The organism is Microbacterium aquilitoris (genome assembly GCF_031932285.1).
In the GTDB taxonomy this organism is placed as follows: domain Bacteria; phylum Actinomycetota; class Actinomycetes; order Actinomycetales; family Microbacteriaceae; genus Microbacterium; species Microbacterium aquilitoris.
This window is the reverse complement of sequence record NZ_JAUZVT010000002.1, coordinates 676,718-733,281: the sequence shown is the minus strand read 5'-3', so window position 1 is coordinate 733,281 and position 56,564 is coordinate 676,718. Positions and strand designations below refer to the sequence as shown.

Genomic DNA, 56,564 nt, shown 5'->3' with positions numbered 1-56,564 from the left:
CGCACCGACCCCGTCGAGCTCGGCCGCGACCTCGCCGGACTGATGGCGGACGACGCGACGCCGCACCCCCGCTACGCGGAGTGGGCCGAGCGCTTCGTCCCCTTCGACGACGGTCGGGCGACCTCACGGGTGATCGACATCGTCTTCCGCGGACTGACGGACGGTCGCCGCGTGCGGCCGGTCCGCCGCGACGACCGACCGCGGTTGCTGTTCTACCTCGGCGGGATGCGGCTGAACGGCATCACGACCGCCGCGGTCAACCTCCTCAACTCGCTCGACACCCGGCGGTACGACGTCACCGCTCTCATGGCCTACCCGCGCGGCGCGACGACGCAGCACAACCAGTCACGGCTCGACTCCGGCATCCGACAGGTCTTCCGGGTCGGCGGCATGAACGGGCTCAAGGTGCGCCAGGTCCTGCGCCGCGTGGCGGACGTCAGCACCGATCCGCTCCGGGCGCACCGGCGACTCGGCCACAAGTCCCTGTGGCACGACGAGTGGACGAGGATCTTCGGGTCCGCGAAGTTCGACTGGGTCGCCGACTTCAGCGGCTACAGCCCGTTCTGGGCACACCTGCTGCTCCACTCGCCGCGGGCGACCCGTGCGATCTGGCTGCACAACGAGATGGCCGCCGACCGGGATCGGACGGTTCACGGCAAGCAGGCCTTCCGCCGCTCGCTCGGACGCGTCTTCGCGATGTACCGGGCCTACGACCAGCTCGTCTCGGTCTCCCCCGCCCTCACCGACCTCAACCGCGCCGAACTCGCGGAGTTCGCCTCCGCCGACCGGTTCGTCACGCTCCGGAATCTGCCCGACGTGGTCTCGACGGCACCAACCGCGGACAGCGGCCCGGAGAGCGAGGATGCCGGACTGGGCGATGCCGTCGACACCGCGCTCGCCGTGCCCGGCATCCGCCGATTCGTCACCGTCGGGCGCCTGTCAACCGAGAAGAACCACGCGCGGCTGATCCGGGCGTTCGCGCGCCTGGCGGACACCGCCCCCGACACGCAGCTGTTCATCGTGGGCGGCGGACCGCTCCGGAACGCCCTGGAGCAGCAGGTGCGCGACGCGGGCCTCACCGGACGGGTGTTCCTGACCGGGCCGTTGCGCGACCCGGTCTCGGTCATGGAGCGCTGCGACTGCTTCGTCCTCTCGAGCGATTACGAGGGGCAGCCCATGGTGCTGATCGAGGCGGCTCAGCTGGCTCTGCCGATCGTGTCGACGGCCTTCGGCTCGGCCCGGGGCGCGCTCCCGGGCGACGACATGCACATCGTCGACCGAGACGACGACGCCCTCGCCGACGGGATGCGGGCGTTCCTCGAGGACCGTGTGACCCCCGCATCCCTCGACGTCGACGCCTATACCGCGGAGGTCCTCGCGCAGTTCGACGCGCTCGTCCCGCGGACGGCGCCGACCCAGCCTGCCCGACGATCGCCCGGAGCACGGTGACTCTCGACGCGCCGGTGCCCGCTCCCGGTGCGGGGGTCACGTTCGTGATGCCCGTGCTCAATGAGCGGGACTACCTGGAGCGGGCCGTGGAGACGGTCCTCCAGCAGGACGTCGACGGCCCGGCCGAGCTCGTCCTCGCCCTCGGACCCTCCACCGACGGCACGACTGAGCTCGCCCATCGCCTGGCCGACGCCGACCCGCGGATCCGCCTGGTCGACAACCCCCGCGCCGACATCCCGGTGGCCTTGAACCTGGCGATCCGCAGCGCCCGGCATCCGACGATCGTCCGCGTCGATGCGCACTCCGAACTCGCGCCGGGATACACCCGCCAGGCTCTCGCGACCCTCGATCGGGTCCGCGCCGCGAACGTCGGAGGCGTCATGCGGGCGGACGGCCGGACGCCCTTCCAACGCGCCGTCGCCATCGCCTACAACTCCCCCATCGGGCTCGGCGGAGGGGCGTACCACGGCGGCGCGCCCGAAGGACCCGCCGAGTCGGCCTACCTCGGGGTGATGCGCCGCGCGGTCCTGGAGGAGGTCGGACTCTTCGACGAAACCATCCGACGCGGCGAGGACTGGGAGCTCAATCTCCGGATCCGCCACGCGGGATACCGCGTGTGGTTCGATCCGCGGCTGTCCGTCACGTACTGGCCGCGCGAGAGTTGGGCTCGCTTGGCGCGTCAATTCGTCGCCACGGGGACGTGGCGCGGAGAGCTCGTCCGACGCCTCGGACGGCAGAACTCGCTCCGCTTCTTCGCTCCGCCGGCTCTCGTCGTCGCCGTCGCCGCGAGCATCGTCCTCGGGATCCTGCAGGTGACGGGCCTCATCACCGGCGTCGCGTCCGCGATCCTGTCCGTCGTCCACCTGCCGCTCGCGCTCTACGTCCTCGGCATCCTCGGCTTCAGCGCGACGGCCGGCCGCAGCGTGCGGGAGCGCGCGTGGCTCGCCGTCGTGCTTCCGACGATGCACCTGTCCTGGGGCGGCGGGTTCCTCAGCGGCCTGCTCCGCGGGGCGAAGGACACCGTCGACACCTCCCGGTTGGACCGCAACACGCCGCTCCCGTGACGAGCGGATGCCGCGGCATCAGTCGCGGGCGATCATCCCCTGATCGAGCAGACGGGCGACGACCCGCTCGGCCGCGCGGCCGTCGTCACGCGCGTTGAACCGCGCGACCCACGACGCGTACCGCTCCGCGTGACCCTTCGTCGCCCCGGGATCCGCCAGCGCCGCGGTGAGCTCGTCCTGCGTCGAGGTGAGCGGGCCGGGCGCCCGCTCGATGAGATCGAAGTAGAACCCACGGAGCTTGCCCCGATAATGCGCGAGGTCGGGGACGAAGAAGTAGATCGGCTTGCCGGTCGCCGTGAAGTCGAACATGACGGACGAGTAGTCGGTGATCAGGGCGTCGGCGGCCAGCAGCAGAGTCGAGATGTCGGGATACGCCGTCACATCGATGACGCGCGACCCGCCCGTGTCGGCGCCGGGCAGGAGCGTACGGGAGTGCCCGCGCACGAGGATCACGGCACCGGCATCCGCTGCCAGCCGCTCGAGGTCGAGGTAGTCGACCATCTGCTCGCGATCGTCCCGCCAGGTCGGCGCGTACAGGAGCACCCGGTCATCGGGCTCGAGGCCCAGACCCCGGCGGACCGCGTCCCGGTCGCCTGAGGCGAGCACGTCGTTCCGCGGGTAGCCCTCCACCCACACCGGACGGCGCCAGAATCCGTACGCCTTCGACAGGATGCGGGCCGCGTACGGGTTCTGTGCGAGGAGGACGTCCCAGCGCCGGCTCTCACGGATCACCGCGAGCGCGCGGCGCGGGTCGAAGCCGGGCCGATCGAGGGCCAGACGCTTGAGCGGCGTTCCGTGCCAGGTCTGCAGGATGCGCTGGCCGGGGCGGCGGACGAAGCGGCGCCGCAGCCAGTCGTTGACGACAAGGAGACGGGAGACCCCCCGGGCGTGCCACCACTCCGGCGAGCCTTCGACGACGGCGACGGCACCCTCGGGAACCTCCACCGAGAGGTCGACGACGCTCCAGTACCTCGTGACGGCAGGCGCGACGCGGGAGATCTCCGCGTCGATCGCCCGCGGGTTGCAGCTGGCGTTGCGCCCGTAGAAGCTCTCGAAGAACACCGCGTTCTCGAGCGGTCCGCGAACGGTCGCATAGTCACGCTCGAGCGCCGCTTGGCCCGCCGGCGACGTGTCTGCGTCCCGCAGCGGCGGCGAGACGACCACCGCACCATCGGCGAGCTCCACCGCCAGCGACTCCCCCGTCGTCCGCCCGAGGTCCACGACGTCGCGCTGGCTCTGGACCCGACCGTCGACCTCGAGGCGGTACCGACCGCGGGGAAGAGCGAGGACCGGCCCGCCCCACCGAGCGACCCGAAGGGGCAGGACAGCCCGCCACCCGGCATCCGTCGTCGAGATCACGGCCGTCACCGTCGCACGGGGACCGATGGCGCGGATGTCCGAGGGAGCGGCCCCGGGTGCGTTCAGGACCAGGCCGTCGCCCGCCTGCAGGGCGGCGTGGATCATTCGTTCCCCCTCGACGGATGCGCCGACGCGAGCGCGCGCCGGATGGCACGATACACGCGCTCGGCACTTCGACCGTCCCGGTAGGCGTGCACGCGGCGGCTCAGCTCCTCGGCGCGGGAGAGGCGCCGGGCTCGTTCGGAGTCGTCGTGCAGCACGCCGTCGAGGTGGCGCATCACCTCGGCCCAGCTCGTCGCGACGTCCTCCCCGGCGACATCGCGGTACCGGCCGTAGAAACCGCGCTCCGCGGCGTACTGCGCCTCGTCCGGGGCGAAGAAGACGACCGGCAGCGGGATCAGCGCGGTGTCGAACACGAGCGAGGAGTAGTCGGTGATGAGCGCATCGAACGCGCGGAGGACGGGGGTCACGTCGGGGAGCAGATCCGCCCCGAGGAGGCGCACCCGTCCGTCCGCGTCCGGCGGCGAGTATTCGCCCGCGCCCAGCGGGTGCGAGCGGATCACCAGCACGGCATCCTGCGCGGCCAGGGACGCTGTGATCGCGTGCCACTCCTCCGCCGTGGGGACGGCGGGGTCGGGTGCGCCGTCGCGCCACGTCGGGGCGTACAGCACGAGGCGGGAGGACCCCACGGAGCCGACGAGGGACTCGACCGTGCTCTGCGCCTCCGCTGCCGAAGGGCCCGTCGAAAGCACGTCGACGCGCGGTTCGCCCGTGACCACGATCCGGTCGTACCCGAGCCCGAACGCGGACTCGAGGCGGCCGCGGACGAGGTGCGATGCGGCGGGCAGGAGCCGGATGCGGCGCTGGGTCCGCTCGTAGGCGACCCGGAGGAGCCGCGCCAAGCCCGGGATCGGGAGGGGAGCGCGCGCGGTCACCGGGGAATCCAGACCGAGCCGCTTCAGCGGGATGCCGTGCCAGAGCTGCACGAGGAAGGATCCCGCCGTCGCGTATCGGTTGACGTCACCGGCGCCGTGCGTGACGACGACCACTCGTGCGCGCGCCGTGAGCCAGAAGCCGCGGAAGCCCTGCTTGCGGGCCGAGGGGATACCGGCACGCCGAGCCATCTCGTCGTCGCGCGCCGACCCGGTCAGCCAGACGGCTCGCTCACCCTGCTCCGCGGCGACCTGCCAGAGCGCCCACGCACCCTCGCCGACGCCGGCAGCCGACCCGAACACCCACAGGTCGGTCGACCTCGGGATGATCCGCGTCGCCACGAGGCCCAGCACATGGAGCGGGAGCCGGGCCACCTGCGCGCCGTTGCCCGACGAGAACGAGAACGACCCCATCCCGCGAGCCTATCGCGGGGTGGGGTCGTGACTCGGAAGGTCGCGTCGGAGCGGTCAGTCGGTGAGCTTGCCGAGCGTCACGTCGGCGGTGAAGGACTTCCCGCCGCGGACGTAGACGACGCTCGCGTCGGAACCGGCGGCCAGGGCGCGCACCTGAGCGGTCAGGTCGGTCGCGTCGCGGACCGGCACGCCGTTGAACTCGGTGACGATGTCGCCGGCCTTCAATCCCGCCTTCGCCGCTGCCCCACCCGAGGTCACATCGCTGACGAGGGCACCGGCCACGGTGCTGTCCTTCTGGTCCGCCGAGTTGCCGACCATGGCGCCGAGCAGACCGTGCGTCGCAGAGCCGTCCTTGATGATCTCGTCGGTCACGCGCTTGACGACGCTCGAGGGGATCGAGAAGCCCACGCCGATGGACCCGGCTTCGCTGGAGGACGACGACCCGCCGCCGGCGGTGGCGATGGCGACGTTGATGCCGATCAGCTTGCCCTCGTCGTCGACGAGCGCGCCGCCGGAGTTGCCCGGGTTGATGGCGGCATCCGTCTGGATCACGGCGATGGAGATGGTCCCGGCCGATCCCGACCCCTGCTGCTGGCCCTGACCGAAGTCGAACTGGAACGGGGACTGGCCGTTCTGCCCCTGATCCTCCTGCTGCTCGCCCGAATCGGGTACCGCCGACGAGGCGATCTGGATCGAGCGGTTCAGCGCACTGACGATTCCGGTCGTGACGGTGTTGGACAGGCCGAGCGGCGCGCCGACCGCGACGGTCGTGTCGCCGACGTTCAGCTTGGTCGAGTCCGCGAAGTCGATCGGGGTCAGTCCGGTCGCGCCCGTCAGCTTGATGACGGCGAGGTCGTAGATCGGATCGGTGCCGACGACCTTCGCGTCGTAGACGCGACCGTCCGAGGTCGTCACCCGCAGGGCGACGTCCGAGCTCGCACCGTCGAGGGTGACGACGTGCGTGTTGGTCACGACGTAGCCGTCCTCGCTGAGGATCACGCCGGAGCCGGTGCCGCCGCCGTTCGACGATGTCGCACTGATGGTGACGACGCTCGGCAGGGTCTTCGCCGCGATTCCGGTGGTCTGGTTGACGTTATCGGGGTCGTTGACGGTGACCTGGGTCGTGCCGTTCGAGGACGCGACCGTGCCGTTCTGGTGGAACACGTCGCTGCCGATCGCCGCGCCGCCCAGGCCCGAGACGGCGCCGACGATCGCGGCGGCCACGAGGACGGCGACGATCTTGCCGGAGCCGATCTTCGCGTCGTGCGGACGCGCGTGGCCGTCGTCGGCGACCGCGCCCGCCGGCTGCGACGAGAACGCCGCGCCCGGGGCGTGCTGTCCGTGTGAATCCGGGCCCTGGGAGTGCTGGCCGTACGGCTGCTGGCCGTGCGGCTGCGCGTACCAGCCCTGGCCGGCCGGCTGCGCGAGGGGCGTCGTCGATGCGGTGGGCTGCGAGGGCGCACCCGAGTCGGGCATCGGCGGACGCGGCGGCACCGCTGCGTCAGGCGTGTGGGGGTCGGGGGTGTTCGAATCGCTCATGGGACTGCTCCTTTTCCGAGGCGTCTTCAGAGTGCTCCCGGAGTCTGTGGACCAGCTATGCCGACCCTCCGATCAGCCTATGGGAGCAGACGCCGCCGCGGGTCGCCCACGAGGGCGTCCCGCGAGGCGGAGCGTTACGCTGGCCCCGTGCTGCACATCCCCGGCGCCTGGCAACGCGCGGCGCGCGGCGCAGGCCTCCTCTCCCCCGCCGGCGAGCTCGCCCCGACGATCTTCGCCGAGATCACCGCCGCCGCCGTCCGCCACGATGCCGTCAACCTCGGCCAGGGGTTCCCCGACGAGGACGGACCGCCCGAGGTGCTGGACGCGGCGATCGCCGCCATCCGCGACGGAGTGAATCAGTACCCGGCCGGACGAGGAATGCCGGTCCTCCGGGAGGCGGTCTCCGATCATCAGCACCGCTTCTACGGCATCGACGTCGATCCCGAGCGCGAGATCCTCGTCACGGCCGGAGCCACCGAGGCGTTGACCGCCGCCCTCCTCGCCCTGCTCGATGGGCCGGACGACGAGGTCGTGGTCTTCGAGCCGTACTACGACTCGTACGCGGCCGCCGTCGCCCTGGCCGGTGCACGCCTCGTGCCCGTGCCGCTGCGCTGGCCGTCGCTCGAACCCGACGTCGACGAGTTGCGTGCCGCCGTCCGCGACCGCACCCGGATCATCCTCGTCAACGACCCCCACAACCCGACCGGAACGGTGTTCTCGAACGAGGTCCGCGACGAGATCGTCCGACTCGCCGAGCGTCACGACGCGCTGATCGTCACGGACGAGGTCTACGAGCACCTCGTCATGGACGCCGACCACGTTCCCCTCGCGACGCTGCCCGGCGCCGCCGAGCGGACCCTCACCATCTCGTCGGGCGGCAAGACGTTCCGAACCACGGGGTGGAAGGTCGGCTGGGTGAGCGGGCCGGCAGACCTCGTCGACGCGGTGCTGGCCGTCAAGCAGTACCTGACGTACGTCAACGGAGCACCCTTCCAACCCGCCATCGCCGTCGGTCTCGGCCTGCCCGACACCTTCTTCGACGACCTCGCCGCGACCCAGCGGGAGCGCCGCGACCTGCTCGGCGCGGGCCTGCGCGACGCCGGGTTCGAGGTGTCCACGCCCGCGGGTTCGTACTTCACGGTCGCCGATGTGCGTTCGATGCTCGCTCCCGGCGAGGATGCCGCCGCGTTCTGCCGCGCCCTCCCCGAACGCGTCGGTGTCGCCGCGATCCCGCTCACCGCGTTCGCGACGCCGGAGCACCGGGATCGGTACGAGACCCTGGTCCGATTCGCGGCCTGCAAGCGGACGGACGTCATCGCCGAGGCGGCGCGGCGGCTGGCGGCATCCGCGTCGTGACCCCCCGGAGGCGGCTCAGTCGCGCGGAGCGACCGTGTACCGCCGAAGGGCCAGCGCGGGATTGACACGGCGGACGCGGGCGACGGTCGCCGCGTCGACGTGGGCGACGGCGACATCCGTGCCCGTGCCGATCGTCACGACGGGCACTCCCTGCGGGTCGATGACGATCGAGTGCCCCACGCCCAACGGCGGCGGGTGATCGGCACCCGCGACGTAGAGCGTGTTCTCGATGGCCCGAGCCTGGAGGAGCGTTCGCCAGTGATCCTCCTTCAGAGGCCCGCGCACCCACTCCGCGGCGACGAGGAGGACGTGCGCTCCCGTGTCGGCGAGCACGCGGGAGACCTCGGGGAACCGCAGGTCGTAGCAGGTCATGAGGGCGAAGCGGATGCCGCAAGCCTCGAACGTCTCGGGTTCCTCCAGCGCTCCCGGCTCCACCCAGTCCGACTCGCGCTGTCCGAACGCGTCGTAGAGGTGGAGTTTGCGGTAGCGCGCGATGAGCCCACCGGCATCCACCGCGACGACGGTGTTGCGCACGAGCCCGTCCGTGTCGGAACGTTCGACGAGCCCCGCGACGATCACGACGTCGTGGTCACGCGCCAGTGCCGTGAGGGCGGTCACGAACGCGCCGTCGAGGTCCTGCGCGTGCTCGGCGAGCGAGGCGTCGAACGGGTCGACGAAGTAACTCGAGTACTCGGGAAACAGAACGACCCGCGCGCCTCGGCCGCGGGCGCGGGCGACCAGTTCCGAGATGGCCTCGAGGTTGGCTGTCTCGTCGGCGGACGGCGCGAACTGCGCCACTGCGACGCCGAGGGGCGAGTCGGTCATGGGGTCCTTTCCGACCGCAAGCGGGTGATGACAGGGACGACGAGCCAGAGGGCGACGATGACGATGCCTAGGGCGACGCCTGCGATCCAGGATGCCGCACGCCCCACCACGACATCGAAGACGAACGCGACGACGCCCACCAGGAGCGCGGAGACGAGACCGAGGGCGACGAGCATGCAGCCGTGACCGAAGCGGACGATCGTGGGCTTCGCACGACGTGCGAACAGGATGCGGTGCACCGAGACGGGCGCGAGGGCGACGACGGCGCTCAGGGCCGACAGGAGGACGAGGACGAGATAGCCGATGCGCTGCGCCCCGGCGAGATCCCCGAACGACGGCTGGAACGCGAGTGCGAGGAGGAAGCCCGTGAGGATCTGAGTTCCGGTCTGCAGCACGCGGAGCTCCTGGAGAACCTCGTTCCAGTTGCGGTCGGCCCGCTCGTCTCGCGTCTCGTCGCGCCCGTCCGTCTGTGCGTCGGCGGCGGCGTCGATTTCACGCGGAAGCATGTCCTCATCCTGCCGAACTCGGGGCTTTCCGGCACCGATTCGCGTCCGCCTGAAACGCGTGCTAGTGTTTTCTCTTGTGCCGCGGGGTGGAGCAGTTCGGTAGCTCGCTGGGCTCATAACCCAGAGGTCGCAGGTTCAAATCCTGTCCCCGCAACGAAAGAAGAAGGCGTCCCCTCTCCGGAGGGGGCGCCTTCTTCGTTGTCCGGTTCGATCAGGCGGGCAGCATCGCGCGCTCGATGTCGGCGAGGAAGCGCACGATCGCGCGCAATTCCTCGTCGGTGTAGGCGTCTGCAGCGTCACGCATGCGCTGGAGCCGCTCGCCGAAGTGGCGACGGAAGGTGACTCGCGCTTCATCCGTGAGCGCCACGATGCGGGCGCGGCGGTCATGCGGATGCGGCTTGCGGACGAGGTAACCGGCGGCCGTCAAACGGTCGAGCAGCTTCGTGGTCGACGCCGTCGAGATGGCGAGGTGGGTGGCGAGGTCGTTCGGCTTGACCACCTCCCCGTGCTGCTCGCGGATGATGAGCATCCGGAGCGCGGCGAGGTCGGTCGTGTTCATGTCCATGTCACCGCGCATACCCGCGTACATTCGATCCAAGGAGTCGGAGAACGCGCGGATCGCTTCGAGGGCGCTCATCACGACGGCATCGCGCTCACTGCCCGGAATCCATGGATTAGCCACCATTGGACACCTCCTCGCTCGATAGGTAGCATGACGATTGATTGCTAGATAATCTAGCAAAGTACGGAGGACCTGTGTCAGACATCGAGTACGTCGTTCTGCTGGACGACGACGGACACGACATCGGCACCGCTCCGAAGGCAACGGTCCACGGTACCGACACGCATCTTCATCTGGCATTCTCCTGCCACGTCTACAACTCGCGCGGCGAGCTCCTCGTCACCCGCCGCGCCCTGAGCAAAGCCGCCTGGCCGGGCGTGTGGACGAACTCGTTCTGCGGGCACCCGGGCCCTTCGGAGTCGATGGTGGATGCCGTCCACCGCCGCGCGGCCCACGAAGTGGGACTCACACTCCGCGACGTCACCCTCACGCTGCCGCAGTTCCGCTACCGCGCCGTCGACGCGTCGGGAATCGTCGAGAACGAGATCTGCCCGGTGTACGTCGCCTACACGGACGACGAACCCCGCCTCAACCCCGACGAAGTCGCGGAGGCGCGCTGGGTCGACCCCGCCGACCTGGACACGTCGATCAGTGCCGCCCCCTGGGCCTTCAGCCCGTGGCTCGTCCTCCAGGCGCAGCAGCTCGAGTTGGTGCCAGACGCCCGCAGGAGAGCCTCGTGATCGCCCTGTCATCGATCGCCCGACGCGAGATCGATGACGCGCTCGAGGTCGCACTCGACCGCCTGCGCATCCGATCGGCCGCCCTCGGCGAAGCCTCCGCGGCGCTCGGCGAGGCGACCGCGGCATCGGCCACCGGTGGCAAGCGCCTGCGGCCGGCGCTCGTGGTCGCCGCGTTCGAGGCGTTCGGCGGCGACATCCGACACTCCCCCGGGCTCTGGCGCGTCGCCGCGGCCTTCGAGCTGCTCCACGCGGCGTTCGTGGTCCACGACGACCTGATCGACGGCGACGTCGAACGGCGCGGCATCCCGAACGTCGTCGGACGGTTCCGTGAACGCGCACACGCCCTCGGCGGCGACCACGACGATGCGAACCTGCTCGGCGCAGCCGCGGCCGTCCTCGCCGGCGACCTGCTGCTGTTCGAGGCGACGAGGCTCATCGCGACCGCGCCCGTCACCGCCACCCAGCGGGCTGCCCTGTTCGTCCTCCTCGACGACGCGCTCCTCGTCTCCGCGGCGGGCGAACTCGCCGACGTCGAGCAGACCATCGGCGCCGACCTCCCCCCGGCCGACTCGCTCATCCGCACGGCACGCGACAAGACGGCGTTCTACTCCTTCCAGGCTCCCCTCGCCGCAGGCGCACTGCTGGCGGGGGCGAGCGACGACGAGCGGGCCGCCCTCGAATCGGCCGGGTCCGCGATCGGGGTCGCCTTCCAGCTCGCCGACGACCTCATCGGCACCTTCGGGTCGCGCGCCGAGGCGGGACGCGAACCGGGGGCGGACCTCCGTGCGTCCAAGCGCACCCCGCTCATCGCCATGGCGGCCGAGACCGAGGCCTGGCCGCGCATCGCCTCCGCCCTCGCGATGGCGCCGACCGGGCCGATCGCGATCGCCGAAGCACAGCGCGAACTGGCCGCCAGCGGCGCGCGCGAGCGAGCGGTCGAATTGATCGCCGACACCCTCCGTTCGGCGCGCGGCCGTGCGGCGGACGCCTCGCTCCCCCGCGACGCCGTCGTCCTCCTCGCCGCACTGGCCGCCGCCGTCGAGGACCGCATCCCCCGATGACCGACACGCTCTACGACGAGACCGCGACGGTGGCGGCGGCATCCGTCATCCGTGCCTACTCGACCTCGTTCGGGCTCGCGACGAACCTCCTCGGCGGACGCGTGCGCCCGCACGTGCGGAACGTGTACGCCCTGGTGCGCGTTGCCGACGAGATCGTCGACGGAGCGGCCGAGGCGGCCGGCGTCCCGCTCGACGAGCAGCGGAACGTCCTCGACGCACTCGAGGCCGAGACCTACGCCGCGATCGCGCGAGGGTTCAGCGCCAACCTCGTCGTCCACGCCTTCGCGCGGACCGCCCGCCAGTGCGGGATCGCCCGCGTGCACATCGAGCCGTTCTTCACCTCGATGCGCACCGACCTTGAGCAGGCCCAGCACGACGACGCCTCGCACGACGACTACGTCTACGGTTCCGCCGAAGTCGTCGGGCTCATGTGCCTCCAGGTCTTCGTCAACGCGGGATCCGCCGCGCCGCGCGACCCGGACCCGGCCCTGGTGTCCGGCGCGCGCCGCCTCGGGGCCGCCTTCCAGGACATCAACTTCCTGCGCGACCACGCCGACGACGCCGGCCGCCTGGGCCGGGACTACCTCGGCGTCGACGGGGGCGCCGAGCGACGCGAGCAGGTCCTCGCACGCATCGATGCCGACCTGGATGCCGCGGCCGCCACGATCCCGCTCCTGCCCGCGGACTGCCGCGTCGCGGTCGCGACCGCGCACGGCCTGTTCGCCTCGCTCGCCGACCGCCTGCACCGCACCGCCGATCTGGACACGAGGGTCCGCGTCCCGAACCCCGTGAAGGCGGCGATCGCGGTCCGCGCGGCCGTCGCCCACCGCACCGTCCTCCCCGCCCGACGACCCTCCCGGAGGTCCCCCGCATGACCCGCCGCATCGCGATCATCGGAGGAGGCATCACCGGCCTCGCCACCGCTGCGCTCCTCGCCGACCGAGGCGACGAGGTCACCGTCCTCGAGGCGCTCGACGACGTCGGCGGGCGCGCCGGCAGCTGGGAGAAGGACGGCTTCCGCTTCGACACCGGCCCCAGCTGGTACCTCATGCCCGAGGTCTTCGATCACTTCTTCGCTCTGCTCGGTACCACGGCCGCCGAGCAGCTCGACCTCGTGCGGCTGGATCCCGCCTACCGCGTGTACCACGAGGGCGAGAGCGAGCCCTTCGACGTCGTCTCGGGACGGGATGCCGCCGTCGCCGCGTTCGAGGCCCGCGAGAGCGGCGCCGGCGAGAACCTCGCGACGTACCTCGACTCCGCCGGCGAGATCTACGACCTCGCGGTCTCGCGCTTCCTGTACGACCCCTACATCTCGCTGAAGGGGCTGACCCACCCCGACGTGCTGAGCAAGCTCGGCACGCTGCTGCCGCTCCTCCTGCGCCCCCTGTCGACGCACGTCGAGAAGCGGTTCGCCGACCCGGTCCTGCGACAGGTCCTCGGCTATCCGGCGGTCTTCCTCGGGGGCTCGCCGTACGACGCGCCGAGCCTGTACCACCTGATGAGCCACCTCGACCTGGACGACGGCGTGCTCTACCCCCGCGGCGGCTTCGTGCAGATCATCCGGGCGATCGCCCGCCTCGCCGAAGAGCGCGGCGCGGTCATCCGCACCGGCAGCCGCGTCGAGCGGATCATCACCGTCGGCGATGTGGCCACCGGCGTCCGTCTCGCCGACGGCACCCGCATCGAGGCGGACCACGTCATCTCGACCGCCGACATGCACCACACCGAGACCGCGCTGCTTCCGCGGGAGCTGCGGTCTCGCAGCGACGCGTGGTGGGACAAGCGCGTGCCGTCCTTCGGAGCTCTCCTGATCCTCCTGGGCGTCGAAGGCGAGCTTCCCGAGCTCGAACACCACACCCTGCTGTTCACGAAGGACTGGAAGGCGAACTTCGACGCGATCTTCGGCGCGGAGCACGCCGGTGCGATCCCTGACCCCGCCTCGTTGTACGTCTGCCGGCCGAGCGCCACCGATGACGACGTGGCGCCCGCCGGCCACGAGAACCTCTTCGTCCTCGTCCCCATGCCCGCCGCGCCAGAGCTCGGACACGGCGGAGTCGACGGCGCCGGCGACCCGGCGATCGAAGCCGCTGCGGATGCCGTCATCGCTCAGATCGCGTCGTGGACCGGTGTCGCCGATCTCGCCGATCGCGTCCGTGTGCGCCGCACCATCTCGCCCGGCGACTTCGCCGCCGACTTCGGTTCCTTCCGGGGCGGCGCGCTCGGCCTCGCTCACACCCTCGGGCAGTCGGCGATGTTCCGCCCGGGGCTGCGCTCGAAGGTCGACGGCCTTCTCTACGCCGGTCAGACCGTGCTCCCCGGCGTCGGCCTTCCGATGTGCCTCATCTCGGCCGAGCTCGTCGTGAAGCTCCTCGACGGGGATGTGTCCACCGGACGGCTTCCCGAGCCGCTCGCCTCGGAACGCTGACGGCGGTGCCCGGGCTGTACCTGGGCGCCCTGATCCTCTCGGCGCTCGGTGTGATCGCGATCGATCTGAGGCACCGCCTCGCGGTGGCCGCCGACCCCGGTCGCAGCCTGTTGCTCATCGCGTGCGGTACGGCCTTCCTTCTCGTATGGGACCTGGTGGGCATCGCGACCGGCGTCTTCGTCCGCGGCGACAGCCCTCTGCTCGTCGGCATCGATCTCGCCCCCCACCTGCCTCTCGAGGAGCCCGTCTTCCTGGCGTTCCTCTGCCACCTGACGCTGGTCGTCCACGCTCTCGTCACGCGGAGACGCACGCGAGCACGGAGCCGGGACGCCGCATGACCTACCCGCTGATCGTCCTCCCGTTCGTCGTCGTCACCGTCGTCGTGACCCTCTTCTCCCTCCGCCGCCCGCAGCGACGAGAGCGCCTGGTCGCCTCGCTGTGGACCGCCGGCATCCTCGTCCTCCTGACGGCGGTGTTCGACAACGTGATGATCGCCGCCGACCTCTTCACCTACCCCGAGGAGCACATCAGCGGCATCCGCGTCGGCCTCGCCCCGATAGAGGACTTCGCCTACCCGCTGTGCGTCGCCTTCCTCCTCCCGGCGATCGGTGCCCTGCTGCCCGAGAGGAGGGATGCCGCGTGACGCCCCTCCGCTTCGCCCGCCAGCTCTTCGTGTCCTCCCGCCCCGTGAGCTGGATCAACACGGCATATCCGTTCGCGGCGGCGTATCTGCTGGCCGCACGCGAGATCGACCTCGTCCTGGTCATCGGGACCATCTTCTTCCTGATCCCGTACAACGTCGCGATGTACGGCATCAACGACGTGTTCGACTACGAGTCCGACCTGCGGAACCCGCGCAAGGGCGGAGCGCACGGAGCGATCCTCGAGAAGAGCCTGCACGCCCCCACCCTGTGGGCGTCGGGTCTGCTGGGTCTCCCTTTCGTCGTCTTCCTCGTGCTGTCGGGCCCACCGTTGTCGTGGCTCGTCCTGGGGCTCAGTCTGCTCGCGGTCGTCTTCTACAGCGCGCCGCCCCTGCGCCTCAAGGAGCGCCCCTTCGCGGATTCGGTGACGAGCAGCATCCATTTCTTCTCGCCCGCCGTGTACGCCCTCGTTCTGACCGGCGCGACGTGGACGCCGCAGCTCGTGCTCATCATCGTGGCATTCGCGCTGTGGGGTGTCGCGTCGCACGCATTCGGCGCCGTACAGGATGTCGTCGCCGACCGCGAGGCAGGGATCTCATCGATCGCCACCGCGCGCGGCGCGGCGTGGACGGTGCGGTTCTCGCTCGTCGCCTACGCGGCGTCGGGCGTGGCGATCCTCGGGACCGCGTGGCCGGGACCGCTTGCCGCGATCGTCGCGCTGCCGTACCTCGCCACCGTGTGGCCCTACCGCTCGGTGAGCGACGCGGATGCCGCCTCCGCCACCCGCGGCTGGGACCGGTTCCTCTGGCTCAACCAGTTCGCCGGATTCGTGGTGACTCTGCTCGTGATCTGGTGGGGGCTGTTCCTGTCGTGAACCGCCCCCACCAGATCAGCGGGATCACTCCCCGTCGAGCTGGATGAGCCGGTTGATGATGTCGGTGAGCGCCTTGTCCTGCTCGCCGTAGGCGGCCCAGTCGCCCTTCTGCATGGCGTCGTCACGCGCCGTCATGACCTGACGGGCCTGCTGCAGGAGGCGGGCGATCTCGTCGCCGACACCCGCGGGGGGCGTCTCGTTCTGTCCGCCGCCGGGCGTCGCGCTGGGGCTCGGTGAACCACTCGGCGCGGGCGACGGTGTCGTGCCCTCGTCGCCTGTTGTCGCACCGGAGTCGCCGCCGAACAGCTTGTCGAGCGCTTCCTGCAGGGTGTCCTCGAAGGCGACCTCGTCACCGAACGCGACGAGGATCTTGCGGAGGGCGGGCAGCTGGGTTCCGCTCGACGCCTGCACGAAGATCGGCTGCACATAGAGCAGACCGCCACCGACGGGGAGGGTCAGCAGGTTGCCGTTGCGGACCTCGGACTGACCCTGTCGCAGCAGGTTCACCTGCTGCGCGATGGTCTCGTTCGAGCTGAAGGTGTTCTGCACCTGACCGGGGCCGGGCACCGAGACATCCGCGCTGATCTCCAGCATGCGGAGCTTGCCGTAATCGGGGTTCTTCTCGCCCTTCGTGCCGCCGGCGTTGGCGTCGACCGCGAGGTAGCCCATGAGCACGTTGCGCTCCTGATCACCCTCTGCCGCCGGGATGAAGGATGTGAACATCGAGTAGGTCGGGTCCTGCTGGCCCGGCATCTGCATCGTCAGGTAGTACGGCGGCTGCAAGTTCGACTGGGTCACCGGGTCCTGCGGCGTCCGCCACGCGTTGTCACGGCGGATGAAGGACTGCGCGTCGTCGACGTGGTAGGTCCCGAGCATGGCGCGCTGCACCTTGAACAGGTCCGTCGGGTAGCGCACGTGGCTCATCAGGTCGCCGGACATCTCGCTGATGGGGCGGAGCGTCGACGGGTAGATCTTCTGCCAGGCCTTCAGCATCGGGTCCTGGTCGTCCCAGGCGTAGAGCTTGACCGAGCCGTCGTACGCATCGACGGTCGCCTTGACCGAGTTGCGGATGTAGTTCACGTCGTCGAGCGCGACGCTCGGCGCCCGGTTCGTGGTGTCGGAGATCGCGTTCCGCAGGCTCACGATCGACGAGTACGGGTAGTTGTTGCTCAGCGTGTAGCCGTCGATGATCCAGACGACGCGGCCGTCCACGACGCTCGGGTACGGATCGCTGTCGAGCTCGAGGTAGGGCGCCACCTTCTGGACACGATCGCGCGGGTTGCGGTCGTAAAGGATCTGCGAGTCGTCGTTGATCCCGTCGGAGAACAGGATGTCGGTCGACTGGAACTTCAGCGCGTACAGCAACCGGTTGAAGGCGTTGCCGATGTTCGGGCCGCCGTTGCCGGTGAACGTCGTACGGGTCTGACCGGCGCCGTCCTCGCCACGCGGGTAGTCGAGTTCGACGGGGTCGCTGCCCTTCGGGGCACCGACGATCGAGTAGGGCGGCGACGACTCGCCGAAGTAGATGCGGGGCTCGTACTTCGACTCGTTGGTGAGGTCGCCGGAGGTCGGGATGCCGCGCTCGAGGAAGACGGGATCGCCGTCCGCGGTGCGGTCGTTGCCCTTGGCCGCCACGACACCGTAGCCGTGCGTGTAGACGAGCGTGTTGTTGTACCAGGACTGGGCGTTGCCCAGCTGGTCGAGGTTCAGCTCGCGGACCGACACGACGGCATCCTGCATCTTGCCGTCGATCTCGTACCGGTCGACGTCGAGCGGGTTCTGGAACTGGTAGTACGAGCGGTACTGCTCGAGCTGGCGCACGGTGGGTCCGATGATGGCAGGGTCCATGATGCGCAGCGACGCGGTGGTCTCGGCGTCGGCGCGGAGCTGACCCTTCTCTGCCGTGGTGACCGCCTCGTACTCGGTCTTCTCGAGCCCGTCGATGCCGTAGGCGAACTTCGTCGCCGCGAGGTTGCGGTCGACGTAGGGCGCCTCGTAGGTCTCGAGGTTCGGCGCGACCTGAAACTGGCTGACGGCCCACGGGTAGGCGACGCCGACGACGAGGGAGGAGACGATCAGCAGCGCGGTTCCGATGAGCGGGAAGCGCCACCGACCGATGATGGCCGTCACGACGAACAGCGCGGCGACGATCGCCGCGGCGATGGACAGGATTGCGAGACCCGGGATGACCGCGTTGACATCGACGTAGCTGGCGCCGGTGAACCGGTCGCCCTGTGTCGTGAGCGTCTTGAACCGGTCGAACCAGAGGCTGACCGCCTGTACGGCGAGATACAGCGCAGCGACGATGGCGAGCTGGATGCGGGCCGCCTTGGAGATGCGGAGTTCGCGCTGCCCGACGCGCACCGAGCCGTAGAGGTAGGCGACGACGACGGTCACGAGAAGGCAGATCAGCAGCACTGCGGACGTGAAGCCGAGCACGACGCTGTAGAACGGCATCTGGAACAGGTAGAAGCCGGTGTCGAGGCCGAACTGCGGATCCTTCTGACCGGTGGTGACACCGTTGGCCCACAGCCAGGCGGTCTCCCACTGCGCCGAGGCGGCGAAGCCCGCGAAGAAGCCGAAGAAGACGGGGATGCCCCACATCGCCAGGCGTCGGAGCGGCTCGACGACCTCCTGGTAGTGATCGAGCTGCGAGCTCAGTCGGGCGTACACCGGCCGGAGACGGTACGCGAGCTGGATGGCTGCGAAGACGGGGGCCGCCATCGCGACGAACCCGATGACGAACATGACGACACGGGCCGTCCACTGCGTCACCAGCACACTGTCGTAGCCGAGCTGCTTGTACCACTGCCAGTCCGTGTACAGGCTGGCGAACGCGAAGAACGCGATCACCAGCACCACGAGGACTCCGACCGTGATGGCGATCGTGCGGCGAACGGGGTTCGGAGGGGTGGACGTGGCCGGTCCGGCAGGTGTCGAGGTCACACTGTCATCCTAGGCGGGGCCGACTCGCGGACGGCGGCGGCGGGATGCGCTCTGGGCGGAATCGCAGGGGCGCTGCGGACTCAACCGGCGGCGCACACGGGGAGCTTGTCCACGCCCGTGCCGGTGCGGATCGCGTCGAGGGCTGTGAGCGAGTCGTCGAGGGTCGAGACGGGGACGACGCGCAGGCCGTCCGGGATGTGGCCGACGACCTCGTTGCAGTTCTTCTCCGGGGCGAGGAAGTAGGTGGCCCCGGCATCCTTCGCGCCGTAGAGCTTCTGACGGATGCCGCCGATCGGCCCGATCGTGCCGGTGGCGTCGATCGTGCCCGTTCCGGCGACCTGCATGCCTCCGTTGAGCTCGCCGGGAGTCAGGGTGTCGATGATCCCGAGGGCGAACATCTGGCCGGCGCTGGGCCCGCCGATCCGGTCGAGCTGGATCTTCACGTCGATGGGGAAATCGAAGTCCCGCGAGGTCGTGATCCCGATGATCCAGACCGTGCCGTCCTTCGTGGTGGTGCGCGAGGGCGTCACGGTGACCGTCCGCTCGGCACCGTTCCGGCGGATGACCAGTTCGACGGGCTGACCTCTCCGCTCGTTGATCAGGGATCGCAGCTGCGCGGTGTCCTCGATCGGCGTGCCGCTCGCCGAGACGATCTCGTCGCCGACCTCGAGGATGCCCTTCGCGGCGGAGTCGTCGCTCAGCGCGCCGACGCCGACGTGGGCCCGGACCTCGTACCCCAGTTCGGTGAGCGCGGCGGCCGTGGCCTCCTTCTGGGAGTCGACCATCAGCGCGGCGTTCTCCTCATTGCGCTGCTCGGTCGTCGTCCCCGCCGGGAACACGTCGTCGATCGGGAGGACGGCTTCGCCGGGATCGAGCCACGCCTTCGCGAGCTCGAACCAGGACGGCGTGGTCTCGCGGTTGCCGACGACCTGCACGGTGGTGAGGTCGAGGGCGCCCGCGGTGGGGTACGTCTTCGCACCGCTCACAGAGATGAGGGGGACGTCGTCGCCGGACGCATTCTCGGCCGACCCCAAGGTGTTGACGACCGGTCCCTGCCGCTGGATCACGAAACCGGTGGGGAGGAAGCTCAGGATGAGCAGGGCGACGAGCGCCACGACGAGAGCCCAGACCCCCGCGGAGAAGCGACGGGCACGGCGGGACGGCGGGGCGGCAGCCGGCTCGGCGGCGTTGTCGAAGAGCGACACGCGGGTCCTTCCTCCGGCGCTCGTTCGCGACCGGCGTACACGGGACGTCTCCCGCTCGGACCGGGCGGAGAAAACCTGCCACTAGCGTAGAACGAGACGTCTCCCCCCTGCTGAAAGGCGCCTGACATGACCGATCCCTCGGACGACGATCTGCCCGGCGACGACGACCTCGCCGAGATGCTCCGACGCATGCTCAGCGGTCAGGGCGGAATCGACCCCGAGCAGCTCCGCCAGCTGTCGGGCATGGGCATCGACCCCGCGATGATGCAGAACATCATGCGCCAGTTCCAGGCGGCGATGGCCGGTGACGGGGACGACGACGGCCTCGACTGGTCCGCCGCGAAGACCCAGGCCCTGCACATCGCGAATCAGGACGGGCTGGGGATCACGGCAGGGTCGCGGACCGAGTTCGATCAGGCCTTCGCCCTCGCCGCGCTGTGGCTCAGCGAGGTGACGGCGATCGCCGAGCTCGCGCAAGCTCCGCAGCCGATCACCCGCGGCCAGTGGGTGGAGGCGACCCTCCCGGTGTGGCAGGAGCTCGCCGAGCCGGTGGCGACCTCGATCAGCGACGCGCTCATGGCAGCGCTCGAGTCGCAGACGCCCGAGGAGATGCGCTCGGCCATCCAGGGCGCGGGACGCCTCATGCGCCGCGTGGGCGGCGCCCTGTTCGCGTCGCAGCTGGGTGCGGTGATCGGACGCCTATCGCTCGAGGTCGTGAGCGGTGGCGACGTCGGCATCCCTCTCATGCCCACGGGCGACGCGGCGATCCTGCCGCAGAACTTCGCGGACTTCGGCCGCGACCTCGAGATCGAGGAGGACCAGCTCGCGCTCGTGCTGGCCACCCGCGAACTCGCCCACGCGCGACTGTTCCGTCACGCGAAGTGGCTGCGCCTGCATGTCATCTCGCAGGTGACCGACTTCGCGCGCGGCGTCCACGTCGACACGGACGCCCTCGAGGACCTCGCCTCGCGGTTCGATCCGTCGGCCCCCGAAGAGCTGAAGGCGGCCATCGAGAGCGGCGCCCTCCTCCCCCAGCGCTCTGAGGCTCAGGTCGCCGCCCTGACGAGGCTCGAGAACCTCCTCGCGACCATCGAGGGCTGGGTCGACGTCGTCACCGCCGACGCGACCGCGCGCGTGCCCTCCGCCGACCGCATCGCCGAGGCCGTCCGCCGCCGCCGCGCGGTCGGCGGGCCCGGCGAACAGGCGATGGCCTCCCTCGTCGGCCTCGAACTGCGTCCCCGTCGACTGCGCGAAGCCGCCGCCATGTGGCGCGCGGTGACGGATGCCGTCGGTCCGACGGTCCGCGACCGCCTCTGGGATTACCCCGACCTGATCCCGACGGCTGAGAACATCGACGATCCCGCCGCGCTGGTGGCACGGCTGCAGGCGAGCGAGCGGGGCGAGGAGCCCGAACGCGATGCGTTCGACGACGCCCTCGCGGCCCTCTTGGACGAGGAGGCAGCCGCGGAGCATCCGACGGATGCGGCTCCTGCCGACGACGAGCCAGACGAGCCGGATGCGCCCGGCGAGGACGGTCCGACGGGTCCGCGCCCCGTCTGATCCTCGAGCCTCCTCCACAGCGGCTCTGAGGCCCGTCCTCAGCGTTCGCCTGTGGACGGCCCCGGCGGACGCGGGGACGCGACGTCAGAATCGCGGCATGCTGCGTCTCGCCCCCTCTCATCCCCCGCTGTGGCGGACCCCGACCAGCGTCCAGCTCGGGATGGACGACGAGCGACCGCTCACCGGTCTGACGCCGTGGCAGGAGCGTCTGCTCGATGCCCTCGTGAGCGGCATCCCGGATGCACGGCTCGCGCCGCTGGCGCGGGAGCTCGGTGCGACCGACGACGAGGCGGATGCGTTCCTGCGTCGCATCGAGAAGGCCCTCGCTCCCGAGGCGGCGCCCGCACCGGCCGTCCGGGTCGAGCTGCCGGCCGATCTGCGCCACGAGGACGAGACCACGCTCGTCGGCGGGATGCAGGCCGCGGGACTGGACGTCGTCGACACCGCCCGATGGCCTCTACCGACGGCGCCCGAACCGATCGTCGTCGTCGCGTCGCGCCTGGTCGATCCGCATCGCGCCGCGCGGCTCACCGCGAACGACATCCCCCATCTTCCGATCGAGCTCTCGGGCGACCGTGTCGTCGTGGGTCCGTTCGTCGTCCCCGGGGAGACCGCCTGCATCGCCTGCGTCCACGCGTATCGGCGCGATCGCGACCGCGATTGGCCGCTCGTGGCGGCGCAGCTGCTCGCGCGACCGTCGGTCCCCACCGACCCGCTCCTGCTGGTCGAGGCGGCCACCCTCGCGGCCCGGATGCTGCGCAGCGGCGCGGTCGGACGCTCCGTCGTCCTCAGCGCCGCGGACGGGGTGCGCGAGAGCCGCGAACACCGCCCTCACGCAGGGTGCCTCTGCCGATCTCCTGAAGGAATCTGGAGCGCTGACGCTCCCGGTTCCCCGACCGCTGCGCCCACGACAGCGAGAGCGTTCGCGCGGCCCGCGTGACGCCCACGTAGGCGAGACGCCGCTCCTCGTCGATCTGCTCGAACGTCGTCGCGTACGAGATCGGGAGCAGCCCTTCGCTGAGACCCATGAGGTGGACGTGGGGCCATTCGAGGCCCTTCGCGGCGTGGAGCGTCGCCAGGGTGACGGTGCGCATCGCGGGTTCGTGCTGCGCCTTGGCGCGGGCGGTGAGCTCGTCGGTGAAGCCGCGCAGAGTGGTCCCCTCCGGGGCTTCCTCGGCGAGGCGGAGCACCGCCGCCCGCGCTTCCCAGGCCTCGCGCAGCGCGCCGCCGGCGGGGGGCGCCTCGTCGGTCAGTCCGAGCGATCGCAGGACGTCGCGCACCGTGGCGATGAACGACCCCGACAGCGGCGCGACGGAGGCACCGCGGAGGGCCATGAGCGCCTGGCGCACCTCGGGCAGGTCCCAGAACCGCTTGCCCCCGAGGACCGTCGCCGGGATGCCGCGGCTCGAGAGGGCCGCCAGGAGCGGGGCCGACTGCGCGTTCAGCCGGTAGAGCACGGCGACGTCGTGCGGGTCGACACCTTCCCGGAGCTGCGCGGCGATCCGATCCGCGATGCCGTTCGCCTCAGCCGCGTCGTCCTCGTAGGACGTCACCTCGGGAGAGGGGCCGGCGGGCGCCGGTGTCACGAGCTGCAGGGCGCCGGGTCGCCCGCGCATGAGCTCGTTCGCGACGGCGAGGACCGCGGCATCCGATCGGTAGTTGCGTTCGAGGCGCACCACGGTGACGTCGTCGTCGCGCTCGGCGAACTCGAGCAGGTAGCGGGGGTCGGCGCCGGCGAACGAGTAGATGGTCTGGCTCGCGTCGCCGACGACGCACAGATCCTTGCGATCGCCCAACCACAGCTGCAGCAGGCGGTGCTGCACGGGCGAGACGTCCTGGTACTCGTCGACGGTGAAGTGGCGGTACTGCTCGTGGACGGCAGCGGCGACGCGCGGCTCGGATTCGATCATCCCGGCGCAGGCGAGCAGGACGTCCTCGAAATCGAGCTGGCGACGCTCGTCCTTCAGCTTCTCGTAGGCGCGCTGGAGGCCCACGAGGGGGTCGATCGACAGACCGGGGATGCCGCCGGGCCGAACGTCGGCGTAGTCCTCGATCGAGCGCATCGTGACCTTCCGCCACTCGATCTGGGAGGCGACATCGCGCAGCGTCGAGGCATCCAGTCGTAGACCGATCCCGTCCGCCGCGTGCGAGAGGAGCTTCACCTTGCTGTCGACGATCGCCGGCGCGGTGTCGCGTGCGACCTGAGGCCAGAAGAAGTTCAGCTGGGCGAGGGCCGCGGCGTGGAAGGTGCGGGCCGCGACGCCCTCGACGCCGAGTCCTCGTAGCCGGCCCCGCAGTTCGCCGGCCGCCTTCGTCGTGAAGGTGACCGCCATGACGCGCTGCGGCGAATAGGCGCCGGTGTCGACGCCGTGCGCGATCCGGTGGGTGATGACGCGCGTCTTCCCCGTGCCGGCGCCGGCGAGGACGCACACCTGACCGCGGAGGGTGCTCGCCGCCTCGCGCTGGCGGTCGTCGAGGTCGGCGAGCGGGTCCGCGCTCACTCCCCGACCCATCGGACGATGAGGCTCCGGGCGATGGAGGCCGGCCCGGGAAGACGGATGTCGCCGCCGCCCGCCAGAGCCTCGCGGATCTCCGCCCGGGTGAACCACCGCACGTCGAGGATCTCCTCGCCGTCGGGGCGGGCTTCATCGTCGGCGACGGCGAAGGCGGTGAAGCCGAGCATGAGCGAGCGCGGGTACGGCCACGCCTGCGATCCGCGGTAGACGATGCGGTCGAGGCGGACGCCCGCCTCCTCGGCGACCTCGCGCTCGACGGTGGTCTCGAGCGACTCGCCGGCCTCGACGAACCCCGCGAACGTGGAATAGGTCGGGATGTCGCCCCACGCGGCGTTCCGCCCGAGCAGCAGACGCTCCCCGTCCGAGCTCGCGACGGCGACGATCACGGCGGGGTCGGTCCGGGGGAAGTGCTGGCGACCGCAGACGACGCACCGGCGGGACCAGCCCGCCTGCCGGATCTCGGTCGCCCCGCCGCAGGCCGGGCAGAACGGGGCGTCGAGCAGCCAGCGACCGAGGCTCAGCCCCTGCACGAAGCGGCCCGCCTCGTCGGCGTCGAGATCGCCTCCGACGACGCGCAGACTCCCCCACCCCGCGGCATCCACCGTCGGCTCGTCGGCTTTCGGCGACACGGCCGCCACGGCGACCGCGCGGTGCTGGGAATCGCGGCCGAGGAACGCCCAGACGGCGTCACCGGGAACGGCCTCGGGGGTGAGCCAGCGCAGCGCCGAGTTCTCGTCGAGCGGCGCGCGGTCGCCGTGAAGCAGCAGCACGCGCGTGTCGCGATCCGCTCGGATGCGGGTGAGCAGACCTTCGTCGAGCCGCTCTTCGGCTGCACGGTCGATGACCGCTCGCGCCAGGGGCGGCGGGACGTCCTTCGTCGTCATCGAGGACCTCTCTTGCGGGCGTGGCGTGGGGGGCGCGGGGCCGTGCCCCGCCTACCCTGGGGGGCATGGCACGCTCTCCTCTCACTCTAGCCGCGGCCGCCACGGCGGCTCTCTCGCAGGCGTCGGGTGTGCGCACGAGCATCACGGGTGCGGCTGCACTCAGCGAAGACGTCGGCCACCGGTACGACAGCGCGCTCCTCCACCTCGACGACGGCACCCGGCTCGTCGTCCGCGTTCCCGAGAGCGACGAGGCCGAGGCGGACGCCGTCCGCGAGACGACGGCGCTCGGCGCCCTCACGCCCGGAGTCCGGGCCATGCTGCCCTTCCGAGCCCCCGAGACCCTCGGGACCTCCCGCGTCGGCGGCCGCACGGCGCGCGTGCAGACCTACCTCGCCGGTTATCGGGTGGACGCCGCCCACGTCCCGCCGGGGCGCGGCGTCGCAACCGCCATCGCGGCCGCCATCGCCGGCATCCACGAGCTCCCCACCTCCATCGTCCACGGCACGGGCCTGCCCGCCCGCACGGCCGCGCAGGTGCGGACGGACACCGAGCGTCTCCTGGACCGCGCCGAGTCGACCGGACGACTGCCCTTCGGCCTCCTGCGACGGTGGAGCCGGGCTGTCGCGCTGGATGCGCTGTGGAACCTCGAACCCACAGTCATCCTCGGCGGCGTCGATCCGGCATCCTTCACCCTGACCGACGTCGAGGGGGTTCCCACCGTCGCCGGGCTGCTCCACTGGGGCGGGCTGAGCGTCGGCGACCCCGCGGAGGATCTGCGCTGGGTCGCCAGCGCACCCGACGCCGCCGCGGACGTCGTCGTGGCCTACGCCGCGGCGAGCGGGCGCGCCCCCGACGCGATGCTCGCCGAGCGCGCCCGGCTGCACGCCGAGCTCGAGTTCGCCAAGTGGCTCGCGCACGGTCACGACACGGCGTCGGAGTCGGTCATGACGGATGCCGTGGCCCTCCTCGAGTCCCTCGACGAGAGCGTCCGCGACGAGGCGCCGATCGGATCGGGGACCGTCAGCATCGACGACGCCCTGGCCGCACTGGGGCGCGTGCCGGCCAGCACCACGGGGGCCATCGACACCTCCATGCAGACCGATGCCTACGACCCCGGCATGCTCGACGGGTACGAGGACGACGATGCGGCGCCGGCGGCATCCGTCGTCGACCAGGAGACCGAGGCTCTCGAGTTCGGCGACTGGGCGGGTTCACAGGCGGAGACCCCCGCCGAGGAGAGCGACCCCGACGACGCCGCGAAGAACGCGCTCCGCCGCTGGACGGGAACCGCCTGACCCGCCGCCGCCTCGTCAGCCGCGGAGGATGAGACCGTCGGCGACGTAGAACAGCACGACGTCGATCCGGTCCATCGGAACCCCGTGCTTGGCGTGGTAGGCCCTGCGGTACAGCTCGAGCTGGAGCATCCGCTCGGTGCGCTCGGCCGGGGTGCGCGGCGGGCGGCCTGTCTTCCAGTCCACGATCTCGATCCGGTCGCCCCGGCGGAACACCGCATCCAGCTTGCAGATGACGATGTGGGGACGCCCGTCGCCCAGCGCGTCGGGATCGACGAAATCGATCTCCGTCTCGACCTCGATCGGCTGAAGGGGACCCCACTCGGACGCCAGGAACGCGTCGCGCAGCCGGTCGAGCGCATCCGCGTCGGCCGGTGACATCGAGACCGATTCGTCGTCGTCCCAGAGGACGTCGTCGACCGAGCGCGACCGACCGACGAGACCGGACCGCTGCTCGACCCACGCGTGGAACAGCGTCCCGAGCCGCGTCTGCCGGTAGGGCCGTTCGGGCAGGGGGCGGGCGACCGCCGTCGCCGCCGCGTCGTAGTCGGCGACGAAGTCCTTGAACCGGGATGCGGGGATGCGGGTGGGCGCGACCCTCTCGCGGCCGGCCGCGCGCGCCGCACGCTCGGCGAGGAGCAGGTCGAGGTCGCGTGTCGGGGTCGCCGCCGGGGCGTTCATCGCCGCCTCGACCCGGGCCGCGGCCTCCCGCACCCGGGGTGCGCGCGATCCGAGGGGGTCGATCGGCCAGTCGAGCGTCGCCCGAGCGCCCTCGTACGGGTTCTCGGCGACGTCCGCGTCGGGAAGCGCGATCCCGAGTTCCTCCGCGATCTCGCGGACGAACCGGCTGACCTCACGGGGCTTCTTGGTGCCGGCCCACGGCGAGGCGGAGATCAGCAGGTGCTCGCGGGCGCGCGTGACCGCGACGTAGGCGAGACGACGCTCCTCAGCGAGGTGGCGCTCCCGGATGCCGTCGGTGAACGACCCGAGCGCCGTCTTGAGGTCCTGCTGGGAGGGGGCGTCGGGTGCGCGCCACCGCAGATCGGGCAGCCACTCCCGGTCGCCGCGGAAGGAGTACGGCAGCACACCGAATCCGAGCCATCCCTTCGAATCCTGCAAGCGGGCAGGCAGCTCCTCCTCGACGCCTCGGACGACGGCCACGGCATCCCACTCGAGGCCCTTCGACCCGTGGATCGTGAGCAGCTGGACCACGTCGTCCTCGGGCGGCTCGGTGCGCGGGGCGAACTCGTCGATGCGCTCCGCCCGATCGAGCCAGGCCAGCAGGCTCGGGAGCGAACCCCGCTCGTCCGTCTGCAGGAAGCCGTGGAGCTCGTCGATGAACGCCCGGAGCTGATCGGATGCCGTCCGTGCCGGACCGCGCGATTCGTTCGCGGCGAGCTCGATGTCCAGGCGCAGCTCGTTCTCGATGAGACGCACGAGTTCGGGGATCGGCAGACCCGCGGCTCGCCGGAGCCCGGCGAACACCGCTCCGGCATCGCGGAGGCGCTCCCGCGCCGCGGGGGTGAATCCGGCGAGCCAGCCGTGATCGGGCTTCTGACGGGCCACGAAGTCGAGAGCGGCGACGAGTGAGCCGCCTTCGTCCCCCGCCGACGAGCGGATCGTCTCGGCGAGCTCCGGAGGCAGGGGCTGCAGGGCGGTGTCGTGACGGACGAGACGCGCGGCGACCTGGGCCAGCTCCCGGAGGTCGGCGAGACCGATCGCCCAGCGGGGCCCCGAGAGCAGGCGGATGAGGGCGGACCCGGCCCGCGGGTCGCTGATCACGCGGAGGGCCGAGACGACGTCGACCACCTCAGGCGTCGAGAGGAGTCCTCCCAGTCCGAGGATCCGATGCGGGATGCCGCGTCGCCCCAGCGCATCCGCGAATCGGAGCATGTGCTTCTTGCTGCGGACGAGGACGGCCGCCGTCGTCGACCGCCCGCCTCGGTGCCGCTCGTCCCGTACCGCTCGGAACCATTCGGCGACGGCATCCGCTTCGGCGTCGACGTCCGTCTCGACCACGATGTCGACGCGACCCGTCGGCGCGCCCTCGCGAGGTCTCAGCGTCCCCACCTCGACGGGTGCCTCCAGCGGCGCGAGCACGGCGCCCGCCGCGCGGAGGACGTCGACGCCGTTTCGCCAGCTCGTCAGGAGCGAGTAGGTGCGGGCCTCGGCATCCGGGTCGAACGAGCGCGCGAAGTCGCCGAGGTTGCCTGCGCTCGCGCCGCGCCAGCCGTAGATGGACTGGTGCGGGTCGCCGACGGCCATCACCGCCGTGTCGCGGAAGAGGGTGGCCAGCAGGTCGGTCTGCACGACGGACGTGTCCTGGTACTCGTCGAGGAGCACGACCCGGTAGCGCTGGCGGAGCTCCTCGGCGACCGACGGGTGGGCGCGGACGACCTGGAGGGCGCCGGCCACCTGGTCGGAGAAGTCGATGAGGCCACGCCGCCGCTTCTCGGCTTCGTAGGTGCGGGCGAGCGAGGTGAGGACGGCGAGCCCGGACACCTTCTCGGCCGCCGTCCGCACGTCGGCGTACACGGTGGTGGCGGCTCGCTGACTGGGCCGCTCGAGGACGCCCTGGAACTCCTCCGCGAAGGCGTCGAGGTCATCGAGGTCGGCGAGGTTGTCGACGCTGTCGCGTGCGATCCGCAGCGCCGCATCGATGATCGTCGACGGCCGCTCGATGCGATCGGGCAGGCGCGTGTCGTCGGAGGAGAGCACCACCTGACGCATGAGCAGCCACGCGGCGGACTCGCTGAGCACGACCGCCTCGGCGTCGCGCCCGATGCGGACCGCGTTCTCGCGCACGATGGCGTCGGCGAAGCTGTTGTAGGTCGACACGGCAGGGCGCTCCAGCAGCGCATCGCCCGCTTCGGGAGTGGTCGGCTCGGGAGCCAGCGCGTCGAGCGCCGCGCGGCGCGCCGATTCGGGCGCGCCGGCTCGCTCCAGCTCGCCGAACACGGCCAGGCGACCCTCGTCGTTGAGCCGCTCGAGGTGCGGAAGCAGACCGCGCCGCTCGAACTCGGCCAGGCGGCGCAGGCGCGAGCCGATCCGCTCCGCGAGCTCGCCCGCGGCCTTGCGCGTGAAGGTCAGGCCGAGCACCTCGTCCCGGCGGACCAGGCCGTTCGCGACCAACCACACGACGCGCCCCGCCATCGTCTCGGTCTTGCCGCTGCCGGCACCGGCGACGACGAGAGCCGGGGCGAGGGGGGCGGAGATGACGGCCGACTGCTCGGGCGTCGGCGGGAACTGTCCGAGGGCCGCCGCGACGGTCTCGGGACGCAGGAGTGCGGTGCTCACGCGGAACTCACCGGACCGATCGTGTGGATGCGGCAGAGCCCGCGGGTGTGGTCGTCGCGGCAGTGCTCCTCGAACGGGGCGACGAACGAGGTCCCCCGCATCACGCGGACGGCCTCGTCGACGCGGCCGAGGAACGCGGCGCGCGTCTCGTCGTCGAAAGGTTCCTGGCGCGGTTCGGCGTACGGCGCGTTCCGGGTGCCTTTCAGGACGAGCAGCTTCGCTCCGCCCGGCGCGGCGCCTGCCACCTCGGGGATCGCCCCCCGCTCGAACGCGAGCTGGTAGGCGGCGAGCTGCGGATTGTCGACCGCGGCGCGGTCGCTCGTCGCCTCGCTCCGGCCGGTCTTGAGGTCCACGATGACGATGCGTCCGTCCCTCGTCCGTTCGACCCGGTCGATGTAGCCCGAGAGGATCGCGGGATGCGCGGCATCCGCCACCGGCAGCGGTACCTCGAAGTGAGGCTCGGCGCCGACGAGGGTCGTGCCGGCTCGCTCGGTGTCGCGGAGGTAGGCGGCGAGGCGCGTCACGAGGTCGCGGGCACGGCGGCGTTCGGCCTCGTCGATCCAGGCCGCCTCGAACTCGAGCTGCGACCAGCCTTCCTCGACGAACGCCCACAGCGCCTCGGGGTCCGCCGCATCGGCATGCTCGAGCGCGGCATGCAGGAGGGTCCCGAGACCCGCCACGGCGCCGCCCGGATCGCCGCCGAGATCACCGATCACCCAGTCGAGCTGACACTGCTCCAGTGCGTGGATGCGGGAGGGCGAGATGCGCAGGGGTTCGGCGTCGAGGTCGCGGATCGGGGCTGTCGAGGTCGGCTCGGCGAGGCCGTACCACTGGGCCGGGTCGGCACCCGGCACACCCGCCGCCGCGAGCAGCGCGAGCTGCCCGGCGGCATCCGTCCGATCGGATTCGGTGGTGCGCGGGTCGGTCAGACGGCGTCGGTGGCTCGCGACCAGCCCTCGGAGGGTCAGGGGGTGCTCCGCAGCACGCGGAGCCGGCGCCGCGGGAGGCAGGAGCTCGAACAGCACACTCGGGCCGGAATCGTCGTCGTCGACTGCGGTCACGACGAGACGCGACCGTGCTCGCGAGACGGCGCGCGCGAACAGCCGCAGCTCGTCGTGCAGCACGGCCCGTCGCCGGTCGGCGGTGTCGACGTCGGCGTCCTGCTCGGCGAGCCGCGCCGTCTCGAGCAGGCTCCCCCGCAGGCGCAGGTTCGGCCAGACGCCGTCCTGGACACCGGCGACGACGACGGTGTCGAACTCGAGCCCGAGCGCCGCTGCCGGCGTGGAGATCTGGACGCCGCTGGCCACCGTCCCGGTCCGCAGGCGGTCCTCGGCGACCTCGGACGACAGCAGCGCGCGGAGGTGATCGATCGGCGCCGTGCCGTCCTCCCGCTCGCCGTGACGCTTCGCGGCTTCGAAGAGGGCGACGACCGCGTCGAGGTCACGCCGCGCCTGATCGGCGAGCGGACCCTGGCCGTCGGCGAGTGTGCGCAGCTGGCGCTCGAGTCCCCGCTGCTCCCACACCGTCCACAGCAGCTCGTGCGCGGTCGCACCCGACTGGAGCTGCTCGCCCACCTCGGCGAGCGTCCGCGAGAGTCGAGCCGCGCGTCGCGCCTCGGGCGTGTCGATGACGTCGAACTCGATCAGATGCCGCACGCCCGCCGCCAGCAATTCGCGAGCCGACCTCTCCCCACCCGACCGCAGCTCGGCGTGGCGGAGGGCGGCGCGCAGCCTCCGCAGCTCGACGGGATCGAGTCCCCCGCCGACGAGCACGTCGAGCACGTCGTCGTCGGTGCGGAGCTCGGTGGCGACGGCGGCCAGGTCGACCGCGCGCAGGAGGTCGCGCACGATCGGCGTCTCGGCGAGGGCTCGCGCGGGGCCGACGGCGGCGGTCGGGACGTCGCGTGCAGACAGCTCCGCCTCGAGCGCCGTCACCTGCCGCGAATCGTGGGCGATGACCGCGCACTGCTCCCACGGGACGCCGTCGTGCACGTGCCGCTCGCGCAGGAGCCGGGCGATCAGATCGAACTCCTCCGCCCCCGAGCGCAGCGCGAAGGCGCGCACGCTGTCGTCGGCCTCGAGGCCGACGGGCGGATGCCGGTGCGCCACCAATCCCGCCGCGCCGATGCGGGACGTGACCTGGGCGGTGAGGTCGCGCTGGGCGGCGGTCCCCCGGTGCACGCTGCCCAGGACGTACGTGCTCGTGGCGAGACGGGCGAAGTTCTCGGGGCGGGCGCCGCGGAAGGATCCCGATCCGACGTCCGGGTCGCCGAACGCCAGCACCGCGACGCCCCGCATCCGGCACGCCTCCAGCAGTTCGACGCCGCCCAGGGTGACCTCCTGCGCATCGTCGACGAGGATCGCGCGCAGTCCCGCGACCGCGCCGAGAGCGGGCGAGCCCGCGGGAGCGTCGCGGAGGAGCCCGACCGCTTCGCGCACCAGACCCGCCGCGTCACGGTGCGCGCCGCGCATGCGGGCGCGGACGGCGCGGTACTCGTGCGCGAAGGATGCGAGCGATGCCCAGACGGGGCGGTCGGTCGCCGCGGCGCGCGCCGCGAGCTGCTCGGGTTCGATGCCGAGGGTGGTCATCTCGGCGAGGAAGGCGCGGATCTCCGCGCGCAGACCCGCGCCGGAGCGGATGTCGGCGGGCAGCCATTCCGGCCATCGCGAGGGCTCGCTCCGCTCGTCCTCCGCGTCGCCGGCGAGGAGGTCGCCGATGATTCGGTCCTCGTCGGGGCCGGTGAGCAGCTGCGGCGGCTCGTCTCCGCGGTGGACGGCGTGCGCGCGGACGACCTGATAGGCGAAGGCGGCGACGGAGCGGGCCAGCGGGCCGCTCGTCGCCACGCCCACGCCGACGGCGAGCCGGTCGCGGAGCGCTGTGGCCGCCGTGCGCGTGGGGGTGAGCACGAGGATCTGCTCCGGCGGCATCCCGCCGTCGACGAGCGCGACGACGCGACGGACCAGGGTCGATGTCTTGCCGGTGCCGGGAGCTCCGATCACGACACCGGACGCGTCGGAGGGGAGGGAGGTCACCGCATCCTGCGCCATGTCGGAACGGAGGGGCGCGGCGGGCATGCGCTCCACGCTAATCGGCGTCGCCGACACCGGTGCACCACCCCTCCCGCGCGCCGGGCGCAGCCGCGTTCGCCGACAGCGAGCGCGGGCCCGCGGCCACGGCGGGAGCGGGTGTCGTAGGCTCGAGAAGCGCCCGGAGACCCGGGCCGGGAAAGGCAGGCATCACCGTGGAGATCCGCATCGGCATCGCGAACTCGCGCGAGCTCGGCTTCGACTCGAACGAGACGGCCGACGCCGTGAAGCAGACGATCATCACCGCCCTCGACAGCGGTGCGAGCTACGTGACCCTCGCCGACGCGAAGGGCGCGACCTACCTCATCCCCACGGCGGGCATCACGTTCGTCGAGGTCGGCACCGACCAGTCCCGGCGCGTCGGCTTCGTCGCCTGACATGCTCGTCGTCCTGGCACTGGTCTTCGGGGCGATCGCCGGGGCGGCCGCGCACTACGCGCTGCCGCTGCGCTCCCTGCGCGGCGTGGCCCTCGGCCCCCTGCTGGGGAGCCTGTTGGGTGCCGGCACCTGGACGGCCATGACGTGGGCCGGGGTCGGTCCGGATCAGGGATGGATCTGGCTCGTGAGCATCGCCGTCCCCGTCGTGGTGACGCCCACCGCTCTGCTCGTGCTGTCGCGGCTGCGCGCCGCACACGACGCGCGGACGCGCACCGAACTCGGCATCGCCTAGCCCGCGCCTTCTCGGGCGCCCGCGCCCTCTCAGGCGTCGAGGCCGATGCCGGTCATCCGTCGCGAGTGCGCGCCGAGCAGTTGCGTGAACACGGGCTCGACCTGCTTCTCGTCGTCCCGATCGAGCGCACCCGGGCGCTCTGCGGCGCCCGAGCGGAGTGCGCCCCGGGCGACCAGGAGCGTGTCGCCCACGAGTCGGCGCCCCCACAGGCTGAGAAGCGACCGCAGTTCGTCGTCGGCCGCGATGGCGTCGGTGATGATGCCGACGAGCGGTGACCGGTCGGCATCCGCTCGGAGGATGGCGGCGGCGCGGCGGCCCGTGTCGCCGTAGCTCCCCGACAGCGAGAGGTAGAAGTCGTCTAGCAGGCCCGCGGTGACGTGCACCGTCAGCATGGTCTCGAGGGGACGGATGCCGTGTGTCGCCCGACGGAACGCGTCGAGCGGTTCGCGGAACGGCAGCATGAGCTCGAGCGGATCCTCGCCGCGGTCGCGGATGAGCGCCACGAGGGCCTGATGCTTGAACAGCGCCGCGCCGGCGGCACGGGACAGAGACTCCTTGTGCGCGAGCTCCGGACTGCGTTCGATGACCGAGCTCAGCGTCTCGACGTAGCCGAGCTGCAGGTAGGCGGCCTGACCGAGGTACGTCGCGACGTCGGGGGCGAGCTGCTGGAAGTCGACACGACGAACGTCGCTCGCCTCATCGCGGGACCGCAACCGCAGGATGCGCCCGGGGGGTCGCCGTCGCTGCCAGAACCACCTCACCACGGGGCCAGCCTACGGGGCGGGAGGCACCCCTCCGGTAGGGTGGATCCGTCCCGGCGTCGGATCGGGACCCCGCGCCTGGGGCTGAGTGAAGGGCGTGGACCCACATCACGGCGGCATCTCACCGCCAGACAGGCACGGAAAAGCATGACCACGTTCGCAGAGCTCGGCGTCGACCAGGACATCGTCGACACCCTCGCCGCCAAGGGGATCGTCGACACGTTCCCCATCCAGGAGCAGACGATTCCGCTGGGCCTTCCCGGCCAGGACATTATCGGCCAGGCGAAGACCGGTACCGGCAAGACCTTCGGCTTCGGCATCCCCGTCGTCCAGCGCCTCGGCCTGAACCCCGAGCCCGGCGTCAAGGCCCTCATCGTGGTCCCGACGCGCGAGCTCGCCGTCCAGGTCTACGAGGACATGGACATGCTGACCTCGGGCCGCGCCACGAGCGTGGTCGCCATCTACGGCGGCAAGGCGTACGAGGGCCAGATCGACCAGCTCAAGGCCGGCGCGCAGATCGTCGTCGGCACACCGGGCCGACTCATCGACCTCAACAACCAGCGTCTGCTCGACCTGTCGCACGCGACCGAGGTCGTGCTCGACGAAGCAGACAAGATGCTCGACCTCGGCTTCCTCCCCGACATCGAGAAGATCTTCCAGAAGGTCGCGCCCGTCCGTCACACGATGCTCTACTCGGCGACCATGCCCGGACCGATCGTCGCGCTCGCCCGCCGCTTCATGTCGAACCCGATCCACATCCGCGCGAGCGACCCCGACGAGGGCCTCACGCAGGCCAACATCAAGCACCTCGTCTACCGGGCGCACTCGCTCGACAAGGACGAGGTCATCGCACGCATCCTGCAGGCCGAGGGTCGCGGCAAGACCGTCATCTTCACGCGCACCAAGCGCGCCGCCCAGCGCCTCGTCGACGAGCTCAGCGACCGCGGCTTCAGCGCCGGCGCCGTCCACGGCGACATGAGCCAGGAGGCCCGCGAGCGCTCGATGGCCGCCTTCAAGGCGGGCAAGCGCGACGTCCTCATCGCGACCGACGTCGCCGCGCGCGGCATCGACGTGGACGACGTGACCCACGTCATCAACCACACGATCCCCGATGACGAGCAGACGTACCTCCACCGCGCCGGCCGCACCGGCCGTGCCGGCAAGACGGGCATCGCGGTGACCTTCGTCGACTGGGACGACCTGCACAAGTGGGCGCTGATCAACCGAGCGCTCGACTTCGGCCAGCCCGAACCCCTCGAGACCTACTCGTCGAGCCCTCACCTGTTCGAGGAGCTCGACATCCCCGTCGGCACCAAGGGTCGCATCACCGCCGCCCCCAAGGCCGCTCCCGCGCGCTCGTCCGCGGCGCCCGCCCGGGCTGCAGACGCCGCCGCGGACCAGTCAGCGGATGCCGGCACCAGCCGTCGTCGCCGTCGCCGCCGCGGGGACGACGTCAAGGTCGGTTCGACGTTCGAGCAGGAGCCCGGCGCCGCGGCATCCGCCTCGGCGAACTCGACGTCGGATTCGGCGGACCGCGCCGTGGACGGCGCCGGCACGCACGACGGGGCCGGCAAGGAGCACCACGACGGCAAGCCCGCCCCCGCGCGGCGCCGTCGCCGCCGCCGCGGCGGATCCGGCGGCGCAGCACCGATCGCCGGCGCCTGAGCCGGGTCGTCGCGCTACGGCGTGACGACCGCGCTCCCCGTCCCGAGGGCGACGATCCGCGCGATCGCGTCCTCGGACGTGGTGTTCTCCCCCGGCACGTTCGGCTTGCCGCGACCGTGGTAGTCGCTCGACCCGGTCGCGATGAGGTTCCGCTCCGCGACCAGGCGCCGCAACTCCCCGAGCGCGGGCTCGACGTTCTCGCGGTGGCCGAGCTCGAACCCGGCGAGGCCGGCGTCGAGCATCCCGCGGACGACGCGGTTCGGCAGGAGTCCCGCCCGCCCGGCGGGGTGCGCGATCACGGGGACACCCCCCGCGCCGGCCACGGCCGCGACAGCGGTGACCGGATCGGGCGCATACAGGGCCACGTAGTACTCGCTGGCCGGCGAGAGGATGCCGCCGAACGCTTCGCCGCGATCGCGGACGTGCCCCCGGGCGACGAGGGCGTCGGCGATGTGGGGACGCCCCACGGTCGCGCCCTCCGCCGTCTGCGCCTCGATGTCCTCCCACGTGAGGTCGTAGTCGCGTCCGATGCGCTCGGCCATCGTCCGCGCACGGGTGAGCCGCGACCGCCGGATGCGATCGGTGAGGGCTCGCAGGCCCGCGTCCTCGGGGTCGATGAGATAGGCGAGCACGTGGACGCTCCGCCACTCGTGCCGCGCCGACAGCTCCATCCCCGGCAGGAACGACATCCCGAGAGAGACGGCGGCATCGGCTGCCTCCGCCCACCCCGACGTGGTGTCGTGATCGGTGAGGGCGGCCGTCCGGATGCCGTGGCGGTGAGCGGCGGCCATGACGACCGCGGGCGGCTCGGTGCCGTCGGAGTGGTCCGAGTGCAGGTGGAGATCGCCGGGCCCGTGCGGGGCCGATGGAGCGGAGGACCCTGCGGACATGGTCACGAGCGTACCGCGCGCAGAAAGTCCCCAGCCTGCCCGCTTAGTGTCGTGATGTGCTGCGACTGACGGGGATTCTCTTCACGATCGCCGCCGCCGTCGGCGCAGCGATCCTGACGTGGCCTCAGTTCTTCCGTCTCGAGCAGACCTTCCCGATCGCGCAGCTCGTGTCACTGCGACCCGTCGTCGCCGTCGGTTTCGCCGTCCTCGCGCTCATCGGTCTACTGGTGTGCCTCGGGCGCCGCACACGCGGCTTCGGAGCAGGTCTCGCGATGATCGGCATCCTCGCCTGCGCGGCGAACGTCGGGATCCTCGCCTTCCGCGGCCTCGGGACGTCCGGGCTCCCCGAGCCGACCGCCGACAGCGTCCGCGTCATGACGTGGAACACCGCCGGCGAGGCCACGGACGTCGACGCGATCGTGACGACGGCCATCGCGATGGACGTCGACATCGTCGCTCTCCCCGAGACCACCGACGAGACCGGCAAGGCGATCGCCGTGGCCATGCGCGAGCGCGGCAACCCCATGTGGGTGCACGAGGAGAACTACCAGGGGTGGGATGCCACCTACACGACGCTCCTGATCTCCCCCGACCTCGGCGACTACGCCGTGGTCGAGTCGGACTCCTCCGGGACGAAGAACACGTCCGTCGTGCCGAGCGTGGTCGCGATGCCCGTCAACGGGGAGGGCCCCACCGTCGTCGCCGTCCACGCCGTCGCGCCGCGGCAGAACGACATGGCGCACTGGCGCAGCGACCTCCGCTGGATCGCGGACCAGTGCGCGAGCGCGAACGTCATCCTGGCAGGCGACTTCAACGCGACGATCGACCACATGAGCCGGCTCGGCACCCACGGCGGCACCCTCGGACGCTGCCAGGACGCCGCTTCGACGACGGGCAACGGCGCGGTCGGGACCTGGGACACGGCCTGGCCGGCTCTGCTGGGTGCGCCCATCGACCACGTGATGACGACGGATGCCTGGCGCGCCACCGGCTCGGTCGTGGTGACCTCCCTCGACGGGTCCGGCGGAGACCACCGCCCCGTCATCGTGCAACTGGAGCCGGTGGGCTGACGAGGTCGACGGTCGGTGCGAGACTGGGAAGATGACCACCGACGAGCGCGACACCATCGCCCAGGAGACCACCGAGACCCCGGCGGCAGCGACCACGAACCGCAAGCAGCCCTTCCCCGCGGGCTTCCTCGAGTCGATCTCGACCGGATGGGCCGAGCGGCCCGCCTCCCTGCCGCCGCAGCGAGCCGAAGCCCCCTACGCCGCCGCACGTCGAGCCGCCGTCTCGGCCGCGTTCCCGGGGTCGCGCCTGGTCATCCCCGCCGGCTCCTTCAAGCAGCGCTCGAACGACACCGACTACCCGTTCCGTGCCCACTCCGCCTTCTCGCACCTGACCGGCTGGGGCGCCGACGCCGTGCCCGACTCCGTCCTGGTCTTCGAACCCGTCGAGGGCGGTCACGACGTGACCCTCTACCTGCGCGAGCGCGCCGATCGCACGACGACCGAGTTCTACGCCGACGCATCCATCGGCGAGTTCTGGATCGGCCCGCGCCCCTCCCTCGAAGCGGTCGCCGCCGACCTCGGACTCGCGACGGCCCACGTCGATGCGTTCACGAGCACCGACGACGACCTCGCCCTCGAGGCCGATGACGAGCTCACGCGCTTCGTTTCCGAGCTGCGCCTGGTGAAGGACCCGTACGAGATCGCCCAGCTCCGCCTCGCCGTCGAGGCCACCGGTCGCGGCTTCGACGACATCGTCGCCGAACTCCCCCGCATCATCGACACCCCTCGCGGCGAGCGTGCCATCGAGGGCGTGTTCCACCTGCGCGCCCGCACGGACGGCAACGGCGAGGGGTACGACACGATCGCGGCATCCGGTCCTCATGCCTGCTACCTGCACTGGACGCGCAACGACGGCGCCGTGGTCCCCGGCGATCTGGTCCTCATCGACGCTGGCGTCGAGGTCGACAGCCTCTACACCGCCGACATCACGCGGACCCTCCCCGTGTCGGGCACGTTCTCGCCCGTGCAGCGCCGCATCCACGAGACCGTACGGGAAGCAGCGGACGCGGCGTTCGCGGCAGCCCGCCCGGGCGTGAAGTTCCGCGCGATCCACGAGGCCGCGATGGAGGTCATCGCCGCGCGGACCGCCGAGTGGGGCTTGCTCCCGGTCACCGCAGAGGAGGCGCTCGACGCCGACCGCGGCGGTCAGCACCGCCGCTACATGGTCCACGGGACGAGCCACCACCTCGGGATCGACGTGCACGACTGCGCAGAAGCGCGACGCGAGATGTATTACGACGGCGTGCTCGAGGCGGGCATGGTCTTCACGATCGAGCCGGGCCTGTACTTCCAGATCGACGATCTCACCGTGCCCGAGGAGTACCGCGGGATCGGCGTGCGCATCGAAGACGACATCCTCATGACCGAGAACGGGCCGGTGAACCTCTCCGCCCACATCCCGCGCACCGCCGACGACATCGAGGCCTGGATCGCCCGCGCCCGCGCCTGAATCGATGACCGCGTCCGCCTACACACCGCCGCCCGCTTTCACGACGCGACCCCAGCTGACGGGGACGTTCGGCATGGCCGCGTCGACCCATGCGACGGCGACCGCGGTCGCTCAAGCCGTGCTCGAGCGCGGCGGCAACGCGTTCGACGCCGCCTGCGCGGGTGGGTTCGTACTGCACATCGTCGAACCGCACCTCAACGGTCCCGGCGGCGATCTCGTCGGACTCTTCCAACCGGCGGATGCCGCGGCCCCCACGGTCCTCATGGGCCAGGGCGCGGCGCCCGCCGGCGCGACGATCAGCCATTTCCGAGGTGAGGGACTCGATCTCGTCCCCGGGGCCGGCGGCCTCGCGGCGGCGATCCCGGCCGCCGTCGACGCATGGCTCCTCCTCCTCCGCGACCACGGGACGTGGTCGGTGGCCGACGTCGTGGCGTACGCGATCGACTACGCCGACGACGGGCATCCGCTGCTGCCGGCGGCCGCAGCCACCATCGGCCGGGTCGCCGACCTGTTCCGGGACCACTGGACGTCATCGGCCGAGCTGTGGCTCGTGGACGGCCGCGTCCCGGCGGCAGGCGACCTTCATCGCAACGCCGCGTACGCGGACGTCCTCCGCCGCGTCGCCGCCGCGGCCGGACAGGCGGAGGACCGGACGGTCGGCATCGACGCGGCGCGAGCCGAATGGCGGCGCCTGCTCACCGACGCCTGCGCCTTCCTCTCGCGCCCGCATCGCCACTCCAGCGGCACCGATCATGTCGCCGTCCTGACCCCCGACGACCTCATCGACGCACCGGCGCGCTACGAGACGCCAATGTCGGTGCCGTTCCGCGGTCGGACGGTGTTCAAAGCGGATGCCTGGTCCCAGGGACCCGCCCTGCTCGAGGCGTTGCGCATCCTCGAGCCCCTTCCGGAGGCCGACCTGGACCCCTCGACCCTCACGGGTGCGCACACGGTCATCGAGGTCCTGAAGCTCGTCCTCGCCGACCGCGACGCGTACTTCGGCGAGGGTGCGGACGCCGGCCCCCTCCTCTCGGACGCCGTCATCGCCTCCCGGCGCGCGGAGATCGGCGACCGCGCGTCGTCGCGGTGGCGGCCCGCCACACTCCCCGGAGCGGGACCGTGGGAGCCACCGCTCCGGCAGGAGGGTGCGTCCGCCGCAGGGACGGGCGAGCCGACGGTCGACCGCACCGGCGCCACCCGGGGCGACACATGCCACATCGACGTCGTGGACCGGTGGGGCAACATCGTGTCCGTCACCCCGTCCGGCGGTTGGCTGCAGTCCTCCCCCACGATCCCCTCACTGGGTTTCTGCCTCGGGACGCGACTGCAGATGTGCTGGCTCGACGACGCCTCCCCCGCCGCGCTCCGGCCGGGCGATCGCCCGCGGACGACGTTGTCCCCGACGCTCGTCCACGACGGGACCACCCGCATCGCGATGGGCACACCCGGCGGCGACCAGCAGGACCAGTGGCAGTTGCCGATGCTGCTGCGGATGCTCGTCGGCGCGTACACCGCGCAGCAGGCCATCGAGGCTCCGACGCTGCACACGGCGGCGATGGTCGACTCGTTCTGGCCGCGCACGTGGGACCCGATCGGCCTCGTCGCCGAGGAGCGGTTGGACGACGCCGTCCTGACCGGTCTCGCCGAGCGGGGCCACCGCGTCACGAGGGCGGGCGAATGGTCGCTCGGCCGGCTGTCAGCGGTCGGGATCGACCGGGGCACCGGCATCCTGTGGGGCGCCGCCAACCCCCGGGGTGTGCAGGGCTACGCGGCGGGGCGCTGAAGCCGGGCGCTCAGCCACGGGACGGCCGACCGCGCCGTCGCCGCACCCACCTCGCCTGCGGGGAGCTTCCGCCCCGCGACCTCGAACGAGTGGCCGCCGCCCTCGAACCAGCGGATCTCCGCATCGTGGCACGCGGCGACGGCCGCTTCGAGGTCGACGAGCGGCTGCAGGAACGGATCCTTGGTGCCGGCCAGGAAAAGCTGCGGCGCGGTCACCGCGGGCAGATGGGCCGTGCGCGCGTTCTCGGGTCGGCCGGGCGGGTGCAGCGGATACCCGAGGTACACCAGCGCGTCAGCCACGATCCGTCCCTCGGCCGCCGCCATCGACGCCATGCGACCGCCGTACGACTTCCCCGCCGCGACGAACGGGACGCCCGGTGCCGCCCCGCGGCAGAACGTCTCGACCGCGGCCCACGTCTCGACGGCGTGGGCGGCGGGGCCCGGCATCCGTCGCCCGGCGTGTCGGTAGGGGAAGTCGAAGCGGACCGTCGTGAAGCCGGCGTCCGCCCACACCCGCGCGGCACCCACCAGGAACGGATGCTCGTGACCCGCGCCCGCGCCGTGAGCGAGAGCGATGACGGCTCTCGGATCGTCCGCCTCGTCCATCCAGGCGTCGAGCTCGACCCCGCCCGAGGACAGGGCGACGGCGATCATCGCGGAGCGTCGGGGGCGGCCTGCCCGGTCGGCTGGCCCGGAGTTCCCTGACCGGGAGCGGTCTGGGGCGGCGTCGCGGGAGGCGCCGGCGCAGGATCGACACGCTCGCCGTACTGCGGCGGCGCGGCCGGGTCGACGCGTTCGCCCGCGGCGGGGGACGGCGCCGGATCGACGCGTTCCCCGGACTGCGGAGCGGCAGCGCCGGGCTCGATCCGTTCGCCGTACCGCGGCGGGTCGGTCAGATCCACGGGCGGCGCGGGACGCGGTGCCGACGTCCGCGACCCACCGAGCAGCTCGGTGGCCCGACCGAAGCTCCGCGACAGCACGGTGACGTCGTAGTGGTCGGCGATCACCTGCGTTACCGAGGTGAAGTCGCGTCGCCGACGGAGGATCGAGTAGCTGATGATGCTCAGGAGCATGCCGATCGCGATGCCGACGAGCATGACGCCGACGAAGAGCTGCAGGACGGCTCCCGGGCTCCCGAGCACGAAGATGGCGGCGAACAGCAGGCCGAGCAGGACGCCGTTGATCGCACCGGAGCGGGCGGCCGTCGCGTACCCCAGACGCCCCGTGACGCGCTCGACCGATCGCAGTCCGCGCCCGACGATGGCGATGTCCGGGGCGGGCACGTCCGAGGCGATCAACGTCGACACGGCTTTCTGCGCCGCTTCGTACGACGTGTACTCCGCGACCGTCGCACCGTGCTCTTTCGGGGCCCCGCCCATCATGCTCATGGTGTCAGTCTCCCACGAGCCCCTTTGCGTCGGCGCAGGAACCGTGAGGTATCCGCCGACTACGCTGGTCGGGTGAGTACGCAGCGGGTCTTCGTCGCGCGCCTGACCGGGTGCGCCGTCTTCGACCCGTCGGGCGACCGGCTCGGACGGGTCCGCGACGTGGTTGTCATCTACCGGAAGGACGACCCTCCGCGGGTCGTCGGCCTCGTGGTCGAGATCCCCGGCAGGAGGAACGTCTTCCTCTCCATCGGCCGCGTGACCTCGATCGCCAGCGGTCAGGTCATCACGACGGGCCTCATCAACGTGCGCCGCTTCGAGCAGCGAGGCGGTGAGGTGCGCGTCATGACCGAGCTCATCGGCCGCAGCGTCCACCTCACGGACGGGTCGGGCTCCGCAGTCATCGAGGACGTGGCGATCGAACGCGACCGCCTCGGCGAATGGCACGTCGGTCAGTTGTTCCTCCGGCGCCCCAAGACGAGCGCCTCGCCCTTTGCCAAGGGGCCGACGACCTTCGCGCAGTGGAACGACGTCCGCGACGAGCAGGTGGCCGGCCAGACGCAGTCCGCCGAGCTGCTGGTGGCCTCGTACTCCGAGCTGAAGCCTGCCGACCTCGCCAACACCCTTCTCGATCTCCCCGAGGACCGCCTCCTCGAGGTCGCCGAGGAGCTCCCCGACGATCGACTCGCCGACGCGCTCGAAGAAATGCCCGAGGACGACCAGGTCCACATCCTCGAGGCCCTCGGCGACGAGCGCGCCGCCGACGTCCTCGACGCGATGGAGCCCGATGACGCGGCCGACGTGCTGGGGCAGCTCTCCGACGCCCGCGCCGGCCAGCTTCTCGACCTGATGGAGCCCGAGGAGGCGGAGGACGTCCGGGCCCTCCTCGAGCACGGGCCCGACACGGCCGGCGGTCTCATGACGAGCGAGCCCATCGTGCTGTCCGCCGACGCGACCGTCGCCGAAGCCCTCGCCCTCATCCGTCGTCACGAACTGCACCCCGCGCTGGCCGCGGCGGTGTTCGTCACGCTGCCCCCGTACGAGACCCCGACGGGGCGTCTCCTCGGCGTCGTCCATTTCCAGCGGATGCTGCGCTACCCGCCGCACGAGCGACTCGGCGCCATCATCGACGACAGCGTGGAGCCGGTCACCGTCTCGGCCAGCGCCGCCGAGGTGGCTCGTCTGCTCGCGAGCTACAACCTCGTCTCGCTCCCCGTCGTCGACTCGGCTCGGCACCTCGTCGGCACCGTCACCGTCGACGACGTCATCGACTACCTCCTGCCCGATGACTGGCGTTCGCAGGATGCCCCGCGGCAGACCCCAGGGGTGCGGCGATGATGGCGCGCGCACCGAAGTCCGGGTTCGAAGCACCGCGCGGTCGCCGGGCGAGCGTCCTCAGCCGCACGCCGCAGCCGTCGCGTGATCGGTTCGGACGCTTCACCGAGTGGATCGCCCGGGCGATGGGCACCCCCGTCTTCCTGCTGATCCTGTCCCTCTTCTGCGTCGCGTGGATCACCTGGAACACGATCGGCCCCGAGTCGCTCCGCTTCGACGACGCGGCGCTCGGCTACACCGCCCTCACCCTCGTGCTCTCGCTGCAGGCCTCGTACGCGGCTCCGCTCATCCTCCTCGCGCAGAACCGTCAGGACGACCGCGACCGGGTGCAGATCGAGCAGGACCGTCAGCGGGCCGAGCGGAATCTCGCCGACACCGAGTACCTCGCCCGTGAGGTCGTGGCCTTGCGGATGGCGCTCACCGACATGCAGAGCGAGGTGGTGAGCCGCGACGTCCTCCGCCAGGAGCTGAGGTCGCTGCTGGATCGTCTCGACGAGCGCGACCACGATCGCCCCGGCGACGAGCACTCGACGTCGTGACTACGCACGCGACCGCCGAGCAGGTCCGCGCCGCGGTGTCGGCCGTCATCGACCCCGAACTGCGCCGCCCGCTCGGCGAACTCGACATGGTGCGCGATGTGGCCGTCGACGGCGACATCACCCGTGTGGGCATCGCCCTGACGATCGTCGGCTGCCCCGCGGCGGACCGCATCGAACGCGACGTGCGGGATGCCGCGGCATCCGTCCCGGGCATCGCCGACGTCGCGGTCGACGTCGGCGTCATGACCGCGGCGGAGCGCTCCGCCCTCGTGGAACGGATCCGCGGCACCAAGCGCATGCCCTTCACCGCGGACTCGCTGACCCGGGTGATCGCCGTCACGAGCGGCAAGGGCGGTGTGGGCAAGTCCACCGTCACCGCGAATCTCGCGGCCGCCTTGGCCTCCCGCGGACTCGCCGTGGGGCTCATCGACGCGGACGTCCACGGTTTCTCGATCCCCGGGCTCCTGGGCCTCGTCGACGAGGATGGCCGGCCCCCGCAGCCGACCCGTCTGAACGACCTCATGCTGCCTCCCGTGGCACACGGCGTGAAGACGATCTCGATCGGCATGTTCCTGCCCCCGGATGCGTCCCCCGCTGTCGCCTGGCGCGGTCCCATGCTCCATCGCACGGTGCAGCAGTTCCTCACCGATGTGCACTTCGGCGACCTCGACGTGCTCCTGATCGACATGCCGCCGGGAACGGGGGACGTCGCCATCTCGGTGGGCCAGCTGCTCCCCCACGCGGAGGTCCTCGTCGTGACCACTCCGCAGGCGGCGGCGGCCGATGTCGCTGTGCGCAGCGGTGTCGTCGCCCGTCAGACGGGCCAGTCGGTCATCGGGGTCATCGAGAACATGACGGCGTTCATGCTTCCCGACGGCAGCGTCCTCGACCTGTTCGGTCAGGGCGGCGGCGAGGCCGTCGCGGCCGCCCTCTCAGTCGGCGGCCTCACGGTGCCGCTCCTCGGGTCCGTCCCGCTGAGCGCCGCGCTCCGGCGGGGTGGCGACGTGGGCGTCCCCGTCGTGATCGGCGAGCCCGAGGACACCGCGGCGGGGGCGATCTCCGCGATCGCCGATGCGATCGCCACGATGCGGCGCTCGCTGGCCGGGCGGTCGCTGCCCGTCTCGCGCTCCTGATCCGACGACAGACGGCGGATGCCGCCCGTCAGGTCGCCTCGGAGTCGAACGGCACTGTACGCAGGTCCGCCGGGTTCTCGTCCGCGCTCGCCTCGACGGCGGGCGGCTCGGCCAGCGCGACCGCCGCTGCCGGCGTCGTCGCGACGGGCTTGACCGGGGCGTCGTCGATCAGCGCCTCGCGGATGATGCGCCGCGGGTCGTACTGTCGCGGGTCGAGCTTGCGCCACTCGATCTCGTCGAAGTCATCGCCCATCTCCTCTTTGACCCGGGTGCGTGCGCCGTCGAGCCACTGACGAACCCGGCGAGTGAGTCTCGCGAGGGACGCGGCGTAACCGGGCAGGCGCTCGGGGCCGAGCAGGAGGGCGGCGATGAGTCCGATGAGGAGGATCTTCTCCAGATCGAGCCCGAATGACATGGTTCCCAGGTTACCCGTGCGCCTGGGGGTTGCGGGGTGCCGACCCGCCTAGGCTGACGCGTGGAGGTTCACGACATGGGAGATCACGAAGCGGTACGCCGATTCGCCGCTGAGGCGACGGTCGAGCCCGAGGCCATCGCCCGCGCCCGCGCTCACGCCCTCGAGATCGGCGCGAACCCGATCAGTCCCGAGGTCGGCGCCCAGTGCGCCGTCATCGCGGCGGCCGGCCGCGCGCTCAACATCGTCGAGATCGGCACGGGCGGCGGGGTCTCCGGCCTCTGGCTCATGCACGGGTCGCCGCGCGCGACACTGACGACGATCGACAAGGAACCCGAGCACCTCGCCGTGGCCCGGAAGGCGTTCACGGATTCCCGCATCCCGCCGGCTCGGGTGCGGTTCATCACCGGCCGCGCCGCGGACGTCCTGCCGCGGATGAACGAGGCGTCCTACGACATCGTCCTCATCGATGCCGACCCCGAGGGGGTCATCGAGTACGTCGAGCACGGGCTGCGTCTGGCTCGCGCCGGCGGCACGGTGCTCGTGCCTCGGGTGCTCGCCGGCGGCGCCGTCGCCGATCCCGTCAAGCGCGGCCCCCTCGAGAGCGCCTACCGGTCCCTGATCCAGGAGACGCAGGACTCCCCCGCCGTCCTCGGCGCGCTGTCCATCGTCGGCGAGGGCCTGCTCCAGTTGACGACGGTCGCCGACCAGAGCTGATCGCTTCGCCGCGGCATCCGAGAACGCCGAAAGGCCGGCCCCGAGGGGCCGGCCTTTCGTATCGATCCGGGGTCAGGCGGCGCCGACGACCCCACTGAGAACGCTGTGGAGTTCCTTCGCCTCGTCATCGTTCACCGAGACGACAAGTCGACCGCCCCCCTCGAGCGGGACACGCACGATGATGAGACGGCCCTCCTTGACGGCCTCCATAGGTCCGTCTCCGGTGCGCGGCTTCATGGCTGCCATTGTGGGGCTCCTTTTCGTCTTCGGCCTACCCCATTAGTCTACCCAATGGGGTGATCGCCGATGGCGCGCGCGAGTCTCAGCGCACGCATATCGTCATGGAATCCGGAAGAACGTGTCCCCCAGCGCGAGCATCTCGTGGATCCAGACCCACTGTCCGGCCACGCAGAGGACCAGGATGCCGATCCGCCACCACCGCGAGCTCGGGACCGCAACGCCCGCCGCAACGGGGGTGAGCGGGAGGAGGAGTCGGAAGATGCTCGACTGCGGGAAGAACACCGCCAGGAGGTAGACGAGGTAGCTCGCGCCCCACAGCCGGATCTCCGGCCCGAGCCGGCGGACCTGCGGCGACCGGGCGAGAAGGACACCGGCGCCCACGATCAGTACGACGAGGAGGACCGGTCCGAGCGCCGACGGCAGCCCCCACAGACCGAACCAGATGGCCGCCGCCTGGAAGAAGGCGATGAACGGCACGAACTGCTCCTCGGACCCCACCCAGCTCCGCCGCCAGGCGAGCTCGGTCTCGAGATACGCCGACGGGTCGCCCGTCGCGATCCCTGCGATGACCTGCCAGGCGAAGCCGACGATCACGGCGAGGGCGCCGAGGGCGACGATGTGGACGATGTGCGACACCGGGAGCGGATCGTCGCGTCGTCGGAACCAGCGGAAGATGCCGTAGAGCCCGAGCAGCAGGGCGAACGCGAGGACGCCCGGTCGCGTGAAGCCCATGAGGACGACGAGCAGGTACAGCCACCCGAACCGCCTCTGCACGAGCGCCCAGAGCGCGAGGAAGAGCCAGAGCAGTCCGAGCGATTCCGCGTACCCCATCTGGAAGAGCGCCGCCAGCGGACCGTTGGCGAAGAACACGACGGCCCACAGCGCCGCCGTCTCGCCGATCCGGCCGCGAAGCAGCAGGAAGAGCACGACGGATGCCGCGTACCCCGCGACGAGCGCCAGCACGATCGCACCGGCGGGGTAGCCGCCCAGAACCGTCCCGAGCGCCCGAGCCAGCCAGGGGTACAGCGGCAGGAACGCCCACGCGTTCTCGGTGACCTGACCGGCATCCGTCACCGGGAGGGCCGACGGGTAGCCCTGGTCGGCGATGACCCAGTACCACTGGGAGTCCCAGCCCATCGCCAGGGAGGAGATGGAGGCGTCCGCCCCGAACCGCGAGGTCGGACCCGACAGCTCGGCGGCGATCCAGAAGAACAGCGTGGTGAGGAGGCGGGCCGAGACGTAGACGGCGGCGACGGTGCCGGCGACGGAGGCTGCGGTCCTCAGTCGCCGCTCAGCCATGCCCGCAGACCCCGCTCGACGTCCTCGATCTGCGAGAGCGGCACCCGCTCCTCGTCGTGGTGCGCGAGGGACGGGTCGCCCGGGCCGTAGTTGACGGCGGGCACACCCATCGCAGAGAACCGGGCGACATCCGTCCAGCCGTACTTGGGCTTGGGCACTGCCCCGACCGCGGCGACGAACTCCTGGGCGAGCGGCGCATCGAGCCCCGGACGGGCGCCCTCGGAGAGGTCGACGATCTCAACCTCGAAGCCGGCGAACACGTCCCGCACGTGCGCCGCGGCGGCCGCGGCATCCTTGTTCGGGGCGAAGCGGTAGTTGACATCGATCTCGCAGGCGTCGGGGATGACGTTGCCCGCGATGCCCCCGCGGACGGCGACCGCGTTGAGCCCCTCGCGGTAGAGCAGCCCGTCGACCTCGATCTCGCGGGACCGGTACTCGGCCAGCCGAGCGAGGACGGGCGCGGCCTTGTGGATCGCGTTCTCGCCGATCCAGGCGCGGGCGCTGTGCGCGCGCACGCCCGTCGTGCGGATGACCGCGCGGAGCGTGCCGTTGCACCCGCCCTCGACCTGACCGTTCGAGGGCTCCCCCAGGATCGCGAAGTCCGCCTCGAAGAGATCGGGACGGGATGCCGCGAGTCGGGTCAGCCCGTTGAGGTCGGCAGCGACCTCCTCATGGTCGTACCACATCCAGGTGATGTCGACCCGGGGGTCGGTGAGCTCGGCGGCGAGCTTCAGCTGCACCGCGACGCCCGCCTTCATGTCGACCGTGCCGCGGCCCCACAGGTACCGCTCGCCGTCGATGTCGACGTTCCGCGTCGGTACGTTGTCGTTGATGGGGACCGTGTCGATGTGCCCGGCGATCGCGACGCGCTGCGCGCGTCCGAGGGACGTGCGGGCCACGATCGTGTCGCCGTCGCGGTGGACGTCGAGGTGCGGCAACGCGGACACCGCCTCGAAGATCGCGTCGGCGAGGACGGTCTCGTCGTCGGAGACGCTGGGGATGTCGCAGATGGTGCGCGTCAGGTCGACGGCGCTGGAGCGGAGGTCGAGCCGGGGCATGACGTCGAGTCTAACGACGGCCCGATAGCCTGGAACCATGAGTGACGCGCGGTGGGTGTGGGGTATCGGTCTGGCCACGACGAGTGAGAACGGCACGGTGCTCGACGCCTGGTTCCCGGCTCCCGCCACAGGCCGCGCCCCTGCCGACGTCGACACGAGCGAGCTCGCCGCCTTAGCCGGACCCGACCCGCGCCGTGCCGTCACGGTCGACGTGATCGTCGTGGAGATCGACCTCGACGCCCCGCCGGCGAGCACCCCCGATGCGTACCTGCGTCTTCAGGCCCTCTCGCACCTCCTCGTGGCCCCGAACGAGCTGAACCTCACCGGGATCTTCGGCCACCTGCCGAACGTCGCGTGGACGAGCGCCGGCCCCGTGCATCCCGACGACCTCACCCACCTCCGCGCCGGACTGCAGCGGGCGGGCATCCAGGTGAACGGCCTGGACAAGTTCCCCCGCCTGACCGACTACGTCGTGCCCGCCGGCGTCCGGATCGCGGACGCCTCGCGCGTGCGCCTGGGCGCACATCTCGCGCCCGGTACGACGGTGATGCACGAAGGTTTCGTCAACTTCAACGCCGGTACGCTCGGCGCGTCGATGGTGGAGGGCCGCATCTCGCAGGGCGTCGTCGTCGGCGACGGCAGCGACGTCGGCGGAGGCGCCTCGATCATGGGCACCCTCTCGGGTGGCGGTGAACACCGGGTCTCCATCGGCCGGCGCACACTCCTCGGCGCGAACGCGGGCATCGGCATCTCGCTCGGTGACGACTGCATCGTCGAAGCGGGCCTGTACGTGACCGCTGGGACCAAGGTCTCCCTGGCAGGCGAGCCGCCGCGCCACGACGGCACGCGCCCGACGGTCAAGGCCGCCGAACTCTCCGGGCAGAACGGCATCCTCTTCCGGCGCAATTCGCTCACCGGGACGGTCGAGGCGGTTCGGCGCGAGGGCGTCGGCGTGACGCTGAACGCCGACCTCCACGCCTGAGGTTCAGCCCTTCAGGACCGCCGCGCGCGCCTCTCGGTGTTCGTCCTCGCTGATGACGCCGCGGGCGCGGAGGTCGTCGAGCTCCGCGAGGCGCTTCTCGATCGACGGCGCGACCTGCGCTGCCGGTGTCGAGGGAGCGAGCAGGTCGCTGCGGAGGACCTTGGCGGCGATCGCCGCATCTACCGTGAACGGATCGATGCCGGCATCCCGGAGGATCCGACGCTTCCGCGCCGCGACCACGACGGAGAACACCGCTCCGGCGATCACCAGGACGACGGCCAGTCCGAAGAACGCAGAGAACGCGTCTCCGGCACCGCCCATGTCGGGCCCCGGCATCCCGGGGCCGAAGAAACCGCTGTCCCCGTCATCCGGGATCGGCATCACCGGTGCCGACAGAACGTGCGCGACAACTCCCCCAGGGACCATCATGGGCACACTTTAGCGGGCGATGACCGCGTCAGTGCGACGTCGGGTAATCCCGTTCGGTGGCACCCGTGTAGAGCTGCTGCGGACGGCCGATCTTCGTCTGCGGATCGTTCTGCATCTCGCGCCAGTGCGCGAGCCAGCCGGGCAGGCGACCGATCGCGAACAGCGGCGTGAACATGCGCGTGGGGAAGCCCATCGCCTTGTAGATGACGCCCGTGTAGAAGTCGACATTCGGGTACAGGCGACGCTCTTTGAAGTAGTCGTCGCTGAGCGCGATCTCCTCGAGCTCGTTGGCGAGCGCCAGAAGAGGGTCGACGACGCCGAGCTCGCGCAGGACTTCGTCAGCCGACTCCTTGACGAGCTTCGCGCGCGGGTCGTAGTTCTTGTAGACGCGGTGCCCGAAGCCCATGAGCTTCACGCCGTCTTCCTTGTTCTTGACCCGCTCGACGAAGCGCTGCACGCTCTCGCCGGAGTCGCGGATGCGGCCCAGCATGTCGAGGACGGCTTCGTTCGCGCCGCCGTGAAGCGGCCCGTACAGGGCGTTGATGCCGGCGGAGATCGAGGAGAACTGGTTCGCCCCGGTCGAACCGACGAGGCGGACCGTCGAGGTCGACGCGTTCTGCTCGTGGTCGGCGTGGAGGATCAGCAGGCGCTCGAGCGCCCGCGACATGACGGGGTTGATCTCGTACGGCTCGGCGTTGTTGCCGAAGTTCAGCTTGAGGAAGTTGTCGACGAAGCTCAGCGAGTTGTCGGGGTACAGGAAGGCGTGCCCGATGCTCTTCTTGTGCGCGTACGCGGCGATGACCGGCAGCTTCGCGAGCATGCGGATCGTGTTGAGCTCGACGTGCTCGGGGTTGTGCGGGTCGCTCTGCCCCTCGTAGTAGGTCGAGAGGGCCGCCGTGGCCGCAGACAGCACCGACATGGGGTGCGCGGTGTGCGGCAGCGCCGAGAAGAAGTGCTTGAGGTCTTCGTGCAGCAGCGTGTGGCGACGGATCTTCTCGTCCCACCCGGCGAGTTCGTCCTCCGTCGGCAGTTCGCCGTACAGAAGGAGCCAGGCCACCTCGAGATACGTGCTGTGCTGCGCGAGCTGCTCGATCGGGTACCCGCGGTAGCGCAGGATGCCCTGGTCGCCGTCGATGTACGTGATCGACGACTTCGTCGACGCGGTGTTCACGAACCCGTAGTCGAGGGACGTGTGCCCGGTCTGCTTCGTGAAGGTGGAGAAGTCGACGCTCGGCACCCCTTCACTTCCCGAGATGAGCGGGAGTTCTGCCTTCGTGTCACCGATGGTCACGGTGGCGATCTGAGGGGTGTCCGCGTTGGTCACGAAGCCTCCTTGCGGTCGTCGGAGCGGTCTTTACAGCCTACTGGGCAGTGAGCACATGTGCTGTCGCGCTCAATGGATAGCGGAATTCGTAGGAGGAAGCCTACGAAGGGTCAGGCATCGACGGATGCCGCGAGCCTCCGCGCGGCTTCGGCGATGCGCTCGTCGGTCGCCGTGAGCGAGAACCGCACATGCTGGGGGAAATGGGATCCGTAGAAGTGTCCGGGCCCGGCGAGGATGCCGAGGTCGGCGAGGCGCGCGAGGGACTCCCACGCGTCCTCCCCCGCCGTCGCCCAGAGGTAGAGGCCGCCCTCGCTGCGGTCGATCCGGAAACCGGCGGCTTCGACGGCCGGCTTCAGGATGTCGCGGCGGGCACGGTAGAGCTCGCGCTGGTGCTCCACGTGCGCATCGTCCTCGAGCGCGGCGATCATGGCGGCCTGCACGGGCCCGGGCACCATCAGCCCGAGGTGCTTGCGGGTGGTCACGAGGCGCTCGATCAGGTCCGCTTCGCCGGCGACGAACGCCGCCCGGTAGCCCGCGAGGTTCGACTGCTTGCTGAGCGAGTAGACCGACAGGAGGCCGGTGAGGTCGCCGCTCGCGACCCGGGGATCGAGGATGCTGGGCACCGGGGCATCCGCCCACGGCCCTTCCCACCCCAGCTCGGCGTAGCACTCGTCCGAGGCCAGGACGGCACCCAGCTCGCGAGCGCGCTCCACGGCGTGTCGGAGCTCGGCGACGTCGAGGACCCGACCGTCGGGGTTGCCGGGCGTGTTCAGCCACACGAGCCGCGTGGTCGTGGGCCACTCGTCGGGATCATCCGACGCGAAGGCCTGCGCACCCACGAGACGTGCCCCCACCTCGTAGGACGGGTAGGCCGCGCGCGGGTGAACGACCGTGTCGCCGGTGCCGAGGCCGAGAAGGAGCGGCAGAAGGGCGACGAGCTCCTTCGAGCCCACGGTCGGGATGACCTGGGAGGGCGTGAGGCCCGGCACGCCGCGCCGGCGGCCGTACCAGGCCGCGATCGCCTCGCGCAGCGCCGGAGTGCCGACGGTCTGCGGGTAGGCGTGAGCGTCCGTGGCACGTCGGAGCGCCTCGGCGACGACACCGGGCGTCGGATCGACGGGGGAACCGATCGAGAGGTCGACCATCCCGCCGGGATGCTGCCGTGCTCGCGCCGTGTAGGGGGCGACGGCGTCCCAGGGGTAGTCCGCGAGGTCGTGGACGCTCATGTCGGCTCAGCGAGTTTCAGTGGGCCTGCGGAGGAAGACCCGCGATGACGGGGTGATCCTTGGCGATGACGCCGACCTTCGCGGCGCCGCCCGGCGAACCGAGATCCTCGAAGAACTCCACGTTGGCCGTGTAGTAGTCCTGCCACTCGGCGGGGAGGTCGTCTTCGTAGTAGATGGCCTCGACGGGGCACACCGGCTCGCAGGCGCCGCAGTCGACGCACTCATCGGGGTGGATGTAGAGAGAGCGTTCACCTTCGTAGATGCAGTCGACGGGACATTCGTCGATGCAGGCTCGGTCCTTCACATCCACGCACGGGAGAGCGATCACATACGTCACAGGACGAGTCTAGTTCGTGGATCGGACGCGGGATGCCGTCGGCCACGCGACGACGAGTGCGACGGCCAGCGGGACGACGAACGTCCAGATGAGCCCGGGCGTGACGACGGTCCCCTCCGGGGGCGCCGGCACCACGACGGACCCGCCGGGACCTTCGTTGGCGAACAGGAGCGTGGCCACGAGGGCGCCGAACCCGCAGGCGAGCGCGGAGGCGCGCTCCCCCGTCAGCGTCCGCACCGCGATCAGCAGGGCGACGAAGCCGACTGAAGCGACGATCAGACCGACGGGGACGACACCCCAGGTCGCCGCCTGGCCGATCGTGCCGGCGACGCCGTAGACGACGCCGATGACGGCGGCCAGCACCCAGGTGGCGATGCGGGCGAAGAGGGCATTCACCTGCACAGTCTAGGCGGGCACTCCTCGACCGATCAGGTCGCCCAGCCCCACAGCCGCAGGAGTGCCGCGACCGCGGCGGCTGCCGCGACCACGACGAGGAACGGCGCTCTGACGACGAGGAGACCCGCCGCGACGAGGAGACCGGGAACGCGTGCGTCGAGCACGATCGCCTGGCCCACGCCGAGCGTCTGCACGACGACCAGCGCCGAGAGGAGCGCGACGGTGAGGAGGTCGATCGTCCGAGAGGGGCGAGGCGCCTCGAACCATGCCGGTGGTACGAGGTAGCCGGCCGTCTTGAGCGCCACGCACACGATGGCCGCGAGCAGGATCGTGTGCCACAGCGTCATGCGGGGTCCCCTGTCGACGTCGTCGGCCGGGAGCCCAGCCAGTTCGTCCAGCCCACGACGATCGCCACCAGCGCCGCGACGAGGACGGGGAGACCCGGCATGAGCGCCGGCGTGAGGACGGCCGCGACGACCGCGGCGGCGGCACCCACCGCGATCGCCTGACGGTTCCGCAGCCGCGGCCACAGCAGCGCGAGGAACGCGGCGGCGGCAGCGGCATCCAATCCGTAGGCCTTCACATCGCCGAGAACGTCGCCGAGCAGCGCGCCCGCCAGCGTCGTCAGGTTCCAGCCGACGTAGATGCCGACGCCTGTCACCCAGAAGCCGATGCGGCGAGCCGCGGCATCCGTCTGCGCGAGGGCGACGGCCGTCGACTCATCGATCGTGAAATGGGATGCCGCGGCCCGCCGCCAGAACCCGTCGCCGACGACGGACGACATCCGCAGACCGTAGGCCACGTTGCGGATGCCGAGGAGCCCCGCCGAGGCGATGGCGGCACCCGGCAGGCCTCCGCCCCCGATGACACCGACGAACGCGAACTGCGATCCGCCGGTGAACATCAGGAGGCTGAGGACGCAGGTCTGCCAGACGTCCAGACCCGAGGTCACCGAGAGCGCGCCGAACGAGATGCCGTAGGCACTCGTCGCGAGCACGACACCGAGGGAGTCGCGCCAGGCCCGACGAATCGGCGGCTGCTCCCCCGTCACCGTCAGGAGCCGGCGTCCTGGCGCTTCAGCCGCGATGCCGCGCGGCCGCGCTCGGTCGCGTCGAGCACGACCTTGCGGATGCGCACCTTCTCGGGCGTGACCTCGACGCATTCGTCGTCGCGGGCGAACTCGAGGCTCTCTTCCAGCGTCAGCACCCGCGGCGGCGTCATGGACTCGAAGGAGTCGGAGGTCGACGAACGCATGTTCGTGAGCTTCTTCTCCTTCGTGATGTTGACGTCCATGTCGTCGGCGCGCGAGTTCTCGCCGATGACCATGCCCTCGTAGACCTCTTCGGTCGGCTGCACGAAGAAGCTCATGCGCTCCTGCAGGGCGATCATCGCGAACGGCGTCACGACACCCGAGCGGTCGGCGACGATCGAGCCGTTCTGACGCGTCGAGATCGCACCGGCCCACTCGTCGTAGCCGTGCGAGATCGCGTTCGCGATGCCCGTGCCGCGCGTGATCGTGAGGAACTCGCTGCGGAAGCCGATGAGACCGCGCGACGGGACGATGAACTCCATGCGCACCCAGCCGGTGCCGTGGTTCGTCATCGTCTCCATGCGGCCCTTGCGGCTCGCCATCAGCTGCGTGATCGCGCCGAGGTGCTCCTCGGGGGCGTCGATCGTGAGGTGCTCGAAGGGCTCGGTGAGCTTGCCCTTCTCGTCGCGGCGCGTGACGACCTGCGGCTTGCCGACCGTGAGCTCGAAGCCCTCGCGGCGCATGTTCTCGACGAGGATCGCCAGCGCGAGCTCGCCGCGGCCCTGGACCTCCCACGCGTCGGGCTGGCCGATGTCGACGACCTTGAGCGACACGTTGCCGATGAGCTCGCGGTCGAGGCGGTCCTTGACCATGCGCGCGGTGAGCTTGTGGCCCTTGACCTTGCCCATGAGGGGCGAGGTGTTGGTGCCGATCGTCATCGAGATGGCCGGATCGTCGACCGTGATGGCCGGGAGCGGACGGATGTCCTCGGGGTCGGCGATCGTCTCGCCGATCGTGATGTTCTCGAAGCCCGCGATGGCGACGATGTCGCCGGGGCCGGCGGACTCCGCCGGGTAGCGCTCGAGGGCGCGGGTCTTCAGGAGCTCCGTGATGCGGGCGTTGCTGGTCGAGCCGTCGGCGCGGACCCACGCGACCGTCTGGCCCTTCTTCAGCGTGCCGTTGAAGACGCGCAGGAGTGCGAGACGGCCGAGGAACGGCGACGAGTCGAGGTTCGTGACCCAGGCCTGGAGGGGCGCCTCGTCGTCGTACGACGGAGCCGGGACGTGCTCGAGGATCGCGCCGAAGAGCGGCTCGAGGTCGTCGTTGTCGGGGAGCGAGCCGTTCTCGGGGCGGTTCCGCGAGGCGGCACCGGCGCGACCGGACGCGTAGACGACGGGGACGTCGAGGAGTGCGTCGACATCGAGGTCGGGCACGTCGTCCTGGAGGTCCGAGGCGAGACCCAGGAGCAGGTCGTGGGCCTCCTCCTCGACCTCGGCGATGCGCGCGTCGGGGCGGTCGGTCTTGTTGACCAGGAGGATGACGGGGAGCTTGGCCTCGAGCGCCTTGCGGAGGACGAAGCGGGTCTGCGGGAGCGGGCCCTCGGAGGCATCCACCAGCAGGACGACACCGTCGACCATCGACAGACCGCGCTCGACCTCGCCACCGAAGTCGGCGTGGCCGGGGGTGTCGATCACGTTGATCGTGACGGGCTCGGACGAGTGGGCGCCGGAGTACGTGATCGTCGTGTTCTTCGCGAGGATCGTGATGCCCTTTTCGCGCTCGAGGTCGTTCGAGTCCATGGCACGTTCTTCCATGTGCTCGTGCGAGCCGAACGAACCGGTCTGGCGGAGCATGGCATCGACGAGCGTCGTCTTGCCGTGGTCGACGTGCGCGACGATCGCG

At 71.2% G+C, this 56,564-nt stretch carries 51 protein-coding genes and 1 tRNA gene (2 of these 52 running past the window's edge); 24 read left to right on the top strand and 28 right to left on the bottom strand.

Annotated elements, in window-relative coordinates; translation table 11 throughout:
• A protein-coding gene (locus Q9S78_RS10275) for a CDP-glycerol glycerophosphotransferase family protein (protein ID WP_311870163.1) crosses the window boundary here: on the top strand, positions 1-1,449 show its 3' portion. 1,074 nt of this gene lie to the left of the window's left edge; 1,449 of the gene's 2,523 nt are visible here — the last part of the coding sequence; its start codon lies off the left edge, out of view; the stop codon is at positions 1,447-1,449.
• Positions 1,446-2,513: a glycosyltransferase family 2 protein gene (locus Q9S78_RS10270; protein ID WP_311870162.1), complete on the top strand. Its 1,068-nt coding sequence runs from the start codon at positions 1,446-1,448 to the stop codon at positions 2,511-2,513. The genes Q9S78_RS10275 and Q9S78_RS10270 overlap by 4 nt, the downstream gene beginning before the upstream one ends.
• Positions 2,514-2,531: 18 nt before the next feature.
• Here Q9S78_RS10270 and Q9S78_RS10265 read toward each other — a convergent pair whose 3' ends face one another.
• The 3 genes from Q9S78_RS10265 to Q9S78_RS10255 are packed head-to-tail and all read right to left on the bottom strand — an operon-like array spanning position 2,532 to position 6,757.
• Complete coding sequence (locus Q9S78_RS10265) at positions 2,532-3,977, bottom strand: CDP-glycerol glycerophosphotransferase family protein (RefSeq protein WP_311870161.1); 1,446 nt, start codon at positions 3,975-3,977, stop codon at positions 2,532-2,534.
• Entirely contained in the window at positions 3,974-5,218 is a 1,245-nt protein-coding gene (locus Q9S78_RS10260) for a CDP-glycerol glycerophosphotransferase family protein (RefSeq protein ID WP_020097131.1), read from the bottom strand. The genes Q9S78_RS10265 and Q9S78_RS10260 overlap by 4 nt, the downstream gene beginning before the upstream one ends.
• A 54-nt stretch (positions 5,219-5,272) precedes the next feature.
• Entirely contained in the window at positions 5,273-6,757 is a 1,485-nt protein-coding gene (locus Q9S78_RS10255) for a S1C family serine protease (protein ID WP_020097130.1), read from the bottom strand.
• 147 nt (positions 6,758-6,904) lie between these two features.
• Between Q9S78_RS10255 and Q9S78_RS10250 the strand changes: the two genes are divergently transcribed.
• Positions 6,905-8,113 (top strand): aminotransferase class I/II-fold pyridoxal phosphate-dependent enzyme, encoded by a 1,209-nt coding sequence (locus Q9S78_RS10250; RefSeq protein WP_311870160.1) that lies wholly within the window; start codon positions 6,905-6,907, stop codon positions 8,111-8,113.
• Between the two features lie 15 nt (positions 8,114-8,128).
• Here Q9S78_RS10250 and Q9S78_RS10245 read toward each other — a convergent pair whose 3' ends face one another.
• Both Q9S78_RS10245 and Q9S78_RS10240 read right to left on the bottom strand, forming a co-directional pair.
• The gene (locus Q9S78_RS10245; protein WP_311870159.1) at positions 8,129-8,938 is read right to left on the bottom strand and encodes a carbon-nitrogen hydrolase family protein; all 810 of its coding nucleotides are present in this window, start codon (positions 8,936-8,938) and stop codon (positions 8,129-8,131) included.
• Positions 8,935-9,444 (bottom strand): DUF6328 family protein, encoded by a 510-nt coding sequence (locus Q9S78_RS10240; RefSeq protein ID WP_311870158.1) that lies wholly within the window; start codon positions 9,442-9,444, stop codon positions 8,935-8,937. Before Q9S78_RS10240 ends, Q9S78_RS10245 begins: the two co-directional genes overlap by 4 nt.
• 80 nt (positions 9,445-9,524) lie before the next feature.
• Here Q9S78_RS10240 and Q9S78_RS10235 point away from each other — a divergent pair.
• Positions 9,525-9,598 (top strand) — tRNA-Met (locus tag Q9S78_RS10235).
• Positions 9,599-9,655: 57 nt separating this feature from the next.
• Here Q9S78_RS10235 and Q9S78_RS10230 read toward each other — a convergent pair.
• Entirely contained in the window at positions 9,656-10,081 is a 426-nt protein-coding gene (locus tag Q9S78_RS10230; RefSeq protein WP_376716542.1) for a MarR family winged helix-turn-helix transcriptional regulator, read from the bottom strand.
• A gap of 119 nt (positions 10,082-10,200) precedes the next feature.
• On the opposite strand from Q9S78_RS10230, the gene idi reads away from it, so the two are divergent.
• Genes idi through Q9S78_RS10195 form a run of 7 tightly spaced genes read left to right on the top strand, consistent with a single transcriptional unit; the run spans position 10,201 to position 15,747 of the window.
• Complete coding sequence (gene idi / locus Q9S78_RS10225) at positions 10,201-10,746, top strand: isopentenyl-diphosphate Delta-isomerase (RefSeq protein WP_311870156.1); 546 nt, start codon at positions 10,201-10,203, stop codon at positions 10,744-10,746.
• Positions 10,743-11,807 carry a polyprenyl synthetase family protein gene (locus Q9S78_RS10220; protein WP_116228961.1) on the top strand — a complete coding sequence of 355 codons (1,065 nt, stop codon included), beginning with the start codon at positions 10,743-10,745 and terminating at the stop codon, positions 11,805-11,807. The genes idi and Q9S78_RS10220 overlap by 4 nt, the downstream gene beginning before the upstream one ends.
• A complete protein-coding gene (locus Q9S78_RS10215) occupies positions 11,804-12,682 on the top strand; it encodes a phytoene/squalene synthase family protein (RefSeq protein ID WP_311856950.1) in 879 nt (292 codons plus the stop codon). Before Q9S78_RS10220 ends, Q9S78_RS10215 begins: the two co-directional genes overlap by 4 nt.
• The gene (gene crtI, locus Q9S78_RS10210) at positions 12,679-14,232 is read left to right on the top strand and encodes a phytoene desaturase family protein (protein WP_311870155.1); all 1,554 of its coding nucleotides are present in this window, start codon (positions 12,679-12,681) and stop codon (positions 14,230-14,232) included. Before Q9S78_RS10215 ends, crtI begins: the two co-directional genes overlap by 4 nt.
• A 5-nt stretch (positions 14,233-14,237) precedes the next feature.
• Positions 14,238-14,570: a lycopene cyclase domain-containing protein gene (locus tag Q9S78_RS10205; protein ID WP_018188244.1), complete on the top strand. Its 333-nt coding sequence runs from the start codon at positions 14,238-14,240 to the stop codon at positions 14,568-14,570.
• Positions 14,567-14,875, top strand: coding sequence for a lycopene cyclase domain-containing protein (locus Q9S78_RS10200; protein WP_020097123.1), 309 nt, complete (start codon positions 14,567-14,569; stop codon positions 14,873-14,875). The genes Q9S78_RS10205 and Q9S78_RS10200 overlap by 4 nt, the downstream gene beginning before the upstream one ends.
• Positions 14,872-15,747, top strand: a complete 876-nt coding sequence (locus tag Q9S78_RS10195; protein ID WP_311870154.1) for a prenyltransferase — start codon at positions 14,872-14,874, stop codon at positions 15,745-15,747. The genes Q9S78_RS10200 and Q9S78_RS10195 overlap by 4 nt, the downstream gene beginning before the upstream one ends.
• 24 nt (positions 15,748-15,771) lie before the next feature.
• On the opposite strand, the gene Q9S78_RS10190 is transcribed toward Q9S78_RS10195, so the two are convergent.
• Together Q9S78_RS10190 and Q9S78_RS10185 are read right to left on the bottom strand one after the other, a co-directional pair.
• Positions 15,772-18,693, bottom strand: coding sequence for a UPF0182 family membrane protein (locus Q9S78_RS10190; RefSeq protein WP_311870153.1), 2,922 nt, complete (start codon positions 18,691-18,693; stop codon positions 15,772-15,774).
• A gap of 80 nt (positions 18,694-18,773) precedes the next feature.
• Positions 18,774-19,898: a YlbL family protein gene (locus Q9S78_RS10185; RefSeq protein ID WP_311870152.1), complete on the bottom strand. Its 1,125-nt coding sequence runs from the start codon at positions 19,896-19,898 to the stop codon at positions 18,774-18,776.
• A gap of 126 nt (positions 19,899-20,024) precedes the next feature.
• Between Q9S78_RS10185 and Q9S78_RS10180 the strand changes: the two genes are divergently transcribed.
• Complete coding sequence (locus Q9S78_RS10180) at positions 20,025-21,458, top strand: zinc-dependent metalloprotease (RefSeq protein ID WP_311870151.1); 1,434 nt, start codon at positions 20,025-20,027, stop codon at positions 21,456-21,458.
• Positions 21,459-22,246: 788 nt separating this feature from the next.
• On the opposite strand, the gene Q9S78_RS10175 is transcribed toward Q9S78_RS10180, so the two are convergent.
• Positions 22,247-23,959, bottom strand: a complete 1,713-nt coding sequence (locus Q9S78_RS10175) for an ATP-dependent helicase (RefSeq protein WP_311870150.1) — start codon at positions 23,957-23,959, stop codon at positions 22,247-22,249.
• Positions 23,956-24,858, bottom strand: coding sequence for an NAD(+) diphosphatase (gene nudC, locus Q9S78_RS10170; RefSeq protein WP_020097117.1), 903 nt, complete (start codon positions 24,856-24,858; stop codon positions 23,956-23,958). The genes Q9S78_RS10175 and nudC overlap by 4 nt, the downstream gene beginning before the upstream one ends.
• 65 nt (positions 24,859-24,923) lie before the next feature.
• Here nudC and Q9S78_RS10165 point away from each other — a divergent pair, with 65 nt between their 5' ends.
• Positions 24,924-26,153 carry a phosphotransferase gene (locus Q9S78_RS10165; RefSeq protein WP_311870149.1) on the top strand — a complete coding sequence of 410 codons (1,230 nt, stop codon included), beginning with the start codon at positions 24,924-24,926 and terminating at the stop codon, positions 26,151-26,153.
• Positions 26,154-26,168: 15 nt separating this feature from the next.
• On the opposite strand, the gene Q9S78_RS10160 is transcribed toward Q9S78_RS10165, so the two are convergent.
• Both Q9S78_RS10160 and Q9S78_RS10155 read right to left on the bottom strand, forming a co-directional pair.
• Positions 26,169-29,447, bottom strand: a complete 3,279-nt coding sequence (locus tag Q9S78_RS10160) for an ATP-dependent helicase (RefSeq protein ID WP_311870148.1) — start codon at positions 29,445-29,447, stop codon at positions 26,169-26,171.
• Positions 29,444-32,521 (bottom strand): ATP-dependent helicase, encoded by a 3,078-nt coding sequence (locus tag Q9S78_RS10155; protein WP_311870147.1) that lies wholly within the window; start codon positions 32,519-32,521, stop codon positions 29,444-29,446. The genes Q9S78_RS10160 and Q9S78_RS10155 overlap by 4 nt, the downstream gene beginning before the upstream one ends.
• Positions 32,522-32,688: 167 nt before the next feature.
• Between Q9S78_RS10155 and Q9S78_RS10150 the strand changes: the two genes are divergently transcribed.
• Together Q9S78_RS10150 and Q9S78_RS10145 are read left to right on the top strand one after the other, a co-directional pair.
• Positions 32,689-32,910, top strand: coding sequence for a DUF3107 domain-containing protein (locus Q9S78_RS10150; RefSeq protein WP_018188255.1), 222 nt, complete (start codon positions 32,689-32,691; stop codon positions 32,908-32,910).
• 1 nt (position 32,911) lies between these two features.
• On the top strand, positions 32,912-33,202 hold the full coding sequence (locus tag Q9S78_RS10145; RefSeq protein WP_020097112.1) for a hypothetical protein: 291 nt from the start codon (positions 32,912-32,914) through the stop codon (positions 33,200-33,202).
• 29 nt (positions 33,203-33,231) lie between these two features.
• Here Q9S78_RS10145 and Q9S78_RS10140 read toward each other — a convergent pair whose 3' ends face one another.
• Positions 33,232-33,966, bottom strand: coding sequence for a ferritin-like fold-containing protein (locus tag Q9S78_RS10140; protein ID WP_311870146.1), 735 nt, complete (start codon positions 33,964-33,966; stop codon positions 33,232-33,234).
• A 144-nt stretch (positions 33,967-34,110) separates the two neighbouring features.
• Between Q9S78_RS10140 and Q9S78_RS10135 the strand changes: the two genes are divergently transcribed.
• A complete protein-coding gene (locus Q9S78_RS10135) occupies positions 34,111-35,628 on the top strand; it encodes a DEAD/DEAH box helicase (RefSeq protein WP_311870145.1) in 1,518 nt (505 codons plus the stop codon).
• A 14-nt stretch (positions 35,629-35,642) separates the two neighbouring features.
• On the opposite strand, the gene Q9S78_RS10130 is transcribed toward Q9S78_RS10135, so the two are convergent.
• On the bottom strand, positions 35,643-36,518 hold the full coding sequence (locus Q9S78_RS10130; protein WP_020097109.1) for a PHP domain-containing protein: 876 nt from the start codon (positions 36,516-36,518) through the stop codon (positions 35,643-35,645).
• Between the two features lie 56 nt (positions 36,519-36,574).
• Between Q9S78_RS10130 and Q9S78_RS10125 the strand changes: the two genes are divergently transcribed.
• From Q9S78_RS10125 to Q9S78_RS10115, 3 genes are read left to right on the top strand one after another with little or no spacing between them, the layout of a single operon-like run.
• Positions 36,575-37,588 carry an endonuclease/exonuclease/phosphatase family protein gene (locus Q9S78_RS10125; protein WP_020097108.1) on the top strand — a complete coding sequence of 338 codons (1,014 nt, stop codon included), beginning with the start codon at positions 36,575-36,577 and terminating at the stop codon, positions 37,586-37,588.
• 31 nt (positions 37,589-37,619) lie between these two features.
• Positions 37,620-39,038, top strand: a complete 1,419-nt coding sequence (locus Q9S78_RS10120) for an aminopeptidase P family protein (protein ID WP_020097107.1) — start codon at positions 37,620-37,622, stop codon at positions 39,036-39,038.
• 4 nt (positions 39,039-39,042) lie between these two features.
• Positions 39,043-40,821, top strand: a complete 1,779-nt coding sequence (locus tag Q9S78_RS10115; RefSeq protein ID WP_311870144.1) for a gamma-glutamyltransferase family protein — start codon at positions 39,043-39,045, stop codon at positions 40,819-40,821.
• Here the strand turns inward: Q9S78_RS10115 and Q9S78_RS10110 are convergent.
• A complete protein-coding gene (locus Q9S78_RS10110) occupies positions 40,803-41,474 on the bottom strand; it encodes an alpha/beta hydrolase family protein (protein WP_311870143.1) in 672 nt (223 codons plus the stop codon). The two genes, Q9S78_RS10115 and Q9S78_RS10110, sit on opposite strands and share 19 nt — an antisense overlap.
• Positions 41,471-42,208: a YflT domain-containing protein gene (locus tag Q9S78_RS10105; protein WP_018188264.1), complete on the bottom strand. Its 738-nt coding sequence runs from the start codon at positions 42,206-42,208 to the stop codon at positions 41,471-41,473. The genes Q9S78_RS10110 and Q9S78_RS10105 overlap by 4 nt, the downstream gene beginning before the upstream one ends.
• Before the next feature lie 72 nt (positions 42,209-42,280).
• Here Q9S78_RS10105 and Q9S78_RS10100 point away from each other — a divergent pair, with 72 nt between their 5' ends.
• From Q9S78_RS10100 to Q9S78_RS10090, 3 genes are read left to right on the top strand one after another with little or no spacing between them, the layout of a single operon-like run.
• A complete protein-coding gene (locus Q9S78_RS10100; protein WP_018188265.1) occupies positions 42,281-43,543 on the top strand; it encodes a magnesium transporter MgtE N-terminal domain-containing protein in 1,263 nt (420 codons plus the stop codon).
• Positions 43,543-44,079 (top strand): DUF1003 domain-containing protein, encoded by a 537-nt coding sequence (locus Q9S78_RS10095; RefSeq protein WP_018188266.1) that lies wholly within the window; start codon positions 43,543-43,545, stop codon positions 44,077-44,079. The genes Q9S78_RS10100 and Q9S78_RS10095 overlap by 1 nt, the downstream gene beginning before the upstream one ends.
• Complete coding sequence (locus tag Q9S78_RS10090) at positions 44,076-45,212, top strand: Mrp/NBP35 family ATP-binding protein (RefSeq protein ID WP_311870142.1); 1,137 nt, start codon at positions 44,076-44,078, stop codon at positions 45,210-45,212. The genes Q9S78_RS10095 and Q9S78_RS10090 overlap by 4 nt, the downstream gene beginning before the upstream one ends.
• A gap of 28 nt (positions 45,213-45,240) precedes the next feature.
• On the opposite strand, the gene Q9S78_RS10085 is transcribed toward Q9S78_RS10090, so the two are convergent.
• Positions 45,241-45,627: a twin-arginine translocase TatA/TatE family subunit gene (locus Q9S78_RS10085; RefSeq protein WP_311870141.1), complete on the bottom strand. Its 387-nt coding sequence runs from the start codon at positions 45,625-45,627 to the stop codon at positions 45,241-45,243.
• Between the two features lie 75 nt (positions 45,628-45,702).
• Here Q9S78_RS10085 and Q9S78_RS10080 point away from each other — a divergent pair, with 75 nt between their 5' ends.
• Complete coding sequence (locus Q9S78_RS10080) at positions 45,703-46,341, top strand: O-methyltransferase (protein WP_018188269.1); 639 nt, start codon at positions 45,703-45,705, stop codon at positions 46,339-46,341.
• Between the two features lie 72 nt (positions 46,342-46,413).
• Here Q9S78_RS10080 and Q9S78_RS10075 read toward each other — a convergent pair whose 3' ends face one another.
• The 3 genes from Q9S78_RS10075 to dapE form a co-directional block, all read right to left on the bottom strand.
• Positions 46,414-46,587, bottom strand: coding sequence for a DUF3117 domain-containing protein (locus Q9S78_RS10075; RefSeq protein WP_064506455.1), 174 nt, complete (start codon positions 46,585-46,587; stop codon positions 46,414-46,416).
• A 93-nt stretch (positions 46,588-46,680) separates the two neighbouring features.
• A complete protein-coding gene (locus Q9S78_RS10070; protein ID WP_311870140.1) occupies positions 46,681-47,880 on the bottom strand; it encodes a putative hexosyltransferase in 1,200 nt (399 codons plus the stop codon).
• Positions 47,862-48,938, bottom strand: a complete 1,077-nt coding sequence (gene dapE, locus Q9S78_RS10065; RefSeq protein WP_018188272.1) for a succinyl-diaminopimelate desuccinylase — start codon at positions 48,936-48,938, stop codon at positions 47,862-47,864. Before dapE ends, Q9S78_RS10070 begins: the two co-directional genes overlap by 19 nt.
• Before the next feature lie 37 nt (positions 48,939-48,975).
• On the opposite strand from dapE, the gene dapD reads away from it, so the two are divergent.
• Complete coding sequence (gene dapD / locus Q9S78_RS10060; RefSeq protein ID WP_311870139.1) at positions 48,976-49,920, top strand: 2,3,4,5-tetrahydropyridine-2,6-dicarboxylate N-succinyltransferase; 945 nt, start codon at positions 48,976-48,978, stop codon at positions 49,918-49,920.
• A gap of 3 nt (positions 49,921-49,923) precedes the next feature.
• Here dapD and Q9S78_RS10055 read toward each other — a convergent pair whose 3' ends face one another.
• The 8 genes from Q9S78_RS10055 to typA all read right to left on the bottom strand — a co-directional run.
• Positions 49,924-50,349, bottom strand: a complete 426-nt coding sequence (locus Q9S78_RS10055) for an SHOCT domain-containing protein (RefSeq protein ID WP_311856984.1) — start codon at positions 50,347-50,349, stop codon at positions 49,924-49,926.
• Positions 50,350-50,377: 28 nt separating this feature from the next.
• Positions 50,378-51,673 carry a citrate synthase gene (locus tag Q9S78_RS10050; protein WP_018188275.1) on the bottom strand — a complete coding sequence of 432 codons (1,296 nt, stop codon included), beginning with the start codon at positions 51,671-51,673 and terminating at the stop codon, positions 50,378-50,380.
• Between the two features lie 110 nt (positions 51,674-51,783).
• Entirely contained in the window at positions 51,784-52,899 is a 1,116-nt protein-coding gene (dapC, locus tag Q9S78_RS10045; RefSeq protein WP_311870138.1) for a succinyldiaminopimelate transaminase, read from the bottom strand.
• Positions 52,900-52,915: 16 nt separating this feature from the next.
• A complete protein-coding gene (gene fdxA / locus Q9S78_RS10040; protein WP_018188277.1) occupies positions 52,916-53,236 on the bottom strand; it encodes a ferredoxin in 321 nt (106 codons plus the stop codon).
• Positions 53,237-53,245: 9 nt separating this feature from the next.
• Entirely contained in the window at positions 53,246-53,632 is a 387-nt protein-coding gene (locus Q9S78_RS10035; RefSeq protein ID WP_311870137.1) for a DUF6113 family protein, read from the bottom strand.
• Positions 53,633-53,664: 32 nt separating this feature from the next.
• A complete protein-coding gene (locus Q9S78_RS10030; RefSeq protein ID WP_026302984.1) occupies positions 53,665-53,979 on the bottom strand; it encodes an AzlD domain-containing protein in 315 nt (104 codons plus the stop codon).
• Positions 53,976-54,683 (bottom strand): AzlC family ABC transporter permease, encoded by a 708-nt coding sequence (locus Q9S78_RS10025; protein ID WP_018188280.1) that lies wholly within the window; start codon positions 54,681-54,683, stop codon positions 53,976-53,978. The genes Q9S78_RS10030 and Q9S78_RS10025 overlap by 4 nt, the downstream gene beginning before the upstream one ends.
• Before the next feature lie 2 nt (positions 54,684-54,685).
• Positions 54,686-56,564 carry the 3' portion of a translational GTPase TypA gene (gene typA / locus Q9S78_RS10020; protein WP_018188281.1) on the bottom strand. 35 nt of this gene lie beyond the right edge of the window, so only the last 1,879 of its 1,914 coding nucleotides appear in the window; its start codon lies off the right edge, out of view; its stop codon occupies positions 54,686-54,688.

What these genes read in the sequence shown, in the direction of transcription:
- Q9S78_RS10265 (WP_311870161.1), bottom strand. Translation starts at nt 3,977, where the DNA reads ATGATCCACGCCGCCCTGCAGGCGGGCGACGGCCTGGTCCTGAACGCA.
- Q9S78_RS10260 (WP_020097131.1), bottom strand. Translation starts at nt 5,218, where the DNA reads ATGGGGTCGTTCTCGTTCTCGTCGGGCAACGGCGCGCAGGTGGCCCGG.
- Q9S78_RS10255 (WP_020097130.1), bottom strand. Translation starts at nt 6,757, where the DNA reads ATGAGCGATTCGAACACCCCCGACCCCCACACGCCTGACGCAGCGGTG.
- Q9S78_RS10245 (WP_311870159.1), bottom strand. Translation starts at nt 8,938, where the DNA reads ATGACCGACTCGCCCCTCGGCGTCGCAGTGGCGCAGTTCGCGCCGTCC.
- Q9S78_RS10240 (WP_311870158.1), bottom strand. Translation starts at nt 9,444, where the DNA reads ATGCTTCCGCGTGAAATCGACGCCGCCGCCGACGCACAGACGGACGGG.
- Q9S78_RS10230 (WP_376716542.1), bottom strand. Translation starts at nt 10,081, where the DNA reads ATGAGCGCCCTCGAAGCGATCCGCGCGTTCTCCGACTCCTTGGATCGA.
- Q9S78_RS10215 (WP_311856950.1), top strand. Translation starts at nt 11,804, where the DNA reads ATGACCGACACGCTCTACGACGAGACCGCGACGGTGGCGGCGGCATCC.
- crtI (WP_311870155.1), top strand. Translation starts at nt 12,679, where the DNA reads ATGACCCGCCGCATCGCGATCATCGGAGGAGGCATCACCGGCCTCGCC.
- Q9S78_RS10200 (WP_020097123.1), top strand. Translation starts at nt 14,567, where the DNA reads ATGACCTACCCGCTGATCGTCCTCCCGTTCGTCGTCGTCACCGTCGTC.
- Q9S78_RS10180 (WP_311870151.1), top strand. Translation starts at nt 20,025, where the DNA reads ATGACCGATCCCTCGGACGACGATCTGCCCGGCGACGACGACCTCGCC.
- nudC (WP_020097117.1), bottom strand. Translation starts at nt 24,858, where the DNA reads ATGACGACGAAGGACGTCCCGCCGCCCCTGGCGCGAGCGGTCATCGAC.
- Q9S78_RS10165 (WP_311870149.1), top strand. Translation starts at nt 24,924, where the DNA reads ATGGCACGCTCTCCTCTCACTCTAGCCGCGGCCGCCACGGCGGCTCTC.
- Q9S78_RS10155 (WP_311870147.1), bottom strand. Translation starts at nt 32,521, where the DNA reads ATGCCCGCCGCGCCCCTCCGTTCCGACATGGCGCAGGATGCGGTGACC.
- Q9S78_RS10145 (WP_020097112.1), top strand. Translation starts at nt 32,912, where the DNA reads ATGCTCGTCGTCCTGGCACTGGTCTTCGGGGCGATCGCCGGGGCGGCC.
- Q9S78_RS10135 (WP_311870145.1), top strand. Translation starts at nt 34,111, where the DNA reads ATGACCACGTTCGCAGAGCTCGGCGTCGACCAGGACATCGTCGACACC.
- Q9S78_RS10130 (WP_020097109.1), bottom strand. Translation starts at nt 36,518, where the DNA reads ATGTCCGCAGGGTCCTCCGCTCCATCGGCCCCGCACGGGCCCGGCGAT.
- Q9S78_RS10120 (WP_020097107.1), top strand. Translation starts at nt 37,620, where the DNA reads ATGACCACCGACGAGCGCGACACCATCGCCCAGGAGACCACCGAGACC.
- Q9S78_RS10115 (WP_311870144.1), top strand. Translation starts at nt 39,043, where the DNA reads ATGACCGCGTCCGCCTACACACCGCCGCCCGCTTTCACGACGCGACCC.
- Q9S78_RS10110 (WP_311870143.1), bottom strand. Translation starts at nt 41,474, where the DNA reads ATGATCGCCGTCGCCCTGTCCTCGGGCGGGGTCGAGCTCGACGCCTGG.
- Q9S78_RS10105 (WP_018188264.1), bottom strand. Translation starts at nt 42,208, where the DNA reads ATGAGCATGATGGGCGGGGCCCCGAAAGAGCACGGTGCGACGGTCGCG.
- Q9S78_RS10095 (WP_018188266.1), top strand. Translation starts at nt 43,543, where the DNA reads ATGGCGCGCGCACCGAAGTCCGGGTTCGAAGCACCGCGCGGTCGCCGG.
- Q9S78_RS10085 (WP_311870141.1), bottom strand. Translation starts at nt 45,627, where the DNA reads ATGTCATTCGGGCTCGATCTGGAGAAGATCCTCCTCATCGGACTCATC.
- Q9S78_RS10080 (WP_018188269.1), top strand. Translation starts at nt 45,703, where the DNA reads ATGGGAGATCACGAAGCGGTACGCCGATTCGCCGCTGAGGCGACGGTC.
- Q9S78_RS10075 (WP_064506455.1), bottom strand. Translation starts at nt 46,587, where the DNA reads ATGGCAGCCATGAAGCCGCGCACCGGAGACGGACCTATGGAGGCCGTC.
- Q9S78_RS10070 (WP_311870140.1), bottom strand. Translation starts at nt 47,880, where the DNA reads ATGGCTGAGCGGCGACTGAGGACCGCAGCCTCCGTCGCCGGCACCGTC.
- dapE (WP_018188272.1), bottom strand. Translation starts at nt 48,938, where the DNA reads ATGCCCCGGCTCGACCTCCGCTCCAGCGCCGTCGACCTGACGCGCACC.
- dapD (WP_311870139.1), top strand. Translation starts at nt 48,976, where the DNA reads ATGAGTGACGCGCGGTGGGTGTGGGGTATCGGTCTGGCCACGACGAGT.
- Q9S78_RS10055 (WP_311856984.1), bottom strand. Translation starts at nt 50,349, where the DNA reads ATGATGGTCCCTGGGGGAGTTGTCGCGCACGTTCTGTCGGCACCGGTG.
- dapC (WP_311870138.1), bottom strand. Translation starts at nt 52,899, where the DNA reads ATGAGCGTCCACGACCTCGCGGACTACCCCTGGGACGCCGTCGCCCCC.
- Q9S78_RS10030 (WP_026302984.1), bottom strand. Translation starts at nt 53,979, where the DNA reads ATGACGCTGTGGCACACGATCCTGCTCGCGGCCATCGTGTGCGTGGCG.